Below are 55,734 nucleotides of genomic sequence, written 5' to 3' on the forward strand. Positions count from 1 at the left end.
CGGTCACATCAAAACGCGCCACGTCCGAGTTCTACCAGCCACGGCCGGCCCGCCACTGGGCCACACCTAGATCCGAACCCCAAACAGCTCCTAGTCCAGCTGCTGCAGGGCGACGTGCCAGGACCCCGCCTCGGGCCTGAGCCCGGACAGCAGGCGGTCGGCCTCCTTCGAGGCGGCCTGCAGGTCGGAGCCGAGGTCACCCCCGCGCGGCAGCCGGTCGCGCCGTACGACGGCGACCGTGACCTCCGCCGAACCGTTGCCGAAGAACTCCCACATGACGGGCTTGGCGCCGCAGGGTGCGGACCTGGCGAGGACCCCGGTCCTGTCGGCCTTGTCCGCCCAGATGAGGGCGTGCAGATCCTCTCCCTCGCAGCGGACGTACACCCGGCCCTTGCCCTCCACCGTGCCCTGGAAGGCGTGCTTCTCGTTGATCTGGGTGAGGTGACCGCCCGCGACCTGGTGGCTGTTGGGCAGGCCCCCGAGGTTGAACTCGCCCTGGGTCGCGAGGCGGGCTCCGTTGTCCAGGCAGATGTCCGGCGAACAGGAGGCACTGGAGACCCCCTGGTCGTGGATCGCGATCTCCCACAGGGCGGGGCCACGAACCGCGTCCGCGAGCGCCCGGTCGTACCCCTGGGGAGACTGCTCCTCGGGAGAGGGATCCTTGGGGGCGTCCTCGACCGTGGTGGGGACGGTGAACACCTCGACCGTGACGGGGACCCCGGCGGTGAGCCCGTCGAGGCTGCCGAACGCCGTCCACTCCTGTCCCCGCTCGTTCTCCCCGCAGGTGCCCACGTCCACCCGGTCGCCGTAGCGCACGAACACCCGGCTCGCATGGGCGCAGTTGACGCGGTAGGAGGTCTTTTCGCTCTTCGGGACGAACGAGAGCCGCTCCGCCTTCCCCGTCTCCTCCGAGCGGACGCCCGCCAGCCGTACTCCCTCTTCGCCCACCTGTTTGATCGGTTCGCCCACCTGGGCCATGATGCTGCCGCCGCCCCGCGTGCCGCCGTCCCGCGTGCCGCCGGACAGCAGGGTCGGCGTCAGGACGAGCGCGGCGGCGGTCACGGCGGCGACCGTTCCCACCGCGGCCCACCTGCGCCGTCTGATCCTCCTGCCCTCGGTGAGAATGTCCTCAAGCCGGGCGCCGCCCCCGTGGCCGCCCGTGCTGCGTTCGGCGAGCAGTTCCCTCAGGTCGTGCTCGGTGTGGCTCATCGCTGTGCTCCCGTCATCGTCCGAACCCCCTGGTCGACCCGCAGCCGGGCGAGTGCCCTGCCGAGTTGGCTCTTGACCGCCCCGACCGAGCAGCCGAGCACGCCGGCGACCTGGGCCAGGGTCATCTCCTCGAAGTAGTGCAGGACGACCACGGCGCGCTGACGCCCCGACAGCGTGCCGATCGCCGTCCACAGCGCGTCCCGGTCGCCGATCTCCCGGGTGAAGTCCCGTCCGTCGTCCCGGTCGGGCATCACCTCCGTCGGGACCTCGCCCCGCCAGCGTCGCCGCCACCAGGAGGCATGGGTGTTGGCGATGATCCGGTACACGTACGGATCGGGGTCGCCGTCGATCCGGCGCCAGGCGAGCCATGCCCTGGCCAGCGCCGTCTGCACCAGGTCCTCGGCGATCGCCCAGTCCCTGGTGAGGAGGTACGCCGTTCTTCGCAACCGTTCATGACGTTGCGCGACGTACTCCGTGAACTCGGTCATCTTGTCCTCCAGAGTGACGTCCTCATGGAGGACTACCGGTTGGCCCACGGATTCGGATGACACCGGCGTATCGGCCGAATGACCGGGTCACGTCAGGTGCCCGGCTCCGCTAGCCTCGCCTACGTCACGCACGTACTCCGGGACGGAAGGTGCCCAAGTTGATCGGCTGGTTCGAAGCGGTGGTCCTCGGCCTCGTTCAGGGGTTGACGGAGTTTCTGCCGATCTCCTCAAGCGCCCACATCAGAGTCGTCTCCGCGTTGTTCGGCTGGACCGATCCCGGCGCGGCGTTCACCGCCGTGATCCAGATCGGTACCGAGGCGGCGGTCGTCATCTACTTCCGCAAGGAGATCTGGGAGATCATCTCCACCTGGGTCAGGTCCCTGTGGACGCCTGACCTGCGCTCCCACCACGCCGCCAGGATGGGCTGGTACATCATCGTCGGCACGCTGCCGATCGTCGTGCTCGGCCTGCTGTTCAAGGACAGCATCGAGACCGTCTTCCGCGACCTGCGGCTGATCGCCACGACCCTGATCGTCTTCGCCGTGATCCTCTGGTTCGCCGACCGTACGGCCCGCAACAAGCTGACCCTGCAGCGCCACCTCAGCTTCCCGCACGCCCTGATCTACGGCTTCGCCCAGTCGCTGGCCCTCATCCCCGGCGTCTCCCGCTCCGGCGGCACGGTCAGCGCGGGTCTGCTGCTCGACTACCGCAGGGAGGAGGCCGCGAAGTACTCCTTCCTGCTGGCCATCCCGGCGGTACTCGGCGCGGGCGTGCTGGAGCTGTTCAAGATCGGTGAGGCCGACAGCCCCGACTGGGGGCCGACGATCCTGGCCACCGTGATCTCGTTCGTCGTCGGCTACGCGGCGGTCGCGTGGTTCCTGAAGTACATCAGCACCCACAAGTTCACCGGCTTCGTGATCTACCGGATCATCCTGGGCCTGGTCATCATCGCCCTGGTGAGCACGGGCGTCCTCGACCCCATGTCCTGAGGCCCCGTGAGAACCCCGGCAGAGCCCTTCGTGAGGTCCCCGGCGGAGCCTCACGAGAACCCCGTGAGATCCCGGTAGTTCCCCGTGCGCCCCGACTGGTCCGCCCTTCCCGTCCGGCACGCCCTGCCCGAGCTGTCCGCCGCCCTCGACGAGTACGGCACGGCCGTGCTGACCGCGCCGCCGGGGACAGGGAAGACCACGCTCGTCCCGCTCGCCCTGGCCGGGCTGGTCGGTGACCCGCCGGTCCGGCCGTTCGTCGCGACGGAGCCGCACAGGGTCGCGATGGCGGAGCCGCGCAGGGTGATCGTGGCGGAGCCGCGCAGGATGGCGGTGCGGGCCGCGGCGCGGCGGATGGCGTGGCTGCTCGGGTCCGAGGTCGGCGGGCCGGTCGGCTTCGCCGTACGGGGGGAGCGGCGGGCGGGGCCCGAGACGGTCGTCGAGGTCGTCACCACGGGTGTGCTGCTGCGGCGGCTCCAGCGTGACCCCGAGCTCGGCGGTGTGGACGTGGTGCTGCTCGACGAGTGTCACGAACGCCACCTGGACGCCGACACCGCCCTGGCCTTCCTGCTGGATGTCAGGTCCGCGCTCAGGCCCGACCTGCGGATCGTGGCGGCCTCGGCGACGGCGGACGCGGCTCCCCTGGCGGCGCTGCTCGGCCAGGACGGGCCGCCCGCGCCGGTCGTGCGGGCCGAGGGCGTCGCGCACCCGGTCACCCCGGTCTGGGCGCCCGCCCCCGCCACGGTCGCTCCCCCGCACGGCCTGCGGGTCGATCCGGCCTTCCTGGCCCATGTCGCCGCCGTCGTACGGCGGGCGCTGGCCGAGCACGAGGGGGACGTGCTGTGTTTCCTGCCGGGGGTCGGGGAGATCGCCAGGGTGGCCGCGCATCCCCTCGGGGACGTCGAGGTGCTCCAGGTGCACGGCCAGGCCCCGGCCCGGGTCCAGGAGGCCGTGCTCGCGCCGGGCACGCGCAGGCGAGTGGTACTGGCCACCTCGGTCGCCGAGTCGAGCCTGACCGTTCCCGGGGTCCGGATCGTCGTGGACTCCGGGCTGGCCAGGGAGCCGAGGACCGACCACGCCAGGGGGCTCGGCTCGCTGACCACCGTGCGGCTCTCCCGGGCCTCGGCGACCCAGCGCGCGGGCCGAGCGGGGCGCGAGGCGCCGGGGGTGGTCTACCGGTGCTGGTCGCCGGTCGAGCACGAACGGCTGCCCGAACACTCCGCCCCCGAGATCGCACTGGCCGATCTGACGGGCTTCGCCCTGCAGGCGGCCTGCTGGGGGGACCCTTCCGCGAGCGGTCTGGCGCTGCTGGATCCCCCTCCGGCCGCCGCGATGGAGGCGGCCCGCCGTACCCTGCACGCGCTCGGCGCCCTCGACTCCCCCGGGGGCCGTGTCACGCCGAGGGGGCGGGAGATGGCCGGGGTGGGGGTCCATCCCCGCCTGGCCAGGGCCCTGCTGGACGTGGGGCCGGAGGCGGCCGAGGTGGTGGCGCTGCTGTCCGAGCGGCTGCCGGGGGACGCGGGGGACGACCTGGTGGCGTTCTGGCGTGCCGTACGGCGGGGCGGGGACGGTTTCGCCGCCCGCTGGCGTCAGGAGGCGCGGCGGCTGGCCCGCGACGCGGGTCGCGCCTCCCCTTCGGGCATGGGGGACGACGCGGTGGCCGGGCTGGTGGTGGCGCTGGCCTATCCGGAGCGGGTGGCCAGGCGCCGGGGCGGCTCCTATCTGATGGCCTCGGGGACGGCCGCCGAGCTGCCCTCCGGGTCGCGACTGGGGAGCGCGCCGTGGCTCGCGGTCGCGGTCGCCGACCGGCCCGCGGGGTCGGCCGCCGCCCGGGTCAGACAGGCCGTGGTGATCGACGAGGAGACCGCCAGGCTGGCCGCCGCCCCTCTGTACGACCGTGCGGAGGAGGTGGTGTGGCGGGTCCCGCCGGGTGAGCGGCGCGGTGACGTCTCGGCCCGCCGGGTCGAACGCCTGGGCGCCGTCGAGCTGTCCTCGGTCCCGTTGCCCGACGCCGACGTCAGGCCCGCCCTCCTGTCCGGCCTGCGCGCCGAGGGTCTGTCGATCCTGCGCTGGACCCCCGAGGCCGTCGCCCTGCGGGAACGGCTGGCCTTCTGCCACCGGGCGCTGGGTGAGCCGTGGCCCGCGGTGGACGACGACGCCCTGCTCGACGCGGTCGATCTGTGGCTTGAGCCCGAACTGTCGCGGGCCCGTCGCAGGGCCGACCTCGAACGGCTGGACGTGGCGGGCTCCCTGGGCCGGCTGGTTCCGTGGAGCGCGCGTCTCGACGAGACCGCTCCCGAGCGGATCGAGGTGCCCAGCGGGTCGCGGATCAGGATCGACTACTCGGGTGAGCGGCCGGTGCTGGCCGTCAAGCTCCAGGAGTTGTTCGGCTGGGACGAGGCGCCCAGGATCGCGGGGGTCGCGCCGGTCGTCCACCTGCTCTCCCCCGCCGGGCGGCCCGCCGCGGTCACCGACGACCTGGCCTCGTTCTGGCGCGGCGACGGCTACCGCTCGGTCAGGGCGGAGCTGCGCGGGCGCTATCCCCGGCATCCGTGGCCCGAGGACCCGCTGTCCGCGACGGCCACCCGCCGAACCAACCCCCGGCGCTGACCCCTCACCGCCGCCCCTCACCACAGATCCCCACCACGGACCCTCATCGCGGCCCTCGCCCCGGGCCCTCAGCGCCGGGTGAAGCGGCCCTGGGCCGCCCGCCGTACCGGCCGCACGCTGAGCGAAGAGTCCCTGGCCGTCCCCTCTGTCACTGAGCGTGCCGAATTCCGGTTCACACATCGATGATCACGCGCTATCTTAGTGATATCATTCCGATAGCAAAGGTGGAGCACATGGAACGACGTGCCTTCCGGATCAACGGTTTCGCCGTTCTCCTCGGACTTCTGGTCCTCCTCGCCGTCCTGGCCGGGATCGCGTTCTCCGGCGGCGACGTCGTCAAGATCGTGGCCGGGGTCGTGGCGGTGCTGGCCCTGGTCGTCCTGGGCAGCGGCTTCGTCGTGGTCAACCCCAACGAGGCCCAGGTCGTGCAGTTCCTCGGCCGCTACGTCGGCTCGGTCAACGACGCGGGCCTGCAGTGGGTGCTTCCCTTCACCACCAGGCGCCGCATCACCCTGCGGGTGCGCAACTTCGAGACGGCCAAGCTCAAGGTGAACGACGCCGACGGCAGCCCCGTCGAGATCGCGGCCGTCGTCGTCTACCGGGTGACCGACACCGCCAAGGCGGCCTTCTCCGTGGACGACTACGAGGAGTACATCGCGATCCAGTCGGAGGCGGCCGTGCGGCACCTGGCCACCAGCCACCCCTACGACTCCCACGAGGGCAGCGGCACCAGCCTGCGCGACGGCGCCGAGGTGGCCGCCGAGCTGACCACCGAACTGGTCGACCGCACCGAACTGGCCGGGGTCGAGGTGCTTGAGGCCCGCATCACCCACCTGGCCTACGCCCCCGAGATCGCCCAGGCCATGCTGGTCCGCCAGCAGGCCGCCCAGGTGGTCGCGGCTCGCACGCACATCGTCTCCGGCGCCGTTGGTATGGTCCAGCTTGCACTCAACCGGCTGGCCGAGGAGGGCGTCGTGGAGCTCGACGAGGAGCGAAAGGCCCAGATGGTGTCCAACCTCCTGGTCGTCCTGTGCGGCGACCGGGCTACCCAGCCGGTGGTCAACGCCGGCAGCCTGTATGCCTGAGCGGAAAAAAGTCCTGCTCAGACTCGATCCGGCCGTCTACGAGGCGATCGCCAAGTGGGCGGCCGACGATCTGCGGAGCGTCAACGCCCAACTGGAGTACGCGCTGCGCCTGGCGCTCAAGGGGGCGGGCCGCGATCTGCGGCGCGCCGGGGCGGATAACGCCGATGAGCCGGACAAGTCATCTGATTGAGACGTGATGCGCTTCCCCTGGCGCACTTGCCGGATAACACTCGGTTCATGTCCTGGGTGGGAAGGTCCGCAGCCGAGATAGCCGAGGCCGTACGCCGGGGGGAGGTCACCGCCCCCTCGGTCGTCGAGGACCACCTCCGGGTGATCGCCGAACGTGACGGACGGATCGGGGCCTTCCGCAGGGTCCGCACGGAACGGGCGCTCGCCGAGGCGCGGGCCCTGCAGGAACGCGAGGACCTGGCCACGCTGCCGCTCGCGGGCGTGCCCGTCGCGATCAAGGACGTCGTCGCGGTCAGGGGCGAGTCCATGCGGAACGGCTCCGCGGCCACCTCCTCCGTCGCGGCGGCCGAGGACCACCCGGTGGTGGCCAGGCTCAGGGCGGCGGGGGCGGTGGTCGTCGGGATCACCAACGTGCCCGAACTGTCCCTGGCCGGTTTCTGCGACAGCGTCTACGCCGTCACCCGCAACCCGTGGGACCCCCGGCGCACCCCCGGCGGCTCCTCCGGCGGCAGCGCCGCGGCGGTCGCCGCCGGGATGGTCCCGCTGGCCCACGGAACCGACGGCCTCGGCTCCCTGCGCGTCCCCGCCGCCTGCTGCGGGATCGTCGCCATCAAGCCCGGCCAGAAGGTCGTCCCGCCCCCGGAGCACGACTGGTACGGCATGGCGGAGAACGGCCCGCTGGCCACGACCGTGACCGACCTGGCGCTGGCGCTCGCGGTGATGGCGGGCGACATGTCCCTGGCCCTGCCCACCACCTCCCACCGCACGTCCGGCTCTCCCGGCTCCTCTGGCGACGACGGGGCGCTGTGGAGCGACGGAGGACGGGGCGCGCCGATCCCGCCGCGCCCCTCGGGACTGCGGGTCGGCGTGGCCCGCCTGCCGGTGCCGCCGGGCTTCGCGATCGACCCCGAGCTGCAGCGGGCGGTCGTCGAGGCGGGCCACACCCTGGCCGCCGCCGGGCACACCGTGGTCGAGCACGAGACGCGGCTGCCGAGCTGGCTGGGCAGCGCCACGATCGCCGCCTGGTTCGCCTGTGCCCTGCGCGAGACCCGGGGACTCGACTCCCGCAGACTTGAGCGCCGTACCCGGGCACTGGCCAGGGCGGGCAGGCTGCTGGCCAGGATCGGCAAGGACGGTTCGCGGGGCAGGGAACGCTGGCGCGCCCGGGGCGCCGACCACTGGTTCGGCAAGGCCGACGTGCTCATCACCCCGACGCTCGCCGCCTCCCCTCCCCCCGCCGAACGCTGGGGCCGCCGGGGGCTGCTGGACAACACCCGCGTCAACCTGACCTACGCCCCGGCGACCGGCGCCTGGAACATGGCCGGCTGGCCCGCCATGAGCGTGCCGTACGGCTGGCACTCGACGGGCATGCCCATCGGCGTGCAGCTCGTCGCCCCGCCGGGAGGTGAGGCCCGCCTGCTCGGCCTGGCCCAGCAGTTGGAGGCCGCCCACCCCTGGCTCCGCCACGCCCCTTCGTGAAGAGGTCCCCCGGTCCGTGGCGGAGGGTTCCGCCACGGACCGGGGCGGTCACACGCCGGTCGGGTGCCAGACCGTCTTGGTCTCCAGGAAGGTGGTCATCCGCCGGGTTCCGGGGTCGGCGTACCAGTCGGTCACCGGCACCGGGCGCAGGACCCGCTTGAGGTTCTCCGCCGCCGCCTCCTCGCACGTGACCGCCGGCTCCGCCTCCGCGACGCCGGTGAGGTCGAGGGCGTTGACGTCCATGTGCGAGGCCAGCCAGGGCGCGATCTCCGCCGTCGAGCCGGTCAGCACGTTGACCACCCCGCCGGGCAGGTCGGAGGTGGCCAGCACCTCCGCCAGCGTGACGGCGGGCAGCGGCGCCCGCTCACCGGCGACCACGACGCAGGTGTTGCCGGTGACGATCACCGGGGCGACGACCGAGACGAGGCCGAGCAGCGGGTCCTCGGGCGCGACGACCGCGACGACCCCGGTCGGCTCGGGCGTGGAGAGGTTGAAGTACGGCCCGGCGACCGGGTTGGCCGCCCCCGCCACCGCGGTGATCTTGTCGGACCATCCGGCGTACCAGACCAGCCGGTCGACGGCCGCGTCCACGTTCCTGCCCGCCTCGGCCCGGCCCGCGCCCGCCGCGACCAGCTCCGCGACGAACTGCGCCCGGCGCCCTTCGAGCATCTCGGCCACCCGGTACAGGATCTGACCCCGGTTGTACGGCGTCGCGCCCGACCAGCCGGGGAAGGCCTTGCGGGCCGCGGAGACCGCGTCCCGGGCGTCCTTGCGGGACGCCTTCGCGGCGTTGGCCAGGAAGTCGCCCTTGGAGGAGGTCACCGGATAGGACCTTCCGCTCTCCGAGCGCGGGAACGCCCCGCCGATGTACAGCTTGTAGGTCTTGCGTACGGCCAGCCGTACGGGATCGGTCTTACTCATCGCCCCGCCCTCTCCACGTGCTCTCCTGCTGGGAGAGCCGGGCGGGCACGAAGACCTGACCGCAGCGGCTCACCCCGCACCGGTGGGCGAACCAGCCGCGCAGCGCGGGACGGCCCGCCCTGGCGAAGCCGTGTCCCCTGGTCGCCTGGCCACGGCGGCGACGGCGCCCGGACTCGCGGTGGTCACACATCGAGATACGCCTCCAGCCCGTGTCGTCCGCCCTCTCTGCCGTATCCCGACTCCTTGTAACCGCCGAACGGCGAGGTCGGGTCGAACCGGTTGAAGGTGTTGGCCCACACGACGCCGGCGCGCAGCCGGTCCGCCATCCACAGGATGCGTGAGCCCTTCTCGGTCCACACCCCCGCGGACAGGCCGTAGGGGGTGTTGTTCGCCTTCTCCACGGCCTCGGCGGGCGTACGGAAGGTCAGCACGGACAGCACAGGCCCGAAGACCTCCTCTCGCGCGATCCGGTGCGACTGCGCCACCCCGGTGAAGATCGTCGGCGGGAACCAGAAGCCCCGTTCCGGCAGCGGGCACACCGGGGACCAGCGTTCGGCCCCCTCTGCCTCCCCGGCGTCGGACAGCTCACGGATCCTGGCGAGCTGGGCGGCGGAGTTGATCGCGCCGATGTCGGTGTTCTTGTCCAGCGGGTCGCCCAGGCGCAGTGTGCTCAGGCGCCGCTTCAGTGCCGTGAGCAGCTCCTCGGCGACCGACTCCTGGACCAGCAGGCGGGAGCCCGCGCAGCACACGTGCCCCTGGTTGAAGAAGATGCCGTTGACGACGCCCTCGACGGCCTGGTCCAGAGCGGCGTCGTCGAAGACGATGTTGGCGGCCTTGCCTCCGAGCTCAAGGGTGAGCCGTTTGCCGGAGCTCGCGGCGGACCTGGCGATCCGGCGCCCCACCTCGGTCGAGCCGGTGAAGGCGATCTTGTTCACGTCGGGGTGGTCGACCAGGGCCGCGCCGGTCTCGCCCGCGCCGGTCACGATGTTGACCACGCCCGGCGGCAGGTCGGCCTGCTGACAGATCTCGGCGAACAGCAGCGCGGTCAGCGGGGTCGTCTCGGCGGGCTTCAGCACGACCGTGTTCCCGCAGGCCAGCGCGGGCGCGATCTTCCAGGCCAGCATGAGCAGCGGGAAGTTCCACGGGATGATCTGGCCCGCGACGCCCAGCGGCCTGGGGTCGGGACCGTACCCCGCGTGCCCGAGCTTGTCGGCCCAGCCCGCGTAGTAGAAGAAGTGCGCCGCCACCAGCGGCAGGTCCACGTCACGGGACTCGCGGATCGGCTTGCCGTTGTCGAGCGTCTCCAGCACGGCCAGCTCACGCGAGCGTTCCTGGATGATGCGGGCGATCCTGAACAGGTACTTTGCCCGTTCGGAGCCCGGCATCGCCGACCAGGCGCCGAAGGCCTTGCGTGCGGCGCCGACCGCCCTGTCCACGTCGGCCTCGGTGGCCCACACGACCTCGGACAGGACCTCTTCGGAGGCGGGGTTGACGGTCTTGTGCGCGGTGCCGCCCTGGGAGTCGACCCACTCGCCGCCGACGAACAGCCGGTAGGAGGGCCTGATGTCGACGACGGCGCGGGATTCGGGGGCCGGTGCGTATTCGAACATCGATCAGTCCAGGGTGAAGTAGTCGGGACCGGCGTAGCGGCCCGTGGCCAGCTTCTGACGCTGCATCAGCAGGTCGTTGAGCACGCTTGAGGCGCCGAGCCGGAACCAGGCGGGGTCGAGCCAGCCGTCGCCGACGGTCTCGTTGACGAGCACCAGCATCTTGATCGCGTCCTTGGTGGTCTTGATGCCGCCCGCGGGCTTCACCCCGACCTTGCGGCCCGTGACGGCCAGGAAGTCGCGGACCGCCTCAAGCATCACCAGCGTCACCGGCAGGGTCGCGGCGGGCTGCACCTTGCCCGTCGAGGTCTTGACGAAGTCGCCTCCGGCCAGCATGGCCAGCCAGGCCGCGCGCCGTACGTTGTCGTAGGTCACCAGCTCGCCGGTCTCCAGGATCACCTTCAGGTGCGCCGTACCGCACGCCGCCTTGACCGCGGCTATCTCCTCGAAGACCTTGAGGTAGTCGCCGGACAGGAAGGCGCCTCTGTCGATCACCATGTCGATCTCGTCGGCGCCCGCCGCGACCGCGAAGGCCGTCTCGGCGACCTTGACGTCCAGGGAGGAACGGCCGCTGGGGAAGGCGGTGGCGACGCTGGCGACCCGCACCCCGGAACCGGCGAGCGCCTCGACCGCGCGGGGGACCAGGTCGGGGTAGACGCACACCGCGGCCACCTTCGGCACCGAGGGGTCACCGGGATCGGGGCGGACCGCCTTGGCGCACATCGCGCGCACCTTGCCCGGCGTGTCGGCCCCTTCGAGGGTGGTCAGGTCCACCATGCGGATGGCGAGGTCGATGGCCAGCGCCTTGGACGTGGTCTTGATCGATCGGGTGCCGAGCGTCGCGGCTCGCTGGTCGGCGCCCACACGGTCGACACCGGGTAGGCCGTGGAGGAGGTTTCGCAACGCGACGTTGGACGAGGCCACGTCGGCGAGCGAAGGAGTCATAGTCGACACCTCTCCAGCATGCCGACTGGTGTCTTCAGTTCCAAACCGGGTGTCGGCCAGTCACGGCACCGGTTTTCGTCAACATTCGCCGATTCCTTCGGGAAATCGGAGGGATCTTCCCCCTGAGGGGGCGGGCGGGGCTGAAAAAACCCCGCCCGCCCCAGAGATCAGCAGGTGTCCTCACCGGACTGCGGGCCGACGTTGACGGCGGTCCACGCCGCCTTGGTCGCGGTCACCTCCGCGCAGGTGAAGAGCATCTTGGCCGCGTGGACGGTGGCCAGTCTGCTCCTGCCGAGCGTCCAGGCGGAGCTTCTGAGCTGCAGCCCCGAGTAGAAGATCTGCCCGGCCTTGACGATCCCGATGCCGGTCAGCCTCGACGGCCCCCCGCAGACCGGGCTCACGGGCTTGCCCACCGGATTGGTGCCCTCGGCCAGCAGGTAGAACCAGTGGTTCTGCGGCCCCGCCGCCCTGTGCGGATCGAGGCCCGAGGGCACCGGGTAACAGTTCGGGTCGCCCGCGAGGGACGGATTGAACATGTAGCGGATCGGGCCGGTGCCGACCATGTTCACCTCCTCGCCGACCAGGTAGTCCGGCTCGTCCAGGTCGGCGGGGTGGTTGACGTAGTGCTCGGTCAGCGCGCCGAAGATGTCCCCGGTGGACTCGGCCAGCGCCTTTCCTTCCGCGTCCCTCGCGGGGCCGCCGACTCCCGAGGTGTCGAAGACGGCGTGGCCGTACTCGTGGGCGACCATGTCCAGCGAGACGAGTTGCTCGCGGTTCGCCTGGTTGTGGCCGAAATAGACGTAGCTGCCGTTCCACTGGTTGTCGACCGTGTTCAGTCCGACCCGAGCCGGATAGCCGCCTCCCGTGCCGTTGATCCCCTTGCGCTTCATCCACAGGGCGAGCATGTCCGAGAACTTCTGCGCTCCGAACATGACGTCGACGCAGGCCGTCTCCAGGTTGGTGCCCTGCCCGTTGCCCCAGTTGTCGGTCGACTTGGTGTAGGGGGTGCCCGACATGCCCCCGCACTGCAGGCTGGGGAGGCTCGGGTCGAGCATGGAGTAGCGCCCCCCGGACGTCGCGGTCCGGATGGTCACCGGGTTGCCGTTGAAACGGCTGTTGCCGATGCCGTGGGCGATCTGGTCGACGGACTCGACGACGGTCCCGTCGAGGGCGTCCACGAAGACACGCCGCGAGACGGGAGCCGCCTGCGTCCCGCCGGTGACGACGGCCTCCCAAGCCAGCCTGGGACGGCCGGTCGTGGCGTGGACCAGCAATCTGGGCGTGCCGACGCCGTACCCGGCCTTCTCTCCCGTCCCCGCGGTCTCGCCGAGGGCCTTGGCGGCGGCCTCCGCGGCGCTCACCCGTGGCGCCACGCCCGCCGCGCCGAGGTTCAGCGTGGCCTGCTGGCCGGTGACGACGGCGTTGACCACGGTGCCCGTGCGGTCGGTGGACACGATCACCTCGCCGCCGTGCACCGGCAGCCCGCGGTGGGTCCGCCGGTAGAGCAGGTAACGCAGGCCGCCCGGCCCCGAGGTGATCGTGGGAGGGGTGAGGGCGTCTCCCGGCGCGAGACGGAGTTCCTCCGCGTGCTCGCGGATGCTCCTGTCCGCGCCGGCGACCGCGCGCTGGTCCGGTGTTCCCGGGGAGGCTCCGGCGCTTCCCGTCAGCCCGGACACCCCCATCACGGCCACGGCCACGACGGCGCCCAACTTCGTTCTGGGGTTCATCCTTGAAGACTCCTTCGGTCAGGAGCCACAGCCGGCCGGGCTGCCTCAAACATGACACCGGAAACAACCCGGAAGAACCCCATAAACATCCATATTTCCGACGTATGGATGCTTTCTCAGGAAGCCTCGCTCTTGATCGGAAATCCCGGAACGGCGATGCTGACATCGATTCCCATGCACGACCGGTTAGGCGGGGGAGTTTCATCCGGTTAGTGAGGTGTCATGACCGAGCGGACAGTCCTGATCTCCGGAGCCGGGGTCGGCGGGCCGACGGCGGCCTACTGGCTGGCCAGGCACGGCTTCCAGGTCACCGTCGTCGAACGCGCCGGGACGCCGCGCTCCAGCGGGAACCCGGTGGACGTCAGGGGCCCCGCCGTACAGGTCGTGGAGCAGATGGGGGTCATGCCCCGGCTGCGCGAGGCCGCGACCGGCACGACGGGCCTCACCTTCGTCGACGCGGCGGGCAGGCGGGTCGGCCGGATGGACATGCGCGCCTTCCAGCAGCCGGACGAGGTCGAGGTACCGCGCGGCGATCTCGCGGCGATCCTGTACGAGGCGAGCCGCGACCACGCCGAGTTCCTCTTCGACGACTCCGTCGTGACCCTCGACCGTGACGGGCGCGGGGTCGAGGTCACCTTCGAGCGCGCCGGGCCCCGCCGCTTCGACGTGGTGATCGGCGCCGACGGCCTGCATTCGCTGACCCGCCGGCTGACGTTCGGCACGGGGGACGGACTCATGCGCCACATGGGTCTCTACGTCGCGACGCTGCCGTTCCCGGGCCGGTCCGGGCCTGACCGGGACATCCTCATGCACAACGTCCCCGGCAAGGCGGTCGCCGTCAGCTCCACGCCCAGCGGCGCGTTCTTCCTGTACCGCAGCCCGGCGGAACCCGGCTTCGACCACCGCGACGTCGAGCAGCACAAGCGGCTGCTGACACGCGCGTACGCGGACGTCTCCTGGCGCGTGCCCGAACTCCTGGAGCGGGTGCGCGCCGCCGACGACCTCTACTTCGACTCGGTGAGCCGGGTGAGCCTGCCGCGCTGGTGGAACGGCCGGGTCGTCCTCCTCGGTGACGCCGCGTCCTGCGTCTCCCTGTTCGGAGACGGCTCCACCATGGCCATGGCCGGGGCGTTCACCCTCGCCGAGAAGCTAGCCGCGAGTCCGGACGACCCCCAGGCGGCCTTCCGCCGGTACGAGGCCACTCACCGGCGCCTGGTCGAGCCCAGGCAGCGGGCCGTCGGGCAGGCGTCGGCGCTCATGGTGCCCGCGACGCGGGGCGGCATCCTGGCGCGGAACCTCGCCACCCGCCTGTGGCCCGCCGTGGCCGCCGCCGCCCGGCTGAAGCGCTCCCTGCGCGCGGGGTAGGCCTCTGCGGGGCCGAACCCGTGGGGGCCTAAGGCGGCCCCGCCCCGGCCTAGGTATGCCCCCGACCGCCGGGGCCGTGGAGATAAGGCATCCGTCCGATGCGGCGACGGGGGCCTTAGGAGGAGTCTCGAAGGTGTAAGGAAATCGCACCACCGGGGGCAGTCGCCCCGTGAGGAGGAAGCCGAAATGGCTCCCGAGTTCCACCACCAGCTGATCGAGCAGCGCGCCGCCGACCTTCGCAGAGAGGCCGTCGAGTACCGCCGCGCCCGTGAGGCCACCCGGCGGCAGGAGGCGGAGCAGAAGCGACAGTCCTCCGGTGAGCGCCGCAGGGGTCTGTTCCGCAAGCCCGCTTCCGCATGACCACGTCACGAGGGCCCGGCCACCGGTATTCACCCGGCCGGGCCCTCCACCCCCCGTAGGTCGTCACCTCTTCTGCCGAGAGATAAATGGGAAGAAGAGTTCGTATAAGGCATGACATGCTGGAAGACATGGTGGGTCGGGCGGCAAGCCCCGTCTTCGTAGGGCGGGAGATAGAACTCGCCGCTTTGTCCGAGTCGTTCGAGCAGGCCCGGAGTACCGCGGCCGCGACGGTGCTGCTCGGGGGCGAGGCGGGGGTCGGCAAGTCACGGTTGATCGGGTTCTTCGCCGAGCGCGCCGCGAGCCGGGGGGCGCACGTGCTCATCGGCGGCTGTGTCGAACTGTCGACGGAGGGCCTGGCCTACGCGCCGTTCACCGCGGCGATCCGCCAGCTCGTGCGTGAGACGAGTGCCGAGGAGGTCGCGGCGCTGCTGCCGGTCGGCGGGGCGCGCGACCTCGCCAGACTGCTGCCCGAGTTCGGCGAGCCGAGCGGTGAGGTCGAGACCGACACCGCGAGGGGGCGGCTCTTCGAGCAGATCCTCACCCTTCTCGAACGGCTGGCCGAGCGCAACCCGGTGATCCTGGTCATCGAGGACATCCACTGGGCCGACCGGTCGAGCCGTGACCTGATCGCCTTCCTCAGCCGGAACCTCCGTACCGCCCCGGTCCTGATGGTCATGACCTACCGCTCGGACGAGTTGCACCGCCAGCACCCGCTCCGTCCCGTCCTGGCCGAGCTCGGCCGGGTCGAGGGGGTCGCCAGGCTGGAGCTGCCCAGGCTCACCCGTGACGAGGTCGCCGCCCAGATGGCCGGCATCCTCGGCACGACCCCGGAGTTCTCCCAGGTCGGGCAGGTCTTCGAACGCAGCGAGGGCATCCCCCTGTTCGTCGAGGCGCTGCTCGAATGCGGCGTCGACTCCTCCTACCCCGACTCCCTGCACGACCTGATCCTCGGCGCCGTCGAACAGCTGCCCGACGAGACCCAGCGGCTGCTGCGCATCGCCGCCGCGGGCGGCATCCGGGTCGGCCACGACCTGCTGGCCGCCGTCAGCGGCCTGTCCGACGTCGATCTTGAGGACACCCTGCGGCCCGCCATCGCGGCCAACGTGCTCCAGGTCGCCGACGGCCGCGCCTACGCCTTCCGGCACGCCCTGATCCGCGAAGCCGTACACGACGAGCTGCTGCCCGGCGAGCACGTACGGCTGCACGCCCGATTCGCCGAGGAGATCGGCAGGGACCGCACCCTGGTCCCCATGGGCCGGGCCGCCATCGAGATCGCCCACCACTGGTACTCCGCCCGTGACGACCTGTGGGCCCTCATCTCGGCCTGGGAGGCCGCGGCCAAGGCGTCCAGGACCTTCGCCTACAACGAGAAGATGCAGCTGCTCGAACGGGTGCTCACGCTGTGGAACAAGGTTCCCGACGCCTCCTCGCGCATCGGCGTCGACCACACGACGGTCCTCGAAGAGGCCTCCGAGGCCGCCCACTCCTGCGGTGAGATCGACCGCGGCATGAAGTTCGTCAAGGCCGCGCTGGACGAACTCGACGAGCAGACCCAGCCAGGCCGGGTCGCCGAACTCCTCGTACGGCTTGCCCAGTTCAAGATGTCGAAGCGCAGGCCGGGAGCTCTCGACCACTTCCGCTACGCGGCGCGCCTGGTTCCCGACCCGAGTCCGGAACGCGCCGTGGTGCTGTCCAAGCTGGGGTCCTACCTGATCTTCAGCGGTGAGGTGACGGAGGGGACGGCGCTCACCGAGGAGGCGCTGCGCATCGCCCGCGAGCACAACGACGAGTGCCTCGAAGCCGACCTGCTGCTCAACCTGGCCCTCGGCCCCTCCATCGAAGGCCGGCTTGAGGAGACGGTCGCCATCAACGAGACCGCCCAGGCCATCGGCCTGCGCAAGGCCTCCGGCCGTATCGTCCTGCGGGCGCTCAGCAACACCGTGGACGCCCTCAACAACATGGGCCGCTCCGCCGAGGCGGTCGAGTTGGCGCTCGAAGGCGAGCAACTGGCCAGGAAGTACGGCCGTTACCGCGTCTCGGGGACGTTCCTGGCCAACAACCGGGCCGAGGCCCTTGAGTCACTCGGCCGGTTCGAGGAGGCCGCCCAGCTCGCCGAGCAGGCGCTCACCATGGACCCCACCCTGCGCACCCGCCACCACCTGCGCCGCATCAGGGCCGACGTGGCGGTCGCCCGGGGTGAGACCGAGGTGGTCAGGTCCGTGCTGAACGAGGTCGAGGCGTTCACCGTCCTGGACGAGTTCACCCAGGAGCGTTCGGCCAACTCCCGGCTCAGGATCGGCCTGCACCTGCTGGACGGCGAACCCCTGGCCGCGCTCGACGTCGCCGAACGGGTGGTCGGGGAGGCGCAGATCACCAGCAAGCCCATGCTCGGCTGGCGGGTGCTCTCCCTGCTGGCCGCGGTCGCCGAGGCCGCCGAGCCCATCGCTCCTGAGCGCGCGACGGCGCTGCGCGCCCAGGTCCAGGGGGTCGGGGCCACGATGGGCGTGCACAGCCCGGTCGCCGAGGCCTACCGGCTCAGCGTCAACGGTGACCACGACGCCGCCGCCATCACCTGGGAACGGCTCGACCGGCCCCACCCCCGTGCCAAGTCGCTGCTCCACGCGGGGCGGGCGGCGGCGGGCGCGGGTGATCGTGAGGGCGCCGCCGTACGGCTGCGCACGGCGCACCCCATCGCCGTCGCGCTGTCGGCCCGGCCCCTGCAGGCGGAGATCGAGGCGCTGGCCCGCAGGATCGGGGTTTCCCTCACCGGGGAGGGCGTCCCGGCCGCGACGGCGCCGGCAACGGCTCCCGCGACGGCGCCGCTGACCCCTCGCGAGCAGGAGGTGCTCCGCCTGGTCGCCCAGGGACGGTCGAACCGCGACATCGCGGCCGAGCTGTTCATCTCGGCCAAGACCGTCAGCGTGCACGTCTCCAACATCCTGGGCAAGCTCGGTGTCTCCACCAGGGGCGAGGCCGCCGCCGCGGCCCACCGCCTCGCCCTCATCGGCTGACGTCCTGCATCATGTGATGCGTACGGGCAGCCATGTGAGGGGGAGCCATGCGGAGCGAGAACGGCGCCGCCTTCGACGTGACCGGTTCTCTCGCGGCCTCCTTCGCGGCTCCCGCCGTACGTGACGCCCCCGCCGAGGCGGCCGGGGTGCGTGAGGCGATCGCCGCCAACCTGCGCCGCGTCCGCCTGGCACGCGGTCTCAGCGTCCGTGAGCTGGCCGAGCTGACCGGGGTGAGCAAGGCGTTGATCTCCCAGGTCGAGCGGGGCGTCGCCAACCCCACGGTCGAGGTGCTCTCCCGGCTGGCCACCGCCCTCGAACTGACCTTCGGCGAGCTGACCCGCGTCAACCTGGTGGGGCCCGAGGTCGTCCGGCGTGGGGAGAACGCCCCCCTGCTGGTCGGTGACAGCGCGGTCCGCACCCTGTTCGCCGCCCCCGACCGCCGCCGTTTCGAACTGGCCGAGGGTGACATCCCGGCCGGGACCCGCAGCGCCAAGAGCTCACACGGCCGGGGGTCGGTCGAGCACGCCTACGTGGTCTCCGGGGAGGTGACGGTCGAGACGGCGGAGTGGTCGGTCACCCTGGCCGCGGGGGACGCCCTGCGGTTCGCCTCCGAGTCCGACCACCTCTACATCACCGGCGCCCTCCCCTGCCGCGTCCTGACCCTGATCTCCTTCTCCGAGGACTGAGCCCCGTTCAGGGGGTCTCCCGCGCGGGACCCGTCCTGAGCAGGGGAACGGCGAGCAGGGCGACGGTCAGGATCGTGGCCAGCCCGGCCACCAGTATGGGAACCCGCAACGTGGTGGCGGCGGCCAGCACTCCCGCCAGCCCGCTGCCCACAGGCATGAGGCCCCAGGCCATCATCCGGTAGGCGCCAGAGACGCGGCCCATCGCGCCCGGCGGGGTGAGGCGCTGGCGGCGCGTCGCGGAGAGCACGTTCCACAGCCCCACGCCCGCGCCCATCATCGCCACACCCGTCCAGGCCGCGGCGACGGTGCCCACCAGGCCGACCAGCGTGATCCCGCCGCCGGAAACGACCATCCCCGTGATCATCACCGGGCCGTCGGAGACCCGCCTGGCCAGGCGCGGGGCCAGCCAGGTTCCCGCCAGGGTGGCGACGCCGAACGCCATGACCAGCGACCCGACCGTACGGGGGCCCATGCCCAGGCTGTCGACGGCGTAGAGCGGCAGCAGGGTGTCGAAGGCGGTCGAGGCGACACCGGCGACCATCACCATGGTGGCGAGCGTGCGCAGCCCGGGGTGTCCCAGCAGGAGACGGATGCTCTCCCCGACCCCCGCCACCAGCCGGGTACCCGTCGCCCCGGCGTCGGCGGGGAAGGCGGGGAGGGTGGCCACGAGCAGCGCGGCCGCCACGAAGCTGAGCCCGTCGACGGTGAAGGCCAACACGGGGTTGACGGCGATCACCAGGCCACCGGCGAGGGGACCGATGACGGTCATGGCCACCGTGTTGACGGCGTAGAAGCGGGAGTTCGCCTCCTGGAGATCATCCGGTCCGGCCAGGTGCACCATCATGACCTGGGAGGCGGGGTCGGCGAAGGTCTCGGCGAGCGTCAGCAGGAAGGCGAAGACGCACAGCAACGCCACCGAGTCCGCGCCCGCCGCCATGGCCGTCACCAGCACGGCCGTCAGTACGGCCCGCACCCCGTGCGCGGCGACCAGCACGGTCCGCGGCGGCGACCGGTCCACGACGGCCCCGGCGGGCAACGCGCCCAGCAGCCACGGCAACGTCTCCGCGAAGGCCACCGCGCTCGTCGCCAGCGGATCCCTGCTGCGCAGCGCGACATAGAGGGGAAGGGCCAGAAACCGCACCCCGTCCCCGCACAACGAGATCGTCCACGACCACCAGAGCCGCCGGAACCGCGGAGTCCGCACACCCACCGGCGGATTTCCCTCGGTGGCGCCGTCGGCCCGGGCGTCCGCCATCGTCCACCTCCGTGTCATGGAAACTGAACGAGGCGGTCCCGATGCTATCGAAAAACAATCTTCTTACTAAGGGATTTTCTTCTGCCGGAGACGGCCTACCGCGCTTTCCCTACGATTCGGAAATGGCGGCCACGGCTTCGATCTCAATGAGGATGTCAGGCCGGAACAGGCCCGCGACCTGGACGAGGGAGCTCGTCGGAGGACGCTCCAGGTTGATGAACTCGTCCCGTACGGCCCGCACGGTCGCCAGCGCCGAGGTGTCCACCACGAAGATCGTCAGCTTGAAGACGTCGTCCCAGGTCGCCCCACCCGCTTCGAGGGCGGCTCCCACGTTCCGCATGACCTGGCGGGTCTGCGCCTCCCAGTCACCCGCCGTCGCGACCGTCCCTTCGGCGTCGATCGGGACCTGCCCCGAGGTCCACACGATCCTGCTACCAGGGGGAATGCTCGCCACGTGGCTGTAGCCGTTGGTCGGCGGCAGGGTCGAGGGCGTTCCGAACTCGATGGATGTCATGGTCCCGTTCCTTGTGCTGTGTCACCCGTAACACCCGAAACTCTGCCAGGCCCTCCCGTTCACGCGTCCACGGGGTCGGGGCGTGGGGGCCTTTTCGGATCCGCCCCGGCCCGGGACCGGAGAAGTGGAATTCTTTCCGCCCGGCCATGGAAACGGGATTTGTGTAGCGTGGCCGTATGGATTTCTTCACCGCGCCACCGCCTCCCGAGCGGAAACCGATGAAGCGGGAAAAGAGACCACCCTGGCTCGGCCTTCCCGAGGATTTCGTCGGCGCCGCCGTACCCGTCGACCGGACGCTGTTCCGCACGGAGACACTGGCCATCGTGCTCACCGACGCCGTCGTCTTTCCCGAAGGGGTGACGCTCAACGTGCGAATGGCGTTCCGCCGGTTGGAGGGAGTCAACGACGACGTCTGGTGGGACCGCCACGACCAGCTGTTCGATTTTCACGGCCATCACGGCTCCCGCCTCTCGGACGAGGTCATTCGGCTCGGTGTCCGTTTCTCCGACGGGTCGAAGGCGACGACCGTGGACGGCGCACTGGACGCCGAGGAATGGCCTCCCCCTCGTCCGGACGGTCCGGTCCTGCACTGCCGACGGTCGGGCAACAGAACGGGGAGCGACGACTTCGCCACCGGGCACTGGCCGTTGTGGTTGTGGCCGTTGCCGCCGCCGGAGCCGTTCGAGGTCGCCGTCGAGTGGCCCGCCTTCGAGGTGCCGCTGACGTTCACCGAGATCGACGGCGCACCGCTCGTCGCCGCCGCGAGGCGCGCGCACTCCTACTGGCCCTGACCCTCCCCTGGCCGGCGAACCGCGCGGGTGCGCCAGCCGTACAGGAAAAGGATTTTTCCGTATAAATCCGTCTATATGGGTGCGCCGTATCGATCGGGACACCGCACTTATGGGGTGCTATGTGGTGAAAAAACACCCGGACGGGCTGTGAGGTTGCGTACTTTGACCGCATGGATTTCTTCACCCCCCCTCCACGACTCGGCCGGGACCTGGCCTCGGAGGAGAGAGATCAGCCCCCGTGGGCAGGCCCCCCGAAGGATCTGCTCGGCGGCACCGTGGCCGTCGAGCAGACGCTGTTCCAGAGCGACTCGATCACGATCGTCCTCGCCAGTGCCGTCGCCTTCCCCGAGAACGTGAAGTTCCACGTACGGCTGGCGGCACGACGACTCCTCGACGAGGACGAGGACAGCTGGTGGGAACGGCGCGGCCTGATGTTCGAGGGACGCCGCAACCGGACCCGCCCCAGCCGCCTCCTTGAGGACGAGGTCCTGCGCTTCGGCGTGCGCCTGCCCGACGGCTCCAAGGCGACGACCGTGGACGGCAGGACGAGCTCCGACGAGTGGCCGCCGCCGCGTCCCAAGGGACCCGTCCTGCGTCAGGGTGGCGGAGGCGGCGGGGGCGGTGGAGGCCGCCTGGCCACCGGCCACTGGAACCTGTGGATGTGGCCGCTGCCGCCTCCGGAGCCGTTCGAGTTCGTGGTCCAGTGGCCCGCGTTCGACGTGCCGCTGACCTTCACCAAGATCGACGGCGAGGCCCTCACCACCGCCGCAGAACGGGCCCGCTCCTACTGGTCCTGACCACCCGTCACGCGGGCCCGGCCGCCTCCGGCGCCCGCACGACCACCGGTCACCCGGCGAAGAACACCGAGAACGCCGCCGGTCCCAGGAAGCACACGGCCAGGACCGGCGGCTCCCTCGACCCGGCCCGGCTCAGGGGTCGGCGAGAGGGCGGTCGGCGAGAGGGCGCATCAGGGCCTGCAGGGTGGACAGGTCGGGAGTGGCTCCGAAGAAGGCCGCGTCGGCGGCCTCCACGACACCGATGGCCCGCCGTGCCAGTTCGGCGCCCTCGTCGGTGGTCCTCAGCAACTTGGCCCGGGTGTCCGCCGGATCGACCTCCCGCCTGAGGAGGCCCTTGTCCTCCAGCCTGCGCAGCACCTGCGAGGTCATCTTCACGTCGGTGCCCGCGCGTCTGGCCAGGCTGAGCTGGTTGGGACTCTCGCCGTGGGAGTTCATCCACCAGGCGGTCGCCAGCAGCACGAACTGCACGTGGGTGAGGTCCAGCGGGGCGAGGGCGGCGACGATCTCCCGCTGCCAGCGCAGCGTGACGTGCCACAGCAGGAACCCCGGGCTCTCGTCCGGATGGGCGACCACGGCCTAACCCTCCTCCGCCCGCTTCACCAGCGCGGCCACCACGTCGGGGAAGTCCGCGGTGATCGCCGGACCGAGCCGGGGCCCGACCTCGTCCGCGACCTGTCCGACGATCTCCGTACGGTAGGTCACCCGGGTCCGTCCCGCGTCGAGCCGCTCCAGCCGGTGCACGGTGCGCACGACGAACCCACCGGCGTCCATCTCGTCGGTGAACACCTCACCCGGCACGATCTCCACCAGGCGCAACTCGACGGGGTCCTCCCCCGGCGGGGTCATCCTGAACGCCGTGCCCACGGCGAACGGGCCGTCGACCTCGATCTTCTCGATCCCGTCGTTCCACTGCGGCCACGTCTCCATGTCGGACCAGCGACGCCACAGCGCCTCAGGAGCGGCGGTGGTCTCGACGCTGTGCTCGTACTCCCACATGGGTCTCCCCTTCGACATTTAGGATGCGCGCAGACTATCTTCGCGGCGACTAACCCGTCAAACCCTCCCGAACCCGTCAGGCGACGTCCACGTGCAGGGATGTCGAGGACCCGGCCAACGGGCCCGTCCTCACCCACGGCCCGACGGACCACCACCAGGCCGTTCCCGCCGAGGGCGGCCCATGACCACCGGCACCGACACGACGCCGAACTCGGCCACCACAAGGCCTGGCAGGAGTCCGAACGCCGACACCTGCGTTCGGCCGGGAGCGGCGGGGGCCTGGCCGCGATGTTCGCGGGCAAGCTGAAGGCGCGGAGCGTACGCGGAGGCGGTGCCGCCGCTGCACGTCGCCGCCGAACGCCGGCGCGAGGTCAGACGGCGCTACGACCCGGACGACCTTGAGCTGCTGACCAGGATGGTGGATCCGGCGAGGGAGCTCGCCGAGGCGGAGGCCGCCCTGACCCCCGGGTGACCCGGGCAGGCCGCTGCGGCGTCAACCGAGCCAGCCCGGGGAGCCGTCGGGGACGCTGGCCAGCAACGTCCGCGTGTAGGGGTGGGAGGGGGCGTCGAGGACCTGGTCGACGGGGCCCGTCTCCACGCACCGGCCCGCCTCAAGCACGTAGAGCCGGTCGGCGACCTGACGGACGACCGCCAGGTCATGGGTGATGAACAGCATCGCCATGGACAGCCGTTCCCGCAGCTCGGCCAGGAGGGCGAGGATCTGCGCCTGCACCGAGACGTCGAGCGCGGAGACCGGTTCGTCGCAGATCAGCAGCCGGGGCTCACCCGCCACCGCACGGGCGATCGCGACCCGCTGACGTTCGCCGCCGGACAGCCCGGCGGGACGCGTCCCGGCCGTGTCGCGGCTCAGGCCGACCGATTCGAGCAGCCGGGCGACGTCTCCCGGGGCGGCCGGGCGGCCGTCGGCGCGCAGGGCCTCGGCCAGGGTCGCCCCGATCGTGCGGGCGGGATTGAGCGTCGAATAGGGGTCCTGGAAGATCATCTGCGCGGTGCGCCGGGCCTGGCGCACCGCCGTACGGCTCAGCCTGCCGTAGTCGGAGCAGTCGATCCCGTCGAGCAGGACCGTGCCCGCGTCGGGGCGTTCCAGCCCGGCGACGCAGCGGGCGAGCGTGGTCTTGCCCGACCCCGACTCACCGACCACGCCGACCACCTCGCCGGGCGCGACGGTGAGGCTCACCCCGGCGAGGGCGGGCCGGGCGGATCCGGCGAAGGTTCTGCGCAGGTCACGCAGGTCGAGCACCGGGGCGGCCGTGACCGGGGCGCCAGGCGCGACCCCCGGTGCGGGCGCGGGCCTGGCGGGCAGCTCGGCGGCGCGCAGGCAGGCCGACTCCCGCCCTGGCCGTACCGGCAGAGCCGAGGGCCGCACGGCCAGGCACCCGGGCACGGCCAGGGAGCAGCGGGCGGCGAAGGCGCACCGGTCGGCGACCGCGTCGTGGGCCGGCACGGAGCCGGGGACGGCCGGGATGACGGCCAGGCGCCGGTCGGCGGGCGGTTCGGCCGCCAGCAGGGCCCGGGTGTAGGGGTGGAGCTGCTCGTCCCGTACGGCCGCCGCCCCACCGCTCTCCATGATCCGCCCGGCGTACATCACCATGACCCGGTCGCAGGTGGAGAAGGCCAGCCGCAGGTCGTGGGTGATGAGCACGAACGCCATGCCCCGGTCCCGCTGGATGCGCCGGACCAGGGCGAGCACCTCACGCTGGGTGGTCGCGTCGAGCGCGGTCGTCGGCTCGTCGGCGACCAGCACGCGGGGCCCGCCCGCGAGCGCGGCGGCCAGGCCGACACGCTGCCGCATGCCGCCGGACAGCTGGAACGGGTAGCGCCCGGCCACGTCCCCGGGCAGCCCGACCTCGGCCAGCAGCCTGGGCACCTCGGTCGCGGCGTCGGCCCCCTTCGGCAGCCCGTCGGCGATCTGCCTCCCCACCCGGCGCAGCGGGTTGAGCAGCGTGAACGGGTCCTGCATGAGGAGGGAGACCACGCCGCCGCGCTGCCGAGCGCGGGTTCGGGGGTCGTCGTCGACCCGCACGCCGTCGACGCTCACCCGGCCGGAGGCGTCGAGTCCCCTGGGCAGCAGGCCGAGCGTCGCCCTGACCGTGAGCGACTTGCCGGAGCCGGACTCACCGACGATCGCGAGGGACTCCCCCGGCGCGACGTCGAAGGAGACCTCGGACAACAGGGTCCTGCCGGTCGCGGGCTGCCGTACGGTCAGCCCCTCGACCGTGATCCCGCCCTCTTGTGCCATCCTCAGCGCGCCCTTCCCCGCGCGTCCACGCGTTCGTAGAGCCAGTCACCCACGATGTTGAGCGCGGCGGCGACGGCGATGATCGCCAGGCCGGGGGCGATCACCGTCCAGGGGTTGGCCAGGAACTGGGTGCGGTTGTCCGACAGCGTCCGCCCCCAGTCGGGTGAGCCCGCCGCGACGCCCAGACCGAGGAAGGACAGCGAGGCCAGCGAGACCAGGGCGTAGGCGAAGTTGAGGAACACGTTGGCCAGTGCGACGGGCGCGATGTTCGGCCACACGTGCCGCGTCATGATCCGCCAGGAGGAGAGGTTCTTCATCTGGGCGGCCTCGACGTAGGGACGGTGCCGCTGTTCGAGTACGGCTCCGCGCACCACCCGTGTGTCGGTCGGCGAGAACAGCACGACCAGTACGGCGATGGCCAGGCCGTACCCGCCGCCGAGCACGCCCGCCACGACGATGGCGACCAGCAGGGCGGGCAGCGAGAACACCAGGTCGGCCCAGCGCATGACCAGCGCGTCCACCCAGCCGCCGAGGTATCCGGCGGGCAGCCCGGCCAGGTTGCCGACGACCATCGAGCCGAGGGCTACGCACAGTGCCCCCGGCACGGCCGTACGGGCTCCGGCGACCAGCAGGTCCAGCACGTCGCGGCCCAGGTCGTCGGTGCCGAGCGGGTGACCGGGGCCGGGGCCGCTGATGCCCAGCATCAGGTCCTGGGCGGTGGCGTCCGGCACGATCCAGGGGGAGAAGGCGGCGGCGACGGCCGCCAGGACAAGCACCAGGAGCGCGACGGCCACGCTCACCGGGGCGCGCAGCCACGCGGGCCGCGCCGCGCCTCTCCTGCGGACCTCCACGGCCTCCTGCGGACGACGGCCGGTGAACGGGCGCCTCACGAGGCCCTCCCGTCGAGCCTGACCCTGGGGTCGGCCAGGGAGTAGCCGACGTCGACCAGGAGGTTGACGGCGGCGATGAGCAGGGTGAGCAGCAACGCGAGCGCCTGGACCACGGGCACGTCCTTGAAGGTGACCGAGTCAACCAGCAGGGAGCCGAGGCCGGGCAGCGCGAAGGTCACCTCGACCAGTACGGTCCCGGCCAGCATGCCGGTCACGACCAGCCCGGCGGCGGTGAGGATCGGCACGAGCGAGTTGCGCAGCGCGTAGGCCAGGACCCCGGCTCCGCCCAGGCCGCGTGCCCTGGCGAAGACCACGTAGTCCTGGTCGAGTTCGCGGATGAGCGCGGCCCTGCTGAAACGGACGAGCATGCCCACGGCGCCCACGGCCAGCGCGGCGGCGGGCAGCGTCAGGTGCCAGATCCGGTCGGCCAGGCCCTCGCCGGTGCCGTACACGGGGAACCAGCCGAGCCAGGCGGCGAAGACCACGAGCAGCAGCAGTCCCACGGCGAACGGCGGGGCGCTCAGCCCGACCACCCCGGCGGTGACCGTGAACCGGTCGGTCGCCCTGCCCCGCCGTACGGCTCCCGCGACGCCGAGGGGGACGCCGACGAGCACCGCGAGCAGCGTGCCGTACCCGGTGAGCGCCAGGGTGAGCGGCAGTCGTTCGCCGATCATGTCCGCGACCGGGGAGCCGGTCCTGATGGAGACGCCGAGGTCGCCGCGCAGGGCGCCGCCGAGCCAGGTGAGGTACCGCACCGGCAGCGGGTCGTCGAGGTGGTAGCGGGCCTGGATGGCGGCGATGGTCTCCGGCGTGGCGGGACGGGTGCCGAGCAGGGTCTGCTGGACCGAGCCCGGGGCGAGGTAGAGCAGGCCGAACACGCCCACGGAGACCAGGGCGACGACGACGGCGGTCCCCGCCAGCCTGCGCGCCAGAAAGGCGCCCCAGCCCCGCCCGGCGCGCCGGACACGGTGACCGCCCTCTCCCGGAGCGGCCTCCCGGACGCCCCCGTGAGAGCCGTCCCCCGTGGCGTCCTCGCGCGAGCCGTTCTCCCGGACGCCCTCGTAAGCGCCGCCTCCCACGGCGGCCTCCCGGACGTCCCCGTGAGAGCCGTCGTCCCCGTCCCACGGGAGGCCGTCCCGGCTCCGCCCGTCCATCACAGCACCCCGTTCTCCGTCAGCCAGGCGAGCACGCGGCCGGCCGCGTCGTGACGGTGTCCCGGCTCGGTCAGCTCGTGGCCCTCCCGAGGGTAGACGACGAGCTGAGTCCTCACTCCGACCGCTGACCAGGCACGATAGAGCTGGTCCGCCTGCCCGGCGGGGGTGGTTCTGTCCTCGGCGCCGTGCAGGATCAGCGTCGGGGTGGTCACGGCTCCGGCGTGACAGACCGGGGAACGCGCGGCGAGGAACTCCCTGCCCTCCGGGGTGGTCGCGTCGGCGCCCCGGTGGTACAGCGGGTCGTAGCCGCCCGCGAGATTGCTCGCGGTGGTGAAGCTGAGCCAGTCGGCGACGCCGGACATCACGACCGCCGCCCTGAACCTCTTGGTCCGCGTCACCGCCCACGCGCTGAGATAGCCGCCGTAGCTCAGCCCGAGCACCGCCATCCGCCCGGGGTCGGCTATCCCGGCCGCCACGAGGTGGTCGGTCCCGGCGAGCACGTCCCCGAGGTCCTCCTCGCCGACGTGCCCGATGACCCGGTGGGCGTAGTCCTGCCCGCGTCCGCTGCTGCCCCGGGGGTTGGGCAGCAGTACGGCGGCGCCCGCGTGCGCCAGCGGCAGCGCGAGCTGGTTGGACTCGGCGGGGGCGAAGGCGCTCGACCACAGCCAGGTCGGCCCGCCGTGCGCGATCACCACCAGCGGCCTCGGCCCCGGCGCCTCCCCGGAGGTCAGCAGCAGCCCCTGGACCGTGAGCCCGTCGGGCCCGGTCCAGCTCACCTCCTCCTGCCGTACGGCCAGCCGCGCGAGGTCGGTGTTGAGGGCGGTGACCTGGTGCCACTCCCCCTCGGTGAGGACGGCGAGCGCGATCTCCGGTGGTCGCCCGGCCGTCTCCCAGACGGCGGCGGCACGGGTGCCGGTGCGGTCCGGCGACAGCGACGGCTGACCGTCGCGCCCGCCGAGGGTGCCCCAGGCCGTCCAGCGGCTCAGCACCCGCCCTTCGGCGGTCATGGTGCCGCCGTGCGTGCCGGTTCCCGACCACCCGGTGAACCACAGGGTGTGCTCGTCGAGCCAGCCCAGGTCGGTGACGTCGTCCACGGTGGTCAGCCGGGTCACCGTACCGCTCTCCAGGTCGAGGTGGACGACCCGTCCCGAGACGATGGACAGTCCCTCGACCACGACGGCCGCGCGTCCACCGGGGGCCAGCCTGGGGCGGCTGAGCTGCCAGGAGGTGGTCAGCAGGGTCCGGGTCCCCCCGGTGGCCGGGTCGATCAGGACGAGGCCGGGCCGGTAGTACCCGCCGGGGGTCTCATCCGCCGAGGTCACGGCCAGGGCGAGGCCGTCGCGCCAGTCGGCCTCCCAGACGGTCAGGCCGGGGGTGGGGACGGGCCTCGGGGCCGGGTCCCCGACCCTGAGCAGGGCGAGCCGCCGCAGCCGTCCGCCCGGGGTCCTGACGAAGGGGTCGGCGGCCGGGTCGGCCACCCGGAGCCCGAGGTGGCTGCCGTCGCGTTCGCTTCCGGGGTCGGCGAGCCGTACGAGGACGGTGCCGTCGGCGTCGGCGACCAGGTCCTCGATCTCCCCGCCGACCCCGGCCCGCCAGACGGTGACGAGGTCGTCGCCCGCGCGGACCTCGACGTGGTCGAGGGCCTGCCCGTCGCCCGAGGCGAGCAGCAGCCGCCCGTCGGGCAGCCAGCGGGTCAGCGCGTGCCCGCGTCCCGCGACCTCGGGAACCGGGGTGGGGACGGCGTCCGCACGGGTGAGGTCGAGCACGTGGGCGACGGGTTCGGCCTCGGACGGGGGCAGGACGCAGGCGACGCGGGTGCCCTCGGGGTGCAGCGCGACGGCGTCGGGCACCCGGAGGGTCGCCAGGGCCGCGTGCGCCCGCAGTCCCGCGTCCCGCGAGAGGTCCACGACGGTCATGGGCGGGTGGTGAGCTTGGCGGCCCAGGGGCCGACGAAGAAGTAGGGGCCGAACTCCCCGGCGCCGATCTTCGGCCCGAACGCGGTGGCCGCCTCTCCCCACCACAGCGGCTGGTAGGGAACGTCGGCCGCGGCCCTGACCAGCGCGTCGCCCAGCAGCCTGCCCCTGGCGGCGTCGTCGGTGCTCTTCTTGGCGTCGTCGAGCAGCCCGGTCACCTCGGCGTTGGCGTACTCGGCGATGTTGGAGCCGTTCTCCCCGGCGTAGGCGCCGTTGAGCAGCTGCTGGACGTACTCGGAGGGGTCGCCGGTCGTGGCGAAGTACCACCCGAGGTAGACGCCGGAGTCGTGCTTGCCCAGCTCGGAGATCCACTGTTCGAGGGGGATCTCCTTGACCTCCAGCGTGATGCCGATGGTCTTGAGGTTCTCGGCGAGGGTGAGGGCCGCCCTGCCGAGCTGGGGGCCGCTGCTTGGGTAGGTCAGCACGTCGGAGAAGCCACCCGGCACCGAGGAGAGCGCCAGCTCCTCCTTGGCCTTGGCGAGGTCGAAGCCGTACTGCGGGATGCGCGCGTAGAGGTCCTTGACCTGGGCCTCGTCGAGCACGCCGCCCCACTGGGCCGGGTCGGGGACGGTCGTCGCGACCTGGCCGTGGCCGCGCAGCACGCTGCGCACGATGCCCTCGCGGTCCACGGCGTGGGCGACCGCCTTACGGACGTGGACGTCGTTCCAGGGCTTCTTGGCGGTGTTGAAGGCCAGGGTGACCAGGGACCGGTCGCTGGCCGTGCGGACCTCGACGCCGGAGATCGCCTTCCACTGGTCGATCTGCTCGGCGGGGACGTTCAGCGCGACGTCGACGGATCCGCCGCGCATGGCCAGCAGCCGGGTCGACTCCTCGGGGACGAAGTCCAGCCTGATCTGCCGGTAGGGGACCTTGCCGCCCCACCAGGCGTCGTTGCGCTCCAGCGTCACGTGCGAGTCGGGCGCGAACTCGGTCACCTTGTACGGCCCGGTGCCGAGGATCTTCCCGGCCGGGGTGCCGATGTTCTCGCCGGTCGTCTCGACGAACTTCCTGCTCGTGATCTGCAGGGTGCCCGGGGAGGGGGTCCAGGCGAAGGAGGCGTCCGGCTCCTTCAGGGTGATCGTGACCGTGGAGCCGTCGGCCTTGATCTCGTCCACGTTGGCGTAGGCGTAGGCGTAGGCCGAGGTGGAGCCCTTCCTGGCGTGCAGGTCGAGGCTGGCCACGACGTCGTCGGCGGTCAGCGGGGTGCCGTCGGTGAAGGTCACCCCGGAACGGATCCGGTAGAGGTAGGTCTTCGGGTCCTTGCGCTCCCACGACTCGGCGAGGGCGGGCTGGAGACCGCCGTCCTGCCCGACGCCGACGAGCGCCTCCTGGCAGAGGAGGGCGACGACGTAGTTCATGATGCCCGCCTCCTTGCTCGCGTCGAGTGAGCCGATCGAGGAGGGCAGCGCGACCCTGAGCAGGTCGGTCTTCCCGGCTGCGGGAGAGGGAGGGGTCGAGCCGCAGGCTGCGAGACCGGGGACCGCGGCCAGGCCGCCCACGATGGCGAGGGATCTCAGGAGGGAACGCCGGGTGAGGGCGACGTCGGGGAGACCGGTCACGGAGACCTACTTTCTGCGACCAGCCAGCCTGTCTAGCTGCTGCGTCTACCATTACTATCCACTTGGCTCTGGAGAGTATTCGCCCGACGGCGCCCCGGTCAAACCCACCTTCCGAATGGGAAATGCATGGACTCCCTCACCGTTTACAGCGCCCCCTGGTGCGGCCACTGCCAACGCCTGAAGTCCCAGCTCACCCGGGCCGGCATCCCCTTCACGGAGGTGGACGTCGACCACACCCCGGGGGCGATCGAGCGCATCACCGAGATCGGCGGCGGCTCCTGGCTCATCCCGACCGTGGTCATGCCCGACGGCACCGGCCTGGTCAACCCGAGCCTGCGGGAGATCCGCGAACGGCTCGGGCCGGCCGAAGGCGAGGCTCCGGCCGCCCGGTGAACCCCGGGAGGGAGATCCACGGGCGACCGCTCAGACGACGGCGGGGTACCGGCCGTGCGTGAGCCCCGGCTCAGGCGAACAGCGGCTCGACCAGCAGCACGACGCCGAAGACGGCGAACGCGGCGGCGGCGCCGTACTTGATGACCTTCTCCGGCAGGTGCTTGCCGAGCATGCGGCCGACCAGGATGGCCAGCGCGTCCGCGGCGACCATGCCGACCGTCGAGCCGAGCCAGGTGCCGAACCAGCCGTACTGCGTGGCCAGCGTGATGGTGGCCAGCATGGTCTTGTCGCCGAGTTCGGCGAGGAAGAACGCCACGGTCACCGCCACGATCGCCGACCTGGTCGTACGGCTGGCCTTCTGCTCCTCCTCGTCGGTCAGCTCGTCCCCGCGCAGCGTCCACACGGCGAACCCCAGGAACGCCAGGCCCGCCACGATCGTGATGGCCGTGGTGGGGATCAGGTCACCGGCCAGCCTGCCCAGGCCGACGCTGACGAGGTGGACGACCGCGGTGGCCAGGGTGATACCGGCCAGGACCGGCCACGGTTTGAACCTGGTCGCGAAGGTCATCGCCATGAGCTGGCTCTTGTCGCCGAGTTCGGCGACGAAGATCACGGCGAGACTGATCCAGAATGCTTCCAACGAGCTGCCCTTCCGCGCGCGGCCGGGCCGGAAGGGGCACCCGGGGAGTCTCGGGCACGACTTCGGCCCGGCGGCATCGATGTATGCCTGCCAGGCCGAAGGTCTCGTCCGCCTCGGCGTCTCCGCCTCAAGGCCCGCGCGACCGGGCGCCGTGGCGCCAGTATGTCGATCACGCGATTGGGACTACTCCCCCTCGGGTGTTACCGGTCCACGATAACAGGCGCCCGCAAATGCCCTCACAGGCCGGTTCCGACCATCACGGGCTCGTTGACCAGCGTGACCCCGAACTTCTCCAGCACGCCGTCACGCACCTCGCGGGCCAGGTCGAGCAGCTCCTCGGTGGTCGCGGAAAGCTCGGGGTTGGTCATGGCCAGGGTGTGCTTGGTCGAGATGCGCGCCGGGCCGCGCCGGTAGCCCTTGGGGAAGCCCGCGTTCTCGATCAGCCAGGCCGCGGGGACCTTGACGGAGCCCCCGGGCATGTCCCAGCGGGGGAAACCGGGCACGCGCAGGTCGAGTTCGGCCGCCTCGGCCGCGCTGAGGACCGGGTTGGTGAAGAACGAGCCCGCGCTGTGGGTGTCCGGGTCCGCCGGGTCGAGCACCATGCCCTTGCCCGCGCGCAGGGCGAGCACGGCCTCACGGGCCCGCCCGAGCGGCACCCGCTCCCCCGGCTCGACACCCAGCCTGAGGGCCAGTTCCTTGTAGGCGACCGGCCCGGACAGGTCGTCGGCGGCCAGCTCGTAGGTGACCGAGAGCACGACGTGCCTGCCGAGTTCCTCCTTGAACGCGCTGTCGCGGTAGGCGAAGCCGCACTCCGCCGCGTCCATGTCCCTGACCTCGCCCGTCCCGCGGTCGTAGACCCGCACCCCGGTGATCGTCTGTGACACGTCCTGCCCGTAGGCGCCGACATTCTGGATCGGCGTCGAGCCGACCAGCCCGGGGATGCCGGACAGGCACTCCACCCCGGACCACCCCTCGGCGACGGTCAGGGCGACCAGGGCGTCCCAGTCCTCCCCCGCCTGCGCGGTGACCCGGACCCTCCCGCCCTCGGTCTCGGTCCGCACGCCCCTGGACGCCACCCGCACCACCAGGCCGTCGAAGCCCTCGTCGGCCACCACCAGGTTGCTGCCGCCGCCGAGCACGAGCACCGGCTCCCCCGCCGCGTCCGCCGCCGCGACCAGCTCGACGATCTCCTCCGCCGACCCGGCCTCGGCGAACGCCCTCGCGGCCCCGCCCAGCCCCAACGTCGTGTACGGCGCCAGCCGTACCCCTGCGACCCGCTCAGTCATGCGCTTCCCCACGCCCGGTGCGACAATCCGGCGACCAGCCTACGGGGAGCCGCTATGTGGAGCGGAGCAGGCCGAGCACCCGGTCGTAGGTCCTGCGCGACTCCCTGTCCCGGTAGGCCGGGTCGACGTCGTGGTAGCCGCGGTGCCGTTCCTGGTGGACGGGCAGGTCCCGGTCGAGGGCGACGACCGTGCCGGGCAGCAGCAGGGAGAACTCCAGGTCGGCGTTGCGGTAGTAACGCGCGTCCCGGGAGAAACCGCCCGCCGCGAGCGCGGCGTCGCGGCGTACGGCGAACAGGTGGCCGAGCACCCCCTTGACCTCCCCGGGCCCCGCCTCGTGCCAGTCGTGGCCGTCCTCCCCCGGGTCGACGCCCTTCCAGCCTGCCGCGACCACGTCGTCCTCAAGCACCTTGATCAGGGGGGTGATCGCGTCGCCGTCCAGGATGGTGGAGGTCTCCATCACCACGTGCACGTCCGCGCCGTCGAGCCTCAGCAGTTTCGTACGGCTCTCGCCCCACCCCGCCGTGCCTCCCCGCCAGTGCGCGATCTCGGCCACGTGCCAGGCCTCGACCCGGTGGGGGTACTCCTTGACCAGTTCCTCAAGGACCTCGCCTGCCCCGTCGACGTTGCCCAGGTCGAGGGCGATGATCCTGGCCTCGGTGCGGGCGACCACGGCCCTGACGCACTCAAGCAGGTCCTCCGGCCAGCCGTCCACCACGAGCGCGACCGTCACGCTCGGCGGCGCGACCGGCTCCTCGGGCTCGACCGGGGTGACCTCCTCGTCCAGCCGGGAGACCGACAGACTGGCGTCCCACAGCAGCTGGGATTCGATCATCCGCTCGGGGTCCCCGCGGTCCTCCCCGGTCCTGTCGCGGCCACCGGCTCCGGAGGCGTTCCCCGGCCCACGGTTCTTCCCGGCTCTGCCGGTGAGTTCGACGCCCTCGGGCTCCTGGGCGGGAGCGGCCTCGGTCCCGGCGACCCGCTCGGCCTCCAGGTCACCGAGCCGTTCCGGGCGGGCGCCGGGTGCCGCGGCCTCCCGCACCCGCTCGGCCTCCGAGGTGCCCTCCTCAAGCGGTACGGTGCCGGTCACCCGGCCCGCTTTTACCGATCCCTCGGCATTCTCCGGATTTATCGGCTTTTCGGGTACTGGTACGGCGCTGACCGTCGGCCACACCTCGAAAGACGGCCGGGGAACCAGGTCGAAACCCTCGCCGAGCGCGCGGACGAGCCAGCCCTCGGCCTCGATCTCCCCGCGCAGCGTCTCCGCCCCCGCGAGATCGTCACCGGTCCTGGCCCTGACCCACCGCTCGGCGAGAGCGGTCACGTGAGGTGGTACTTCGCTCATTCCAGGACGCTACCCACGCACGGAAGGAGAAATCAGGCGAAACAAATCCCGCCGGGCACGACACTCCACCCCCGGACCCCGGGGCCCGGGGAGGCCGTACCGTCAGGCCAGCTGGACCACCGCGCGGGCCTTGGAGAGCACCCTGGAGTCGGCGGAACGGGCGGTCAGCGCGACCACCACGCGCTTGTCCTCAAGCTTCTGCTCGATGAGGCCGCTGACCGTGATGACCGCCCCCTGCTCGTCGTCCGGGACGACCACCATGGAGGAGAAGCGCACGCCGTAGTCGACGACGGCACCGGGGTCGCCCGCCCAGTCGGTGACGAACCGGCCGCCCTGGGCCATGGTGAACATGCCGTGCGCGATGACGTCGGGCAGGCCGACGGCCTTGGCGAAGCGCTCGTTCCAGTGGATGGGGTTGAAGTCGCCGGAGGCCCCGGCGTACATCACCAGGTTGACGCGGCGGACCGGGTAGTCGACCGCGGGGATCTCCTGCCCCGTCTCGACGTCGTCGTACTTGACCGTCGCGGCCATCAGCCCGCCCCTCCGCGCTCGACGATGGTGTTGTAGGTCGTGCAGACAGGCTCGCCCTCGACCGTGGAGACGTCGCTCCTGACGGTGATGAGCTCGTTGCGGCCCACGCTGCGGATGTCGGTCACCGTCGAGACGGTGACCAGCTCGTCGCCGGCGTGGATCGGCCGCTGGTACTCGAAACGCTGCTCACCGTGGACGACCATGGCGAAGTTGAGCCCCAGCTCCGGGTCGGCCAGGATCGAGCCGCCCGCCAGGCTGAACACGATGGGGAAGGTCGGAGGGGCGATCACGTCCGGGTGACCGACGGCCCGCGCGGCCTCGGCGTCCCGGTAGACCGGGTTGTCGTCCCCGATCGCCGCCGCGAACTCCCTGATCTTCACACGGCTGACCTCGTAGGGCGGAGAGGGCGTGGACGCCCGCCCGACGAAATCGCGGTTCAGAGCCATCGTGCTCCTTTACGGATATCGAGCTGGTTGGGGGCCGCCGGTACGGCCACCAGGAAACCGTAGCCCTCCCCGGCCTCCGCGCGGCTGTCGGTCATGGTCAACACCCGGGCAGGAAAGCTGTGCGAACGCGACAAACCGGCGCCCTCTCGAAGAGGACGCCGGTTCGCGTTGAGTTTGCGGGTGCTACCGAGGCAGCCGTCTCCCGAAGAGATGCGGGAGTCCTCGCGAGAACTAGCGGGTCTCGCGGTGCGCCCGGTGCGTCTTGCAGTTGGGGCAGTACTTCTTCAGCTCAAGCCGATCCGGGTCGTTGCGCCGGTTCTTCCGCGTGATGTAGTTGCGGTGCTTGCACTCCTGGCAGGCCAGCGTGATCTTCGGCCTAACGTCGGTGGCAGCCACTTGGGAGTGCCTTTCTACGTTCGGGACTGGGACAACCCGCACCGGTGCCCCGTAAGGGAGACCGGGAGGGTAGTAGCGGAGGCCGGACTTGAACCGGCGACACAACGATTATGAGCCGTTTGCTCTGCCTGACTGAGCTACTCCGCCTTGGAGCCATCTGAGTGACGGCCCCCGCAAGGATACCCGACCTGTGGACTGACTGCGTACTTGCGCAGGTCAGGGCCATCTTCCGGGTTTCCCCGGTTATGCCCCGTCCACTCGCCGGGTCCTTGAGCGTCTTGCGGTGGGCCTCAACGTCCACCCAAGCCGAAAGCCCCAACCGATTGGTCAGGGCCTGGAGGCTGTCGAGCCCCTTTACGGAATCGAACCGTAGACCTTCTCCTTACCATGGAGACGCTCTGCCGACTGAGCTAAAGGGGCCTGCCCGCTCTGACTTGGCGTCTTTTCTTCGCCTCGTCGCTGCGGACAGGTGTAACCATACACGGCTCGGCGGCGTGATGCGAAATCAATCCGGATCATCACGGGACCGGGGCCCGCGCCCACGCCAAGTGGTCACCAAGTGCCACATAAGCGGCCTCTCACATCGTGGTCTCACCACGAGACACACCACCGAGGAGAGAGCCGTGACGACCCCCGAACTACTGGGTTTCCAGATCACCCATCGCGCCATGCGAGGGGAGACCCGCCGCCTGGCCGTACTCGCCACCGAGCTGGCCGAGGGAAGGCAGACGGCCGACGTGGCCCGCGCGGCGGCCGTCGGCGCCTACGTCACCCGGCTGTGCGCGGGCATCCACCACCATCACGTGTCGGAGGACGAGGTGCTCTGGCCCGTCATCGAACGGTCCGCGGGGGCCGAGGTCGACCTTCGGGACCTGAGCGACGACCACTCGGAACTCGACCCGCTGCTCGCGGAGGTCGTCGGCCAGGCCGCCGCCTTCGCCTCGACCGTCTCGACCGGGGACGCCTCCCGCCTCGCGGCCCTGCTCACCAGGCTCGCCGACATGCTCGACGAGCACATCGAGGAGGAGGAACGGCTGCTCTTCCCGATCATCATGAAGTACGTGTCCGTCGCCGACTGGGAGAAGGTCGAGAAGGCCGTCCGCAAGGGCGGTGACATCAGGACCGAGCTGCCCAGGATCGAGGAGTACGCCAGGCCCGAGGAGCTGGTCCGGCTGCGCAGGATGGCGGGTCCCGCGCTGACGGTGCTGCTCTCCCTGCTGCGCGGCGGCCACCGCCGCCGCAGGCGGATGATCTACGGCCCCCTCGCGGACGGCTGAGCGCTCTCAGGTCTCGCGCGCCGAGGCCAGGGCTCGGGCCGCCTCACGCGCCCAGTGCGGGGAACCGATCCGTTCCGCGACCCGTACGGCCCTGGCGTAATGGCCTGCCCCGTCCTCGCCGAGGAGCTCCGCGAGGTCCCCGAGGACGTGCGCGACCGGCCCCAGGGTCACCGAGCCCGACGACAGCCCGGCCAGCTCGTCGTCCCACGGCAGCAGGTCCTCGTAACACCGCCGGGCGACCTCCCGATCGCCCAGGGTCACGGCGTTACGGGCCCGCAGCGTCAGCCGGATCAGCCAGTAGTAGTCCTGCCTGGCCCGCCAGTACGGCTCCCAGACCGCCCTGGCCTCCTCGTGCCTCCCCTCGGCGGCCAGCGCCGCGACCAGCAGTTCCGAGGTGTCGGGCGGGAGCAGCTCGTAGACGGCCCTGATCTCCTCGACGTCCTGGGGCAGCCCACCGGCCAGGCGGGTCACGAACCGGCCGAAGACACCGACGGCCAGGGCCTGCGGCCCCCCGGCCGCCGCCATCCGCTCCGCCGTACGCGTGTAGGAGCGCTCGGCGGCGGCGAAGTCGCCCCTGACCAGCAGGACCAGGGCGTCCAGCATCGCCAGCACGCTCAGCGCCAGCCCCAGCTGGCCGGTGGTCGAGTGTTCGAGCGCCCGGTCGGCGTGGTGGCGGGCGGCGGCCAGGTCGTTGCGGCCCAGGCTCACCATGAAGAGCGCGTGGTGGCCCTGCATCCGGTATCCGGGCAGCCCGGCGCGCCCGCCGAGCTCGACCAGCTCCCGCCCGACCGCTTCGAGCTCGGCCCGCCGGTGCGGCGTCAGCAGGACGAAGTAGCGCGCGTTGAGCGCCAGGCAGACCAGTTCGGCGCGGCCCGACTCCCTGGCCAGGCGCAGCGCCTCGGCGCTGTGGACCTCGCACTCCTCCTCCCGGTGCCCTTCGAGCTCGAAGGTGAGCGTGGCCAGCAGCCTGCAGCGGGTCTCGTCGTCGTTCTCGCCGGTCAGGGCCTCCTCGACGGCGGCGACAAACTCCTCGTCCACCCGCCGGGCCGGCTGGATGGACCAGGTCACCGGGGCGTCGTAGGCGGTCAGCGCCCGGGTGAGCCCCGTCCCGAGCCGCCGCGCCACCTCGATGGCCCGCCGCCGGTCCGCCCTGGCGGCCAGCACGTCGCCCACGTGCGCCTCGGCGCCCACCAGGCCGCACAGCAGGTCGAGTCGTTCCCTGTCGTCCTCGACGAGGCCGAGCGCGCCCCGGTAGAGGGCCCCCGCCTCCCGGTGGGCGTGCAGGTCCGCCGCCCGCCGCGCCGCCGCCACCACGTACGGCACCGCCCGCCCGGCCGTGGCCGGGGTCGCGGCGGCCAGCGCGTGGTGTCCCAGGGCCAGGACGTCACCCGGCCTGGCCCGTTCGAGCGCCCCGAGGACCCTGCCGTGCAACCGGGTACGGCGCAGCCCCGGCGTGTCCTCGTAGAGGGTCTCGCGGACCAGGACGTGGGCGAAGCGCACCCGCCCGGGGGCCGGCTCGGTCAGCAGCCCCGTCATGACGCCCGCCTCAAGCCCTTCGAGCACGGTGTCCTCGTCGCACCCTTCGAGCGCGAGCAGCACGTCCACGTCCACGTCCCTGCCGACGACCGCCGCGTCCCGCAGCGTGGTCCGCGCGGTCGCGGGCAGCCTGGCGATCCTGCGCCTGATCAGGTCCCGCACCCCGGGTGGCAGGGCCAGGGCGGCTCCCGTGCCGTCCGTGCTGATCAGCCTGGCCGTCTCGGAGACGAAGAGCGGGTTGCCCCCGGTCCGTTCGGCGACCGCGCGGACGGTCTCCGGATCGACGTCGTGTCCCGAGCGTTCCCGCAGCAGTGTGGCCACGTCCGCGACGTCCAGGCCGCCCAGGGCGAGCCGGTGGGTCTCCCGCCCGGCCAGGGCGGCCCAGGTCGCCTCAAGGTCGTCGGTCGTCTCGGCGCTCCGGTAGGTGGCCAGCACCATGATCTCCACGGTCGCGAGCCGTACGGCCAGGTGGCGCAGCAGGCGCAGTGTCTCGGCGTCGGCGCGGTGGACGTCCTCAAGCACGACCAGCAGCCGGGTCCCGCCGGTCACGACGCGCGTCAGGTAGTCCTCGGCCGCCATGGCGAGCCGGAACCGGCCGGTCGCCGGGGTCTCGTCGGCCAGCAGGGGCGTGAGCCGTACGGCGAGGTCCTCCTGGGGCGGGCGGACGGCGGCCAGGGCGCGCAGGGCCTCGCTCCACGCCCAGGCCGGCGGCGCCCCGCCGTCGGTCTCCGGGCACCGTCCGGTGACGGTCAGCCATCCCCTCCCCGCCAGGCGCCGGGCGAAGGCGTTGGCGAGCGTGCTCTTGCCCGCGCCCGCCTCCCCGCCCAGCCAGACCGTGCGCGGCCCACGGCCGTCGGCGACGGCGTCGAGCGCGGCCAGCTCCGCCGTACGGCCGACCATCTCGACGGCCGGTTCCTCTGACGGCATCGGGCGTGGGGACGGCAGGGGACGTTCCGGTACGGCCGAGCGCAGCCGGGCCGCGTGGGTGAGGATGTCGCTCTCCAGGGCGCGCAGTTCGGGGCCGGGATCGACGCCGAGCTCCTCGGCGAGGGTCTCGCGGGCCCTCCTGATCGCGGCCAGCGCGTCCGCCTGCCGTCCCGCCCGGTAGTGGGCCAGGGCGAGCAGCCGTACGGCGTTCTCCCTGAGCGGGTGGGCGCGGACGTGCTGTTCGAGCCGTACCTCGGCGTTGCGGCCGAGGGCGAGCAGCGCCTCGGCGCGGTGTTCGACGGCGGCCAGCCGCAGGTCGTCGAGGCGCGCGGCCTCGGCTACGGCCCATTCCTGGTCGGCGAACTCGGCGTAGGCCTGCCCCTGCCACAGCGCCAGCGCCCGGTCCAGCAGGTCGAGCGCCCGCGCCGCCCCGTCCCCGGCGAGCGCCGCGGCGGCCTCCTCGACCGTCGCGGCGAAGGCCCAGGCGTCGACCAGTTCGGGGTCGAGTCGCAGCCGGTAGCCGGGCGCGGCGCTGACCAGCACGGTCGCGGGGGTACGGGGCCGCCGGTCGGGTTCGAGGGTCCGCCGCAGGTTGGACACGTACACCTGGAGCGCGGCCAGCGCCTTGGGCGGGGGTTGTCCACGCCAGAGGTCGTCGATGAAACGATCTGTCGAGACCACGTGGCCGCCCGCGGCGACCAGCCGGGCCAGTACGGCCCGCTGCCGGAAGGCGCCCAGGTCCGCAGGACGACCGTTGACCTCCGCCTGGAGCGGACCAAGAACACGCAACATAACGGAAAGTAGCGTATTTCACATTACGCAAAGGAGCGCGATGTCCCAGGAACCACGCAGGGCGGCGATCCGGGCGCTCGACGAGAGCGACCGGCGGCACTGGTACTGGTACGGCAGGGACGGCGACGGCCACGTGTGGCTGTTCGAGGCCGTCATCGACGACGGCGGCGAGTACTGGCCCGTCAGGCACGCCGAACTCGGCGCCGACGGCGTCGCCCGCCGGTACTCGTGGCGGCACATCTCCGACGAACACGGTTTCCTGGCCGAGGGCCCGCTCTATCCCGACGACTTCGGCCTGAACCCGCTGACCGAGGAGGAGTTCGCCACCCTGTGGGACGCGCTCGGCGGGTGATCCCCTCTCACACGACGAGCGCCGCCTGGATCTCCAGGAAGATCTGCACCTTCTCCCCCAGCACCAGTCCCTCACCGCCGGGAATGGGGATGTTGAAACTGACCCCGAAATCCGTGCGGTCGATCTCGCCGCGCGCCGAGAAACCGACCCGGGCACCGGCCCTGGGGTCCGGAAGATAGGGGTCGGGGCCGAAGCCGTTGATCTCGACCCTCAGCGGGACCGGGCGGGTGACCCCCTTGAGCGTGAGTTCGCCGTCCAGGACGAACTCCTCCCCCTCACGCCGCAACGCGTCGGCGCGGTAGGTCAGGGTCGGATACCTGTCGATCTCCAGGAAGTCCGCCGAGCGCAGGTGGTCGTCCCGCTGCGGGTTTCCGGTGTCCACCGAGGCCAGGTCGACCCGCGCGGTGACGCTCGACTCCAGCGGGTCGGCCCCGGTGACGATCCGCCCCTCGAACGCGGTGAACCGCCCGCGCACCTTGCTGATCAGCAGGTGCCGTACGACGAAACCGACCTCGGAATGGGCCGGATCTATCGTCCACGTCCCCGCCACATATCCCGGAATTTCCACGGTCTGTGTCACTGTCGCCTCTTCTGGTATGCCGGATGAGCTACATGACCTCATCCTGGAATGCCGGGAGGAAGGACACAAGAACGCACTTCGGCGCCAATCTGTGACCCAGAGACGACCATGGAGCCCTTCGTGGGCTTTCTGTTTTCCGACCCCTTCGTGAACACCGTTTTTGAGAAGCCCGGAAATCGGAAAGACCGCATTCTCGAAGTGGTTCCCCGTACGGGAAAGACCCCTTTCCCGTACAGCGCATTTCCGTACGGCGGATTTCCCGTACGGCGGTGCCGGGTTTCAGGAGGCGTCGAACAGGGCGCTGACCGACTCGCCGTCGTGGATGCGGCGCATGGCTTCGGCGAGCACGGGGGCGATCGACAGGACGCGGAGCTTGGAGTCCGGCTTGAGATCGGGCAGCGGGACGGTGTTGGTGCAGACGATCTCCTCGACGTCCGGCTGCTCCCCCAGCCTGTCGAGGGCCCCTGCGGCGAACACCCCGTGGGTGCAGGCGATCCGCACCGACCTGACGTCCCGCTCGCGGAGCCGGTCGAGCAGTTCGATCACGGTCGTGCCCTTGGCGATCTCGTCGTCCAGGACGATGACGTCCTTGCCGGTGACGTCGCCGATCACCGAGCCGATCGTGACCCGGTCGTCGCTGAAGCGCTGTTTGGCCCCCATCGCGACCTCGGTGCCCAGCAGCCGGGCGAAGGCCGCGGCCTCCTTGGCGTTGCCCAGGTCGGGGGAGACGACGACGGTGTTGGACAGGTCGTACTGCCGGAAGTGGGCGGCCAGCTCGCGCAGGGCGTGCAGGTGGTCGACCGGCACGCTGAAGAAGCCGTGCACCTGCGGGGAGTGCAGGGTCATGGTGAGCACCCGGTCGGCGCCCGCGGTCGCCAGGATGTCGGCGACCAGCCGCGCCCCGATCGAGATGCGCGGGGCGTCCTTCTTGTCGGAGCGCGCGTAGGAGAAGTGCGGCATCACCACGGTCGTCCTGGCCGCCGACGCCCCTCGCGCGGCGTCCAGCATCAGCAGCAGTTCGACCAGGTTCTCCTGAACCGGCGGGACGAGCGGCTGGATCAGGAACACGTCCCGTTCCCGGCAGTTGGCCTGCAACTGCACCTCAAGACAGTCGTTGGCGAACCGTTTGATCCTTACCGGATGCAGCGGTGTCCCCAGGTGGGAGCAGATCTCCTCCGCCAGTTCAGGGTGGGCGCTTCCGCTGAACACGGTGATGTCTCGCACAGCCGCTCCTCGCTCGGACTGGTGCTGAATCGGTCAGGCGAGACGCATGTTACATGTGCCCTCAAATCGGACTTACCCCCACTCCGTTGGCGCCTTCACCAGGTGGAAACGCCCGGATGTCGACCTGATCGCCGAAGGAGGGACCGAAAGTGTCGGTCCCCCTCCCTACCCTTGGCCGCGACCTACCCTTGGCCGCGACGGCGGCGCGCCCACGCGTCCCTCACCCGACCTCACGAATCGAGACAGGATCTTGAGCACAGTCATCTCCCAGGACGGCACGGTCGTCGACTACGACCGATACGGTGACGGACCCGCCGTCGTCTTCGTCGGCGGCGCCACCCAGCACCGTGCCATCGACCACAACACCGGCCAGGTCGCGCGGCTGCTCGCCGCCGAGGGCTTCACCGCCGTCGACTACGACCGGCGCGGCCGTGGGCGCTCCGGCGACACCGCGCCGTGGGCGCTTGAGCGCGAGGTCGAGGACCTCGCCGCGCTGGTCAAGGCCGTCGGAGGGACCGCCACCCTCTACAGCAGTTCCTCAGGGGCCACCGTGGCCCTGGCCGCCGCGGAGGCCGGGATCGGCGTCACCGCGCTGGCGCTCTACGAACCGCCGCTGTTCGCCGGCGCCGACCACACCGAGCACCTGGCCGCGCTGCGCGCCCTGCTGGCCAAGGGCGAGAACGACGAGGCGATGCGTTACAACCTGACCTCGGTCATCGGGGTTCCGGCCGAGGTCGTCGACGGGATGGCCCAGTCTCCCGGCTGGGCGGAGATGGTCTCCGTCGCCCCGACGCTCGTCTACGACCTCACCGGCGTCCACGAGATCAACGTCGACCCCGACTGGGCCGGTCGCTGGTCCTCGGTCACCGTGCCGACGGTGGTCTACTCCGGTGACCAGACCTTCCCCGGTCTTCCCGAGGCCGCCGACGCGGTGGCCGCGGCCCTGCCCAACGCGACCCGCCGCGTCCTTCCCGGCCAGGGCCACGGCCCCGCCCCCGAGGCCATCACCCCGGCGCTCCTGGAGTTCCTTCGCTGAGTCCCGGTTCTGTCGGACCTCCCTGGCATGATCCCTGCCGTCCGAGGCGACATGCCGCGTTCGAGGGGAGCATGGGCGATGAGCGTTGACGATGTCCGAGAGCGTGCCGTCCAACCGGAGGATCTCAGCCGGTTCGTCGTGGAGCGCCTCAACGCGGGCGACGTCGAGGGGCTGGTGGCGCTCTACGAGCCGGACGCGGTGCTGGCGCTGCCCGGCGGCCTGCTCGCCCGGGGGGCCGACGAGATCCGTCAGGCCTACACACGGCTGGTCGGCGACCGGCCCGTCTTCACCCCCGGACGGAGGCTGCCCGCACTGCGCAACGGCGACCTGGCGCTCACCTCTGTGCTCCTGCCCGACGGCGGTGTCACCGTCGAGGTGGCCCGTCGTCAGAGTGACGGCACGTGGCTGTGGACGATCGACCAGCCCGACCTGCTGGGGCGGTGACGCCCTCGGTGTTCACTCAGGCTCCGGGACCGGTGGTGCGGAACGGCGTCCGCTGAGGAAGCGGGCGCCGACGAAGCCGACGAACAGGGCGGCGAGCGTCCACACGACCGTCTGACCGATGGTCGTGATCCGTTCGTTCCTGCCCGGAGGAAGCACGACCATCTGTACGGCCGCGCCGACCGGCACGACCATCCTCGCGAGAAGACCGATCGCTCCCGGCCGTACGGCACAGGCGCCCACGGCCCCCAGGGGCGCCCCGAGGACGACACCGGCCACCCACCATATGGGCGGTTCGGAGAGATACCAGGAGAGCAGCGGTTCGCCTCTCCAGACGGTGTCCACGAAGGCGTAGGCCGCCGTGGCCGCGAGCAGCGCCACGGCCCCGGCGACGGCCCCCCGGACGAGCGGCCTGGAAGTCCTCTCCCCTGGGGCGCCCCCCATGGTGCGGGCCATCAGCCATCCCATGGCGACCGCCAACCCCGCCCAGGCCCAGCCGGAGTCGATCATCACGCTCACGATCTCGATGGCCGACGCCCCACTGGTCGTGGCGACCCGGCTTTCGAGGTCCGCGTAGTGGTTGGAGGTCGCGTTGACCAGAGAGGTCGCCGCCCCGAAAACCGCCCCGAACAGCGCCCCGATCCGGACGCTCACTCCGAGCTTCACGAGTCTCACGGGCGAATGTTCTGCAGTCATGCTTCTTACTTCTACCGCATATGGCCTGACATGCCGGATCATCCACTGGAATACCGGTCCACGGCTGAACCGACGATTCGGGGGCCCGCCGAAGCGGACCCCCGAAACCGTCTCACGCGCGGGCCGTCTCCTTTTCCCCATCGGTTTCCCCACCCGTGCTCTCGGCCGCCCGCTTCGGTCTGCGGATGAGCAGCAGGGCGAGAACGGCTCCCACGACGGCCACCGTTCCCGCGCCCACGAAGGCGCCCTGGAAACCGTCGGTGAGACCGGCGAGGTCACCCGGTTCGACCGGCCGGGAGGTGGCGATCGCGGTCATGGCCGCCAGGCCGATCGCCGAACCGATCTGGTAGGTGGTGTTGACGATGCCCGAGGCCAGTCCGCTCTCCTGCGGCCCCACCCCTGACATGGCCGACATCATCGCCGGGATGTACGCCAGGGACATTCCCACGGCCGCGATCAGGGAGGCGGGCAGGACGTCCACGGCGAACACGCCGTCCGGCCGGGCGAGGGACAGGCCTCCGACACCCGCCGCCATGACCGCGAGGCCGATGACGATGAGCGGCTTGGCGCCGAACCGGCCGAGCAGCCGGGCGGTGATGCCGATCATGAAGATCATGATCGCGACGGTCATCGGCAGCAGCGCGGCGCCACTGGGGAACGCGCCGTAGCCGAGGACCTGCTGGAGGTAGAGGTTGAGGAAGTACCACATCGGGATCCAGGCCGCGCCGAGCAGCGTCATCGCGAGGTTCGCGGTGGCCAGGCCCGGGGTGCGCCAGACGGCGAGCGGCATGAGGGGTTCGCGAACGGTGCGCTGGACCACCAGGAACAGCGCCAGCAGCGCGAGCGCTCCGGCGAACTCAAGCACCGTCGCCGCCGAGGTCCAGCCCTGCTCAGGGGCCCGCACGATGGCGTAGACCGCCAGGGCGATTCCCGCGGTCACGGAGACCGCGCCCAGCACGTCGACCGAACCGCGCCTGCCCCGGACGGAGGGAAGCAGCGCGGGTACGGCCGCCAGGGTGGCCAGGCCGATGGGCACGTAGACGATGAAGACCCACGGCCAGCTCAGGTACTCGGTGATGACGCCGCCGAGGAACACCCCCGCGGTGCCTCCCGCCGGGGCGGCCGCGCCGTACAGGGCCATGGCCTTTCCCAGCTCGCGGGGGTTGTGCCCGAAGAGCATCATGAGCAGGGTCATCGAGGCGGGGGCGATGAGCGCTCCGCCGACTCCCTGGATGCCACGGCCGAGGATCTCGACCCAGGCGGTGCTCGCCGCCGCGGCGACGACCGATCCGGCGATCAGGATGACCCAGCCGGTGGTGAAGACCTTACGGGCGCCGAGCAGGTCGGACAGCCGCCCGCCGAGGAGCAGCAGGCCGCCGAAGGCGATGACGTAGGCGTTGAAGACCCACTGCAGACCGCCCGGGGAGAAGCCGAGGTCGCGCTGCATGTCGGGCAGGGCGACACCGATGATCGAGGTGTCCATGATGACCATGAACTGCGCGGCGGCGAGCACGACGAGTGCCTGCCACCTGCGTGGATTGACGGCATTCATGCCGCACTCCTGATTTCTCGCATTCCTGCCGACGAGGCAGGATGGGGGTGGGGATTGGGTGTGATTCGACTCGACCGGCCCCGCGGTGGGCGTGCACGCCAATGCACGCCCACCACCTGTTGTCGGGCAGCTTGTTCTGGTTCCTGTCCTTGGGCGGCCTGTTCCTGGGCGGCACCTTGTTTCCGGGAGAACGCCGCCCCCCTGTACGGCACCGCCCACAGGTCGCGTTCGCTACCCCCAGGGGGCATCGCCTAGGCGGCGCCGGCGGGCGAGGCGGTGGCCAGCGTGTAACCCGCCTGCTCGACCGCCACACGGATCTCCTCGTCGGAGAAGCCCGCTCCGCTGACGGTGACCGCGCCACTGGACAGGTCGACCCGGACGTCGGTCACGCCGCCGACCTTGCCGATCTCGGCGGAGACCGACGAGACGCAGTGGCCGCAGGTCATGCCGCTGACCGTGTAGACGTTCGCCTCAGCCGCCCCGGCGCCACCGGTCACCGCCTGCGCGGAGTCGCCGTTCTGGGTGCCGCACGCACACGCAGTGCACATTGACCTCTCCTCTCATTACCCACGGGGGGTATATCGTCGTGTGACATCAACATACCCCCCAGGGGTTCTATTTCCAAGTGTGGCGACGAATCTTCCGGGCGACGGAGCCCGATCGGGGCGCACCGGCGGTCCCGGTCGCCTCAGCCCTGCCCGGAGACGTTCGCGCTTCCCTCCTGGCGTTTCGGGGGGAGCGCGGCGAGCACCTGCGGGATGCTCCTGCCCAGCACGACCCGCTCGTCCGCCGTCAGCTCCCACCTCCCGCACGACCGCGCCTCCTCCCCCCGGCAGACGATGTCCACGACCTCCCCGAGGACCGCCACACCGTTCTCGAACCGGCCCCCGACCACCGGATCGGCCCGCAGGCAGGCTTTCAGCACCTTCTGCTGCGCGGGCTCGGTGAGCATTTCGTGGATCACCTTGAGTGATCCGGAGTGGTAGGAGGAATACTCCGAATTCTCGACAAGTCCCCGGATCGCGTTCCATCCGGCGAGCAGGGGGACGGCGAAAGCGGTGTAGTTCTTTTTGCAGGCCTCCTGCCAGTCGTCCGGCGGCGTGTAGGCACCGGGATCGAAACCGGAGGGATAAAGGCCTTCGCCGCCGGCTTCTCCCGTCGGCGTGGCCGTCGCACCGCTCTTCACCTGCGCGGAGGAGGTCGGCGCCGAACCACAGGAGACGAGAAACGCCCCGGCCACGACAACCGCGACAACGGTCCTGAGGGAATTCATCCCACAATCATGGCCAGGTGCCAATCGGAAAATCTCCCGTTCCAGCCGGAGGCTCTCTGTTACGAGCACCTTTCGCCGAAATTTCACCATATTTCCATACCTGGGTGGCTATGGTGCTCCTTGATCTAGATCACCGGAGCGTGGCGATGAACACGAGAGAGCCCGACTGGGCGTACGCGGCCAAGTCCCTCCTCAAGGTCCTGAGCGTCAGCGTCCTGCTGTTCCTGGCGCTCAACGCGGCCGAAGGACTCATGGCGAGATACGTCGACCTCGACGACGAACGACTGGCCCAGGTGTACGGCACGGTCGCCCGCGTCGCGAACCCCGACAAACGCCTGTCGGACGGCTACAGCGACGGTGGAAGGCTGCTGGGTGCGACCTACACGTTGACCGGGGAACCGCGCCGGGCCGGTCATGACCAGCCCCAACAGGAGTACGAGATCACGGAGAACCTGTTCGGCACCATACGAGCCCCCTCCCTCTCCGGCCCCTCCGGCGCCCTGGGAGACGCGATCACCGCCGTGGAGACGAATCCCGGTGCCGACGACGCGCTCGCCGAGAAGACCCGCAAGACCGTGGACGCCCTCCCGAAGACGCTCGAAACCGTCGCGGTCGTGGAGTTCACCCACGCGATGACCATCGAACAGCTCATCGCCTTCAACCGGAAACACCGGATCTGCGCGGGAGCGGACGTCTCCTACGTCTACGACCCGTCCTTCTACGACGACTCCTCCTTCGTTCCCCGGACGAACGCGATCGTCTGGAACCGCGGCATGCTCCCCGGCAACAGCCCCACCTACCAGTGCGAGGCCGAACCCGCGACGGCACTGGCCGAGTTCCGCCGATGGACCGGGCTGCTCCACGAAACGGACGACCTCCAAGAATTCGGGCTGACCCCGTACCAGCTGACCGGAGCGGCCGAGGAAGGCGTCGTGCACGCCCTCCTCCTCGACCGCTGGAAACTCGCCGCCCTCCGCGAACTCCTCGACGACCCGGAGGTGAGAACGGCCCACCTGACCGACGCCGCCTTCGATCTGGGCTATCCGGATCAGACCTGACTCATTTGGTGAGACGGCGGTGGCGGACAAGCGGGCGGCACTGACCGAGATGCGGGACACCTGTAGACAGGTCGGCCAGGAAGCGGGAGCGGGATGGCGAGACGGCACAGTGCGAGGACGAAGTAGTCGTAGGGCCGGGCGGCTGACGACCGATGAGGCGGGCGTGATCACGGGGGATGTCACGGTGGTCACCGAAGCCGACGGTGACCAGGCCCTGGTGCGGATGCAGTAATGGCATGTCCTGGCCGGTTCGCCCATCCAGTTCGAAGACCGGACCGTCGAGCAGGTGCCAGGCGGTGCCGAAAGCCGCCGAGGCCGGGCATGAGGGCGGCGTGACAGCCGACCAGGCGAGCAGCTGATTCGGGTCCGAGCCGACAGGCGCCGAAGCGGGACCATGCAGCCGAAATATGGAAATCCGAGAGCTCCCCGACCTCGTCGATCGGTGCTCATCTGAAGGTGTTCTCCCACCCACCCGACCGAGGAGAGTCACCGTGAAGATCCGCCGATTACCTGCCGCGCTACTCGCGACGGCGCTGGGCGCCGCCGTTCTGGCCGGCGCCGCATCCGCATCCGCATCCGCATCCGTCAACTACCAGACCGCCTCGGTCGGGAGCGCCGGAAGCCACGCCTTCGCTCCGCTGCCGCCGGACTGGTATTGGTCCAAGTGGTACGCGACGATGGACGACTGCCGGGCCGGCTGGCAGGATGCCGCCGAGCACGGCGATTTCACCGGGCTGGCCGGCTGCCGCTACTACGCCGGTGACCAGTACCGCCGGGCGGGCTTCTACTTCCTCATATACATCCCCTGAACCTGACGGGCGCGCCCCGGCCACCAGTGCGGGGCACGCCTCCCTGTCAGCCCTCCTCCCGTGCCGCCTCCTTCAACGCCTTCTCCCGGGCGCGACGCCGGCCCCCACTCGTCGCCGTTGAGCGCCTTGAAGGCCTCCATCCGGTCGGCGCGCAACCGGGCCGGCTTGGTGTGCTGCTCGTCGGTCGTCTCCGGGGAGGACGAGCAGCACAGCGTTGACTCCTTCGATCCGGCGGGCTCATGATCGCGGAGAAGTGCTCGCACGGGGACTCCACATGGACGCCGGCGAGCGCGATCGCCTCTGTCTTCCCGGGGCGTACGTCTTGGTCAGCCCGGCGGCGCGGACGGCGGCCGATCCGGTCACTGTGTCCTGCCCGGTCAGGGTGAAAATCGTCGGAGCGGTGAGGTTGAGGGAGCATCGGCCGATGCACAGCCTCAGGACCCATACGGATGTGGACGAAAGATAACCGTCGGTAAAAATCCTGCCTCACCACACCCTGGAGGCGTGGAATCCTGCCTCCACCTGCCGGGACGGCATGCCTCCGTCATCGATGTGCCTATCCGGCCTTATTAACTCTCTTGACAAGTTGTTTCGTGCGGCGAAGACTCTTGGCGAAGGTATTCCAATTTACATGCTTCGGTGTTTTCTCCCGATTTATCATTCAACCTTTCGGCAGGTGGTCCCGTGTGGCGAAGAATCTTGGCGACGGTGTTCGCATTCAATGTACTTGCTTCATTGTTCATTATGGTGCCCGCCGTCCCGGCGGCAGCGTCCAACGAAATGCTGAACGAGGTTTTCCGCTACGACTTCAATGACGGTAAACTCGCCCCCGTAATCGACGTCACCGGCCAGAAGCACCACGGCACCGTCAAACCCGACACCACCGTGCTTCAGCTCGTCCCAGGCGAAAACGGTCGGCTCGCCGTCCAGTTCCCGTCCACCGGTTCGGCGCTCATCGAAGTAGGCGGCGCCGCCGTCCCCGCCGCCGGGGCGAGAACCTTCCGCTTCGGGGCAAGGATCCGGTTCGGCTCCGCGCCGGTGGCGGGGAAGCACACTGTGATCCAGCAGGGTTTCCCCAGCGCCTCCGACCAGTGGAAGCTGGACGTCGATGACGGAGTGGCCAGCTGCGTCGTCAAGATCGACGGTGGTGCCGAAGTCCGGGTCCAGGCAGGGACCATCGTGGACACGGCCTGGCACGACGTCGAATGCCGGAAGACCGGCACGACCCTAGCCGTCTACATCGGCAACGTGCTGAAGGGCAGCAAGCCTGTTCCGGGCGGTCTCGTCGACCAGCTCGGCAGTGGCCGACCGACATTGGGCGGCATACCGAACTCGGCGGCCGACCAGTATCGCGGCTCGCTCGACGCGGTGTTCTTCGCCGTCGACAAGGAAACCACCCCGGATCCGGCTGGTGACCTCAGGGCCACACCGGCCGTGTCGAACACCTCGTGGGCGGATGTCGTCGCTACCACCACTCCCACGCTCACCGCCAAGGCCGTCGATCCTCACGGGCGTCCGCTGAAGCACTCGTTCGTGGTCATGCCCAAGGGCGGGAGCGACGTCGTGGCCAGCGGGGACGTTCCGGACGTTCCCTCAGGGGGCACGTCGTCATGGACGGTCCCCGCGGGTGTCCTTGAGAATGCGAAGTCTTACGACTTCAAGGTGAAGGTGAGCACCGGCAGCGACGTCAGTCTCTGGTCCGTCCGGCGCAAGTTCACCACCGATGCCGCGAACGTCCCCACTGACCTTGCCACAGGCCTTGAGGAACCGACCAGCCCGGTGCTGTCCGGTGTCGTCAGCAGGGTGTCCACCCGATCCATGACCGCTCGGTTCTACCTCTTCGACATCGACGGCAAGCCTGTCGGCGCCTCGCCACTCGGCGTGGCCACGGCCGAAGGCGGCCGGCGTGTCAGCCTTCGCGTCCCCGAGGGCCTTGTCGAGCAAGGGGGCGCCTACCGCTGGCAGATGGAGTCGTGCGCCGACGGAGGCGCGTGCAGCGCGCGTTCCGGTGCGATCGACTTCACCGTGCCTCGGCAACCGGAGTCACCGGCCGAGCGGACCGCGACGCTGGACAGGCAAACGATCACCTTCCGGGTGGCGCATTCGGCGCCGGACGCGTGCGGCGGCGCGGCGTGTCAGCTGGCGGTGACGAATGACGCGCAACTGGGCGGTGGGGGCGCCTCCCGGAAGCTGACCCTGGTCACCATCGATCCGGCGTCGATTCCCGCAGGCGCGCAGATCACCTCCGCCACGGTGAACATGGGGAGCGCGCACTGCGCCGCCGGGTGCCCCGCCGACGCGAAGCTCAAGCTCCACGCGCTCAAGCAGCAACTTCCCGAGAACGCGACAGGCGCCGACGTCGTCCAGCGACTGGTGGAAGAACCCGAGGCCGAGTACGGATTCGGCGATGCCGCGCTCGACGTCACGTCCTTCGTCCAGGACTGGCACGCGACACCGGCCGACTCGGAGTTCCGTGACCCTGGCCTGGTCCTCATCGCGGATGACGGCGTGCCCGCGGCCTCGCTGGGGGAGGACGCCACCGTCCAGATCCGGTATGTGGCGCCCACGGCACCAGGAACGATCACGAGGATCGACACCCGGCCCGGCGACGGCGGGGTGCTCCTGAACTGGTCCCAGCCCGACGACGTCGGCGCGGCCGTTCCTGTCGACGGCTACGACCTGCAGGTGATCGGAGCGGACGGCGGTGTCGTACGCACCGTCGACAGCGAAGGGCAGCGCGTCGTGGTCGGCGAACTGACCAACGGCACCGCCTATCGCTTCCGGGTACGCGCACGGACCACGTTCGGCAGCGGGCCGTGGGTCACCAGCGAGGTGACCACCCCGGCCGCCGTCCCCGGGGGCCCCGGGCAGTACCTCGATGCGGTGCGCGCCTACGTCCAGGCGCGTGCCGGGATCGCCGACGGTCAGTACACGACCGCTGACGACGCCCTGGCCGAGAGCCCGCAAGGTGAGACGGTGAACGCCGTGCTGAGCACGGTGGCCGACGACATCCCCCCACCCGCGCAGGAGAACAGCCAGACCACGAGGAACATCCGGCTGAGCGACACGCTCGTGTCGGTCACCTCGGCCGGGAAGATCACTGTTCGCGCGACCGTGAGCGCCGACCTGGTCTATCCCGCGCAGGACGCGGACACACCCACCGGTGGTGACTGGGAGGAGACCACCGACTACGTCTTCGAGCAGCGAACGCCGGCGGCGTCCTTGCACCTCCGGGCCCAGGCCGCGCAGACATCGGGCTATGAGATGACCCGGCAGCTCGGCGGTGACTATGTCGATGCCAAGGTCGAACCCTCCTCGTTCGAACTCAACGGCCTGACAGACGGGGAGGAGATCCCCGAACCGCCGGTGAGCACTGTCTCAGCGGCCCGGACACCCCGTGCCGGCGTGGTGTCCCAGAGCGCCGTGAACACCGGAGGAATGGTTCGTTGGGCCCACAAGCACGCCTATGACCGTTGGGAATACGGCCAGGACTGCACCAACTTCGTTTCCCGTGTCCTCAACCACGGCGGAGGGCTACGGATGTTCGGCAAATGGGATGGCTGGAAGCATCGGAAAAACAACAGGCTCTGGTATGAACGGTTCGATCACGATTCATACTCCTGGGCGGCGGTACGGCATAACTTTGACCACTTCTACAGCAAGCGGAGAAGAGCCACCGAAGTCCGCCTTTACGGTACCTGGCCCGAGGTCCGGGTCGGTGACATCATCTATTGGTTCAACCATCACAAGAAGTCCGCAGGCCAGGACCCATGGCGTCACGCGGCCGTTGTCACCAAAAAGGGGAGCCCCAATGTCGCCTGGGGAGGTGTCTTCATCACCCAGCACGGTCACACCAAGGGGCGGGACATCCCTCTGAAAAGGCCCGACAGCGGCGTCCAGTACATAATCCTCCGACCCCATTGGTGATGGTCTGAGGTACTCCTCAAGCTTCACCGGCGGCTCGTCGGACGAACTTGAGCGCAAGGATTCGCCGCCGGACGTCACTCGCGTGGCGTTCGACGGCGAATCGGCCGATGCATGGCGGAGAATCCTTCCCAGGCCCGCAACGGCGTAGAGGATCACCGGGACAGCCAGGACGGGGCCGACGAAGCCCTTCACCCCTCGCCGCGCGGCGGCCGGGTGGCGAGAGCGGCCTCGGCCGGGCTGAGCACGCCGCCGTCGAACAGGAAGTTGCTCAGAGGGGGCGTCCGTCCCGTTGGGCGGGGACGACGTGCGAGTGCGCTTCCCTGACCGGGCCGGCGCCGAAGCGACCACAGTCGAGCACCTGGGCCCGGCCCTGGACCGGTTGCGTGCCGACCCCAGACACCGGCCTTCGATGAGGAAGCGGCGGTGAACGGTGGACGTGGAGACCCCGAAGCAGGGCGGCGACGCAGGCCATACGCACCCGCTGACCAGCACGTGAACGATCGCCGCGAACGGCGTCTCATCGGGCGTGTTCTGCGGCCGCACCCGGTCCGGCGGGATCAGCGGCTTCGCGATCTCCCACAACCCGTCCGGGACAATCCAACTCCACGTACCCCGCCCCATGCCCCAACCAACAAGCCATCACCACATAGGACACGGTCTTAATGCCGATACCTTCAACAATCGCGCGACATATGCCATAAGAAGTGGACGGGGCTAACTTTGGAGGGAATGTCCGGTGAACGCTGACAACGGTTTGGGCGACGCGCTCCGGCGCTCCGTCGGAACACACACCCGCCGCCGACTGGTCACGATCACCCTGCTGGCGGGCGTGGCGGCGGCCGTGGGCATGAGTAAGGCACCGCCCGCAGGCCGGACGTTCGCCATGCTCACGGAAGCGGCGCAGAGCCTGATGTCGATCACGGTGCCGTTCCTGGGCGTACTGCTCACCCACGACCTGCGAAGAACACCTCGTACGGCACGGCTCGCCCCGACCCTGCTGGCGGCGACCCTGCTGGCCGCCGCCTTCGGCGTGTTCGGGGCCCTGACCTGCGCCCTGGCCCTCACCCTCACTCCGGCCGTCCCCGGAGCGAACCCCTGGCTCAACATGGAGACTCTCGTCCTGGGCGGCGTGCTGGTACAGGTCGTGGCCCAGCTGACGGGTACGGCGCTGGGCCTGCTGCTACGGTCACCCGTGGTCGCCTGCCTCGGCACCATCGTGTTGCCGATGGGCCTGTGGCTGGTGCTGCGCGCCAGTCCCGTCCAAGGTTGGCTGGCGCCGTACGCCACCGCCCGGAACCTGCTTTCCGGCCAGATGACCCCCCTGGCATGGCTGCAATGGGGCACCGTCCTCCTCATCTGGGGCGTAGGTCTCAACGCCGTCGGCGCGGCCCGGCTGAGGCGTGTGCCCGTCGGTTCCGGAAGCGCGTCGTGAACGTGCCACCACGACTTCCCGACGAGTGGCTTTTCTCCGTCGCTTTTCACTGTGCGATCAACGGCTTTCCAATGCCCACGGTCCGACCGATACCGGAAGCGATCGTCAACATGAACCGGATAAAGATCATGAGGAGATGACCACCGAATCCCGCGCCCATTCGTTCAACGCGGCAGCCGCCCAGTACGAGGCGAGCCGTCCTTCGTACCCTCCCGCGCTCTTTGACATCGTTGAGGAATCACTGGGCCGTTCACTGGCGGGTGCCCGTGTCGCGGACATCGGCGCGGGGACTGGAATCGCGACCAGACTCCTGAGCGAGCGGGGCGCCGACGTGATCGCCGTCGAACCCGGTGAGGCGATGGTCACCGAGTTCCGCCGGACGCTCCCTGACGTGCCGGTCGTCCGGGGCGACGGCAACGCCCTGCCGCTGGCCGACTCCTCTCACGACCTCATCACGTACGCGCAGTCCTGGCAGTGGACCGACAGCGAGCGTTCTGTCCCGGAAGCGCTGCGTGTCCTGCGCCCGGGTGGCGCGCTCGCCCTGTGGTGGAACACCAACGCCTTCGACATTCCGTGGATCCGCGCTCAGGACGAGCGCATCGCGCGTCACTGTGGAGTGCCCCCGCACCCTGTGACACGTCCCGACGACGGCGAGGCCATCCGGCTCACCGGTCTGACCGGCCTACGGGTCGTCCGCCGGCTGCTCCGCTGGCAGCGGACGGTCTCCTTCGACACGCACCTCGCCAACATCGGCAGTCGCTCGGCGTTCCTCGTCCTCGACCAGGCCACGGCCCACGCCTTCCTCACCGAGGAGCGTCGACGCCTGCACGACGCCTTCCCCGACGAGACCCTGGAGGAGACCTACGTGGTCGATCTACTGGTGGCCACCCGTCCGTGACCTCCCAAAGGTGGGCCGCCTGTGACCGCACGA

51 protein-coding genes, 2 tRNA genes and 1 pseudogene are annotated in these 55,734 nt (G+C 70.8%); 22 read left to right on the forward strand and 32 right to left on the reverse strand.

Going from position 1 to position 55,734, the window contains the following annotated elements:
* Positions 1-90 precede the first annotated feature (90 nt).
* Positions 91-1,209: a hypothetical protein gene (locus ABZ463_RS28060; RefSeq protein WP_362780593.1), complete on the reverse strand. Its 1,119-nt coding sequence runs from the start codon at positions 1,207-1,209 to the stop codon at positions 91-93.
* A complete protein-coding gene (locus ABZ463_RS28065) occupies positions 1,206-1,697 on the reverse strand; it encodes a SigE family RNA polymerase sigma factor (RefSeq protein ID WP_352010749.1) in 492 nt (163 codons plus the stop codon). The genes ABZ463_RS28060 and ABZ463_RS28065 overlap by 4 nt, the downstream gene beginning before the upstream one ends.
* Before the next feature lie 149 nt (positions 1,698-1,846).
* On the opposite strand from ABZ463_RS28065, the gene ABZ463_RS28070 reads away from it, so the two are divergent.
* The 5 genes from ABZ463_RS28070 (at position 1,847) to ABZ463_RS28090 (ending at position 8,046) form a co-directional block, all read left to right on the forward strand.
* Positions 1,847-2,686, forward strand: coding sequence for an undecaprenyl-diphosphate phosphatase (locus ABZ463_RS28070; protein WP_352010750.1), 840 nt, complete (start codon positions 1,847-1,849; stop codon positions 2,684-2,686).
* Between the two features lie 84 nt (positions 2,687-2,770).
* Complete coding sequence (gene hrpB / locus ABZ463_RS28075; RefSeq protein WP_362780597.1) at positions 2,771-5,293, forward strand: ATP-dependent helicase HrpB; 2,523 nt, start codon at positions 2,771-2,773, stop codon at positions 5,291-5,293.
* A 233-nt stretch (positions 5,294-5,526) separates the two neighbouring features.
* Positions 5,527-6,378: an SPFH domain-containing protein gene (locus tag ABZ463_RS28080; RefSeq protein WP_362780599.1), complete on the forward strand. Its 852-nt coding sequence runs from the start codon at positions 5,527-5,529 to the stop codon at positions 6,376-6,378.
* Positions 6,371-6,568 (forward strand): hypothetical protein, encoded by a 198-nt coding sequence (locus ABZ463_RS28085; RefSeq protein WP_352010753.1) that lies wholly within the window; start codon positions 6,371-6,373, stop codon positions 6,566-6,568. The genes ABZ463_RS28080 and ABZ463_RS28085 overlap by 8 nt, the downstream gene beginning before the upstream one ends.
* Positions 6,569-6,615: 47 nt before the next feature.
* Positions 6,616-8,046, forward strand: coding sequence for an amidase family protein (locus tag ABZ463_RS28090; RefSeq protein WP_362780601.1), 1,431 nt, complete (start codon positions 6,616-6,618; stop codon positions 8,044-8,046).
* 48 nt (positions 8,047-8,094) lie between these two features.
* Here ABZ463_RS28090 and ABZ463_RS28095 read toward each other — a convergent pair whose 3' ends face one another.
* The 5 genes from ABZ463_RS28095 to ABZ463_RS28115 all read right to left on the reverse strand — a co-directional run bounded on the left by ABZ463_RS28095 (position 8,095) and on the right by ABZ463_RS28115 (position 13,246).
* Positions 8,095-8,967, reverse strand: coding sequence for an aldehyde dehydrogenase family protein (locus ABZ463_RS28095; RefSeq protein WP_362780604.1), 873 nt, complete (start codon positions 8,965-8,967; stop codon positions 8,095-8,097).
* Positions 8,960-9,157, reverse strand: a complete 198-nt coding sequence (locus ABZ463_RS28100) for a hypothetical protein (RefSeq protein ID WP_352010756.1) — start codon at positions 9,155-9,157, stop codon at positions 8,960-8,962. The genes ABZ463_RS28095 and ABZ463_RS28100 overlap by 8 nt, the downstream gene beginning before the upstream one ends.
* On the reverse strand, positions 9,150-10,577 hold the full coding sequence (locus ABZ463_RS28105; protein WP_352010757.1) for an aldehyde dehydrogenase family protein: 1,428 nt from the start codon (positions 10,575-10,577) through the stop codon (positions 9,150-9,152). The genes ABZ463_RS28100 and ABZ463_RS28105 overlap by 8 nt, the downstream gene beginning before the upstream one ends.
* A gap of 3 nt (positions 10,578-10,580) precedes the next feature.
* Positions 10,581-11,519 carry a deoxyribose-phosphate aldolase gene (gene deoC / locus ABZ463_RS28110; protein WP_352010758.1) on the reverse strand — a complete coding sequence of 313 codons (939 nt, stop codon included), beginning with the start codon at positions 11,517-11,519 and terminating at the stop codon, positions 10,581-10,583.
* A gap of 167 nt (positions 11,520-11,686) precedes the next feature.
* Positions 11,687-13,246, reverse strand: a complete 1,560-nt coding sequence (locus ABZ463_RS28115; protein ID WP_362780607.1) for a M4 family metallopeptidase — start codon at positions 13,244-13,246, stop codon at positions 11,687-11,689.
* A 222-nt stretch (positions 13,247-13,468) separates the two neighbouring features.
* Here ABZ463_RS28115 and ABZ463_RS28120 point away from each other — a divergent pair, with 222 nt between their 5' ends.
* The 4 genes from ABZ463_RS28120 (at position 13,469) to ABZ463_RS28135 (ending at position 18,668) form a co-directional block, all read left to right on the forward strand.
* Positions 13,469-14,611 carry an FAD-dependent monooxygenase gene (locus ABZ463_RS28120; protein ID WP_362780610.1) on the forward strand — a complete coding sequence of 381 codons (1,143 nt, stop codon included), beginning with the start codon at positions 13,469-13,471 and terminating at the stop codon, positions 14,609-14,611.
* Positions 14,612-14,797: 186 nt separating this feature from the next.
* Positions 14,798-14,971: a hypothetical protein gene (locus tag ABZ463_RS28125; RefSeq protein WP_352010761.1), complete on the forward strand. Its 174-nt coding sequence runs from the start codon at positions 14,798-14,800 to the stop codon at positions 14,969-14,971.
* A gap of 116 nt (positions 14,972-15,087) precedes the next feature.
* The gene (locus tag ABZ463_RS28130) at positions 15,088-17,982 is read left to right on the forward strand and encodes an AAA family ATPase (protein WP_362780613.1); all 2,895 of its coding nucleotides are present in this window, start codon (positions 15,088-15,090) and stop codon (positions 17,980-17,982) included.
* Between the two features lie 47 nt (positions 17,983-18,029).
* Positions 18,030-18,668 (forward strand): XRE family transcriptional regulator, encoded by a 639-nt coding sequence (locus ABZ463_RS28135; RefSeq protein WP_362780615.1) that lies wholly within the window; start codon positions 18,030-18,032, stop codon positions 18,666-18,668.
* 7 nt (positions 18,669-18,675) lie between these two features.
* Here ABZ463_RS28135 and ABZ463_RS28140 read toward each other — a convergent pair whose 3' ends face one another.
* Together ABZ463_RS28140 and ABZ463_RS28145 are read right to left on the reverse strand one after the other, a co-directional pair.
* Complete coding sequence (locus ABZ463_RS28140; protein WP_362780617.1) at positions 18,676-19,923, reverse strand: MFS transporter; 1,248 nt, start codon at positions 19,921-19,923, stop codon at positions 18,676-18,678.
* A 109-nt stretch (positions 19,924-20,032) separates the two neighbouring features.
* Positions 20,033-20,437, reverse strand: a complete 405-nt coding sequence (locus ABZ463_RS28145) for a RidA family protein (RefSeq protein WP_352010765.1) — start codon at positions 20,435-20,437, stop codon at positions 20,033-20,035.
* A gap of 176 nt (positions 20,438-20,613) precedes the next feature.
* Between ABZ463_RS28145 and ABZ463_RS28150 the strand changes: the two genes are divergently transcribed.
* Entirely contained in the window at positions 20,614-21,228 is a 615-nt protein-coding gene (locus tag ABZ463_RS28150) for a hypothetical protein (RefSeq protein ID WP_362780620.1), read from the forward strand.
* Between the two features lie 170 nt (positions 21,229-21,398).
* The gene (locus tag ABZ463_RS28155) at positions 21,399-22,025 is read left to right on the forward strand and encodes a hypothetical protein (protein ID WP_362780623.1); all 627 of its coding nucleotides are present in this window, start codon (positions 21,399-21,401) and stop codon (positions 22,023-22,025) included.
* A gap of 132 nt (positions 22,026-22,157) precedes the next feature.
* Here the strand turns inward: ABZ463_RS28155 and ABZ463_RS28160 are convergent, their stop codons facing one another.
* Together ABZ463_RS28160 and ABZ463_RS28165 are read right to left on the reverse strand one after the other, a co-directional pair.
* Positions 22,158-22,598 carry a MarR family transcriptional regulator gene (locus tag ABZ463_RS28160; RefSeq protein ID WP_352010768.1) on the reverse strand — a complete coding sequence of 147 codons (441 nt, stop codon included), beginning with the start codon at positions 22,596-22,598 and terminating at the stop codon, positions 22,158-22,160.
* Between the two features lie 3 nt (positions 22,599-22,601).
* Complete coding sequence (locus ABZ463_RS28165; RefSeq protein WP_362780625.1) at positions 22,602-23,021, reverse strand: SRPBCC family protein; 420 nt, start codon at positions 23,019-23,021, stop codon at positions 22,602-22,604.
* 331 nt (positions 23,022-23,352) lie between these two features.
* On the opposite strand from ABZ463_RS28165, the gene ABZ463_RS28170 reads away from it, so the two are divergent.
* Positions 23,353-23,493 (forward strand): hypothetical protein, encoded by a 141-nt coding sequence (locus ABZ463_RS28170; RefSeq protein ID WP_362780628.1) that lies wholly within the window; start codon positions 23,353-23,355, stop codon positions 23,491-23,493.
* A gap of 21 nt (positions 23,494-23,514) precedes the next feature.
* Here ABZ463_RS28170 and ABZ463_RS28175 read toward each other — a convergent pair whose 3' ends face one another.
* Genes ABZ463_RS28175 through ABZ463_RS28195 form a run of 5 tightly spaced genes read right to left on the reverse strand, consistent with a single transcriptional unit; the run spans position 23,515 to position 30,857 of the window.
* Positions 23,515-25,281, reverse strand: coding sequence for an ABC transporter ATP-binding protein (locus tag ABZ463_RS28175; RefSeq protein ID WP_362780631.1), 1,767 nt, complete (start codon positions 25,279-25,281; stop codon positions 23,515-23,517).
* A 2-nt stretch (positions 25,282-25,283) separates the two neighbouring features.
* Entirely contained in the window at positions 25,284-26,171 is an 888-nt protein-coding gene (locus ABZ463_RS28180; protein ID WP_352010772.1) for an ABC transporter permease, read from the reverse strand.
* Positions 26,168-27,325, reverse strand: a complete 1,158-nt coding sequence (locus ABZ463_RS28185) for an ABC transporter permease (RefSeq protein ID WP_362780633.1) — start codon at positions 27,323-27,325, stop codon at positions 26,168-26,170. The genes ABZ463_RS28180 and ABZ463_RS28185 overlap by 4 nt, the downstream gene beginning before the upstream one ends.
* The gene (locus ABZ463_RS28190) at positions 27,325-29,241 is read right to left on the reverse strand and encodes a prolyl oligopeptidase family serine peptidase (protein ID WP_362780635.1); all 1,917 of its coding nucleotides are present in this window, start codon (positions 29,239-29,241) and stop codon (positions 27,325-27,327) included. Before ABZ463_RS28190 ends, ABZ463_RS28185 begins: the two co-directional genes overlap by 1 nt.
* Positions 29,238-30,857 (reverse strand): ABC transporter substrate-binding protein, encoded by a 1,620-nt coding sequence (locus tag ABZ463_RS28195; protein ID WP_362780637.1) that lies wholly within the window; start codon positions 30,855-30,857, stop codon positions 29,238-29,240. The genes ABZ463_RS28190 and ABZ463_RS28195 overlap by 4 nt, the downstream gene beginning before the upstream one ends.
* Positions 30,858-30,983: 126 nt before the next feature.
* Between ABZ463_RS28195 and ABZ463_RS28200 the strand changes: the two genes are divergently transcribed.
* Positions 30,984-31,250: a glutaredoxin domain-containing protein gene (locus ABZ463_RS28200; RefSeq protein WP_362780639.1), complete on the forward strand. Its 267-nt coding sequence runs from the start codon at positions 30,984-30,986 to the stop codon at positions 31,248-31,250.
* A 70-nt stretch (positions 31,251-31,320) separates the two neighbouring features.
* Here ABZ463_RS28200 and ABZ463_RS28205 read toward each other — a convergent pair whose 3' ends face one another.
* From ABZ463_RS28205 to ABZ463_RS28240, 8 genes are all read right to left on the reverse strand, one after another.
* Positions 31,321-31,890, reverse strand: a complete 570-nt coding sequence (locus tag ABZ463_RS28205; protein WP_352010777.1) for a TMEM165/GDT1 family protein — start codon at positions 31,888-31,890, stop codon at positions 31,321-31,323.
* A gap of 236 nt (positions 31,891-32,126) precedes the next feature.
* Entirely contained in the window at positions 32,127-33,176 is a 1,050-nt protein-coding gene (locus ABZ463_RS28210; protein WP_362780641.1) for a UDP-N-acetylmuramate dehydrogenase, read from the reverse strand.
* A 52-nt stretch (positions 33,177-33,228) separates the two neighbouring features.
* On the reverse strand, positions 33,229-34,518 hold the full coding sequence (locus tag ABZ463_RS28215; RefSeq protein ID WP_362780643.1) for a hypothetical protein: 1,290 nt from the start codon (positions 34,516-34,518) through the stop codon (positions 33,229-33,231).
* Between the two features lie 102 nt (positions 34,519-34,620).
* Entirely contained in the window at positions 34,621-35,049 is a 429-nt protein-coding gene (locus tag ABZ463_RS28220) for a MaoC family dehydratase (RefSeq protein ID WP_352010780.1), read from the reverse strand.
* Complete coding sequence (locus tag ABZ463_RS28225; RefSeq protein ID WP_352010781.1) at positions 35,049-35,495, reverse strand: MaoC family dehydratase N-terminal domain-containing protein; 447 nt, start codon at positions 35,493-35,495, stop codon at positions 35,049-35,051. The genes ABZ463_RS28220 and ABZ463_RS28225 overlap by 1 nt, the downstream gene beginning before the upstream one ends.
* Before the next feature lie 231 nt (positions 35,496-35,726).
* Positions 35,727-35,891 carry a 50S ribosomal protein L33 gene (rpmG, locus tag ABZ463_RS28230; RefSeq protein ID WP_036325591.1) on the reverse strand — a complete coding sequence of 55 codons (165 nt, stop codon included), beginning with the start codon at positions 35,889-35,891 and terminating at the stop codon, positions 35,727-35,729.
* A 73-nt stretch (positions 35,892-35,964) separates the two neighbouring features.
* Positions 35,965-36,038: transfer RNA gene (locus ABZ463_RS28235), tRNA-Met, on the reverse strand.
* Between the two features lie 200 nt (positions 36,039-36,238).
* Positions 36,239-36,311 (reverse strand) — tRNA-Thr (locus ABZ463_RS28240).
* A 203-nt stretch (positions 36,312-36,514) separates the two neighbouring features.
* Here ABZ463_RS28240 and ABZ463_RS28245 point away from each other — a divergent pair.
* On the forward strand, positions 36,515-37,168 hold the full coding sequence (locus ABZ463_RS28245; RefSeq protein ID WP_362780646.1) for a hemerythrin domain-containing protein: 654 nt from the start codon (positions 36,515-36,517) through the stop codon (positions 37,166-37,168).
* 6 nt (positions 37,169-37,174) lie between these two features.
* Here the strand turns inward: ABZ463_RS28245 and ABZ463_RS28250 are convergent, their stop codons facing one another.
* On the reverse strand, positions 37,175-40,423 hold the full coding sequence (locus tag ABZ463_RS28250) for a BTAD domain-containing putative transcriptional regulator (protein WP_362780648.1): 3,249 nt from the start codon (positions 40,421-40,423) through the stop codon (positions 37,175-37,177).
* 40 nt (positions 40,424-40,463) lie between these two features.
* Here ABZ463_RS28250 and ABZ463_RS28255 point away from each other — a divergent pair, with 40 nt between their 5' ends.
* On the forward strand, positions 40,464-40,775 hold the full coding sequence (locus ABZ463_RS28255; RefSeq protein WP_352010784.1) for a hypothetical protein: 312 nt from the start codon (positions 40,464-40,466) through the stop codon (positions 40,773-40,775).
* A 7-nt stretch (positions 40,776-40,782) separates the two neighbouring features.
* Here the strand turns inward: ABZ463_RS28255 and ABZ463_RS28260 are convergent, their stop codons facing one another.
* Together ABZ463_RS28260 and ABZ463_RS28265 are read right to left on the reverse strand one after the other, a co-directional pair.
* Positions 40,783-41,355, reverse strand: a complete 573-nt coding sequence (locus ABZ463_RS28260) for a YceI family protein (RefSeq protein WP_362780651.1) — start codon at positions 41,353-41,355, stop codon at positions 40,783-40,785.
* A gap of 279 nt (positions 41,356-41,634) precedes the next feature.
* Positions 41,635-42,579, reverse strand: a complete 945-nt coding sequence (locus tag ABZ463_RS28265; protein WP_352010786.1) for a ribose-phosphate pyrophosphokinase — start codon at positions 42,577-42,579, stop codon at positions 41,635-41,637.
* 250 nt (positions 42,580-42,829) lie between these two features.
* Here ABZ463_RS28265 and ABZ463_RS28270 point away from each other — a divergent pair, with 250 nt between their 5' ends.
* Both ABZ463_RS28270 and ABZ463_RS28275 read left to right on the forward strand, forming a co-directional pair.
* Positions 42,830-43,615 (forward strand): alpha/beta hydrolase, encoded by a 786-nt coding sequence (locus ABZ463_RS28270; RefSeq protein ID WP_362780654.1) that lies wholly within the window; start codon positions 42,830-42,832, stop codon positions 43,613-43,615.
* A gap of 78 nt (positions 43,616-43,693) precedes the next feature.
* Entirely contained in the window at positions 43,694-44,059 is a 366-nt protein-coding gene (locus tag ABZ463_RS28275; protein ID WP_352010788.1) for a nuclear transport factor 2 family protein, read from the forward strand.
* Between the two features lie 12 nt (positions 44,060-44,071).
* On the opposite strand, the gene ABZ463_RS28280 is transcribed toward ABZ463_RS28275, so the two are convergent.
* The 4 genes from ABZ463_RS28280 to ABZ463_RS28295 form a co-directional block, all read right to left on the reverse strand.
* Positions 44,072-44,731, reverse strand: coding sequence for a hypothetical protein (locus ABZ463_RS28280; protein WP_362780657.1), 660 nt, complete (start codon positions 44,729-44,731; stop codon positions 44,072-44,074).
* Positions 44,732-44,864: 133 nt separating this feature from the next.
* Positions 44,865-46,304, reverse strand: a complete 1,440-nt coding sequence (locus ABZ463_RS28285; RefSeq protein ID WP_362780660.1) for an MFS transporter — start codon at positions 46,302-46,304, stop codon at positions 44,865-44,867.
* 251 nt (positions 46,305-46,555) lie between these two features.
* A complete protein-coding gene (locus ABZ463_RS28290) occupies positions 46,556-46,852 on the reverse strand; it encodes a heavy-metal-associated domain-containing protein (RefSeq protein ID WP_352010791.1) in 297 nt (98 codons plus the stop codon).
* Positions 46,853-46,992: 140 nt separating this feature from the next.
* A complete protein-coding gene (locus ABZ463_RS28295; protein WP_362780663.1) occupies positions 46,993-47,577 on the reverse strand; it encodes a hypothetical protein in 585 nt (194 codons plus the stop codon).
* A 146-nt stretch (positions 47,578-47,723) separates the two neighbouring features.
* On the opposite strand from ABZ463_RS28295, the gene ABZ463_RS28300 reads away from it, so the two are divergent.
* The 3 genes from ABZ463_RS28300 (at position 47,724) to ABZ463_RS28310 (ending at position 53,371) form a co-directional block, all read left to right on the forward strand.
* The gene (locus ABZ463_RS28300) at positions 47,724-48,635 is read left to right on the forward strand and encodes a hypothetical protein (protein WP_362780665.1); all 912 of its coding nucleotides are present in this window, start codon (positions 47,724-47,726) and stop codon (positions 48,633-48,635) included.
* A gap of 491 nt (positions 48,636-49,126) precedes the next feature.
* Positions 49,127-49,444 carry a hypothetical protein gene (locus ABZ463_RS28305; RefSeq protein WP_362780667.1) on the forward strand — a complete coding sequence of 106 codons (318 nt, stop codon included), beginning with the start codon at positions 49,127-49,129 and terminating at the stop codon, positions 49,442-49,444.
* Between the two features lie 708 nt (positions 49,445-50,152).
* Entirely contained in the window at positions 50,153-53,371 is a 3,219-nt protein-coding gene (locus ABZ463_RS28310; protein WP_362780831.1) for an amidase domain-containing protein, read from the forward strand.
* Between the two features lie 426 nt (positions 53,372-53,797).
* Here the strand turns inward: ABZ463_RS28310 and ABZ463_RS28315 are convergent.
* Positions 53,798-53,992: pseudogene (locus ABZ463_RS28315) on the reverse strand (transposase); the annotation flags it as partial.
* A gap of 115 nt (positions 53,993-54,107) precedes the next feature.
* Here ABZ463_RS28315 and ABZ463_RS28320 point away from each other — a divergent pair.
* A complete protein-coding gene (locus ABZ463_RS28320; protein ID WP_362780670.1) occupies positions 54,108-54,803 on the forward strand; it encodes a hypothetical protein in 696 nt (231 codons plus the stop codon).
* Between the two features lie 136 nt (positions 54,804-54,939).
* Positions 54,940-55,701, forward strand: coding sequence for a class I SAM-dependent methyltransferase (locus ABZ463_RS28325; protein WP_362780673.1), 762 nt, complete (start codon positions 54,940-54,942; stop codon positions 55,699-55,701).
* Positions 55,702-55,734: the final 33 nt, after the last annotated feature.

The sequence above is a fragment of the Streptosporangium sp. NPDC020145 genome (assembly GCF_040631275.1).
Lineage (GTDB): Bacteria > Actinomycetota > Actinomycetes > Streptosporangiales > Streptosporangiaceae > Streptosporangium.

Coding starts and splice junctions, on each gene's coding strand:
- ABZ463_RS28165 (WP_362780625.1), bottom strand. CDS start 23,021: ATGTGGGAGTACGAGCACAGCGTCGAGACCACCGCCGCTCCTGAGGCG.
- ABZ463_RS28080 (WP_362780599.1), top strand. CDS start 5,527: ATGGAACGACGTGCCTTCCGGATCAACGGTTTCGCCGTTCTCCTCGGA.
- ABZ463_RS28145 (WP_352010765.1), bottom strand. CDS start 20,437: ATGACATCCATCGAGTTCGGAACGCCCTCGACCCTGCCGCCGACCAAC.
- ABZ463_RS28130 (WP_362780613.1), top strand. CDS start 15,088: ATGCTGGAAGACATGGTGGGTCGGGCGGCAAGCCCCGTCTTCGTAGGG.
- ABZ463_RS28250 (WP_362780648.1), bottom strand. CDS start 40,423: ATGTTGCGTGTTCTTGGTCCGCTCCAGGCGGAGGTCAACGGTCGTCCT.
- ABZ463_RS28225 (WP_352010781.1), bottom strand. CDS start 35,495: ATGGCTCTGAACCGCGATTTCGTCGGGCGGGCGTCCACGCCCTCTCCG.
- ABZ463_RS28200 (WP_362780639.1), top strand. CDS start 30,984: ATGGACTCCCTCACCGTTTACAGCGCCCCCTGGTGCGGCCACTGCCAA.
- ABZ463_RS28105 (WP_352010757.1), bottom strand. CDS start 10,577: ATGTTCGAATACGCACCGGCCCCCGAATCCCGCGCCGTCGTCGACATC.
- ABZ463_RS28060 (WP_362780593.1), bottom strand. CDS start 1,209: ATGAGCCACACCGAGCACGACCTGAGGGAACTGCTCGCCGAACGCAGC.
- ABZ463_RS28285 (WP_362780660.1), bottom strand. CDS start 46,304: ATGAATGCCGTCAATCCACGCAGGTGGCAGGCACTCGTCGTGCTCGCC.
- ABZ463_RS28150 (WP_362780620.1), top strand. CDS start 20,614: ATGGATTTCTTCACCGCGCCACCGCCTCCCGAGCGGAAACCGATGAAG.
- ABZ463_RS28325 (WP_362780673.1), top strand. CDS start 54,940: ATGACCACCGAATCCCGCGCCCATTCGTTCAACGCGGCAGCCGCCCAG.
- ABZ463_RS28135 (WP_362780615.1), top strand. CDS start 18,030: ATGCGGAGCGAGAACGGCGCCGCCTTCGACGTGACCGGTTCTCTCGCG.
- ABZ463_RS28290 (WP_352010791.1), bottom strand. CDS start 46,852: ATGTGCACTGCGTGTGCGTGCGGCACCCAGAACGGCGACTCCGCGCAG.
- ABZ463_RS28090 (WP_362780601.1), top strand. CDS start 6,616: ATGTCCTGGGTGGGAAGGTCCGCAGCCGAGATAGCCGAGGCCGTACGC.
- ABZ463_RS28190 (WP_362780635.1), bottom strand. CDS start 29,241: ATGACCGTCGTGGACCTCTCGCGGGACGCGGGACTGCGGGCGCACGCG.
- ABZ463_RS28220 (WP_352010780.1), bottom strand. CDS start 35,049: ATGGCCGCGACGGTCAAGTACGACGACGTCGAGACGGGGCAGGAGATC.
- ABZ463_RS28185 (WP_362780633.1), bottom strand. CDS start 27,325: ATGGACGGGCGGAGCCGGGACGGCCTCCCGTGGGACGGGGACGACGGC.
- ABZ463_RS28065 (WP_352010749.1), bottom strand. CDS start 1,697: ATGACCGAGTTCACGGAGTACGTCGCGCAACGTCATGAACGGTTGCGA.
- ABZ463_RS28095 (WP_362780604.1), bottom strand. CDS start 8,967: ATGAGTAAGACCGATCCCGTACGGCTGGCCGTACGCAAGACCTACAAG.
- deoC (WP_352010758.1), bottom strand. CDS start 11,519: ATGACTCCTTCGCTCGCCGACGTGGCCTCGTCCAACGTCGCGTTGCGA.
- ABZ463_RS28120 (WP_362780610.1), top strand. CDS start 13,469: ATGACCGAGCGGACAGTCCTGATCTCCGGAGCCGGGGTCGGCGGGCCG.
- ABZ463_RS28295 (WP_362780663.1), bottom strand. CDS start 47,577: ATGAATTCCCTCAGGACCGTTGTCGCGGTTGTCGTGGCCGGGGCGTTT.
- ABZ463_RS28100 (WP_352010756.1), bottom strand. CDS start 9,157: ATGTGTGACCACCGCGAGTCCGGGCGCCGTCGCCGCCGTGGCCAGGCG.
- ABZ463_RS28275 (WP_352010788.1), top strand. CDS start 43,694: ATGAGCGTTGACGATGTCCGAGAGCGTGCCGTCCAACCGGAGGATCTC.
- ABZ463_RS28140 (WP_362780617.1), bottom strand. CDS start 19,923: ATGGCGGACGCCCGGGCCGACGGCGCCACCGAGGGAAATCCGCCGGTG.
- ABZ463_RS28255 (WP_352010784.1), top strand. CDS start 40,464: ATGTCCCAGGAACCACGCAGGGCGGCGATCCGGGCGCTCGACGAGAGC.
- ABZ463_RS28085 (WP_352010753.1), top strand. CDS start 6,371: ATGCCTGAGCGGAAAAAAGTCCTGCTCAGACTCGATCCGGCCGTCTAC.
- ABZ463_RS28155 (WP_362780623.1), top strand. CDS start 21,399: ATGGATTTCTTCACCCCCCCTCCACGACTCGGCCGGGACCTGGCCTCG.
- ABZ463_RS28210 (WP_362780641.1), bottom strand. CDS start 33,176: ATGACTGAGCGGGTCGCAGGGGTACGGCTGGCGCCGTACACGACGTTG.
- ABZ463_RS28215 (WP_362780643.1), bottom strand. CDS start 34,518: ATGAGCGAAGTACCACCTCACGTGACCGCTCTCGCCGAGCGGTGGGTC.
- ABZ463_RS28300 (WP_362780665.1), top strand. CDS start 47,724: ATGAACACGAGAGAGCCCGACTGGGCGTACGCGGCCAAGTCCCTCCTC.
- ABZ463_RS28115 (WP_362780607.1), bottom strand. CDS start 13,246: ATGAACCCCAGAACGAAGTTGGGCGCCGTCGTGGCCGTGGCCGTGATG.
- ABZ463_RS28125 (WP_352010761.1), top strand. CDS start 14,798: ATGGCTCCCGAGTTCCACCACCAGCTGATCGAGCAGCGCGCCGCCGAC.
- ABZ463_RS28175 (WP_362780631.1), bottom strand. CDS start 25,281: ATGGCACAAGAGGGCGGGATCACGGTCGAGGGGCTGACCGTACGGCAG.